The sequence below is a fragment of the Rhodoferax sp. genome, assembly GCF_010365055.1.
GTDB lineage: Bacteria > Pseudomonadota > Gammaproteobacteria > Burkholderiales > Burkholderiaceae_C > Rhodoferax.
Window position 1 is genome coordinate 1 of record NZ_JAAFHA010000009.1, and the last position, 54,917, is coordinate 54,917.

58 protein-coding genes and 1 pseudogene (1 of these 59 running past the window's edge) are annotated in these 54,917 nt (G+C 60.9%); 36 read left to right on the forward strand and 23 right to left on the reverse strand.

Annotated features, from left to right (window positions below; all coding sequences use genetic code 11):
- The 3 genes and pseudogenes from GZ093_RS03885 to ubiA form a co-directional block, all read left to right on the forward strand.
- A pseudogene (locus GZ093_RS03885) lies at positions 1 to 114 on the forward strand (DUF2007 domain-containing protein); the annotation flags it as partial.
- A 52-nt stretch (positions 115 to 166) separates the two neighbouring features.
- Positions 167 to 1,120: a LysR substrate-binding domain-containing protein gene (locus GZ093_RS03890; RefSeq protein WP_296482371.1), complete on the forward strand. Its 954-nt coding sequence runs from the start codon at positions 167 to 169 to the stop codon at positions 1,118 to 1,120.
- A gap of 101 nt (positions 1,121 to 1,221) precedes the next feature.
- Entirely contained in the window at positions 1,222 to 2,106 is an 885-nt protein-coding gene (gene ubiA / locus GZ093_RS03895; protein ID WP_296482374.1) for a 4-hydroxybenzoate octaprenyltransferase, read from the forward strand.
- A gap of 53 nt (positions 2,107 to 2,159) precedes the next feature.
- Here the strand turns inward: ubiA and proC are convergent, their stop codons facing one another.
- Together proC and glpK are read right to left on the reverse strand one after the other, a co-directional pair.
- Complete coding sequence (proC, locus tag GZ093_RS03900; protein ID WP_296482376.1) at positions 2,160 to 2,975, reverse strand: pyrroline-5-carboxylate reductase; 816 nt, start codon at positions 2,973 to 2,975, stop codon at positions 2,160 to 2,162.
- Between the two features lie 86 nt (positions 2,976 to 3,061).
- The gene (glpK, locus tag GZ093_RS03905; RefSeq protein ID WP_296482379.1) at positions 3,062 to 4,552 is read right to left on the reverse strand and encodes a glycerol kinase GlpK; all 1,491 of its coding nucleotides are present in this window, start codon (positions 4,550 to 4,552) and stop codon (positions 3,062 to 3,064) included.
- 54 nt (positions 4,553 to 4,606) lie between these two features.
- Here glpK and GZ093_RS03910 point away from each other — a divergent pair, with 54 nt between their 5' ends.
- From GZ093_RS03910 to arsB, 8 genes are all read left to right on the forward strand, one after another.
- Complete coding sequence (locus GZ093_RS03910) at positions 4,607 to 6,220, forward strand: glycerol-3-phosphate dehydrogenase/oxidase (protein ID WP_296482381.1); 1,614 nt, start codon at positions 4,607 to 4,609, stop codon at positions 6,218 to 6,220.
- Positions 6,221 to 6,329: 109 nt separating this feature from the next.
- Positions 6,330 to 7,022 (forward strand): nucleotide-binding protein, encoded by a 693-nt coding sequence (locus GZ093_RS03915; RefSeq protein WP_296482384.1) that lies wholly within the window; start codon positions 6,330 to 6,332, stop codon positions 7,020 to 7,022.
- A 48-nt stretch (positions 7,023 to 7,070) separates the two neighbouring features.
- A complete protein-coding gene (locus GZ093_RS03920) occupies positions 7,071 to 7,286 on the forward strand; it encodes a cysteine-rich CWC family protein (protein WP_296482387.1) in 216 nt (71 codons plus the stop codon).
- Positions 7,287 to 7,401: 115 nt separating this feature from the next.
- On the forward strand, positions 7,402 to 7,731 hold the full coding sequence (locus GZ093_RS03925; RefSeq protein WP_296482390.1) for a helix-turn-helix transcriptional regulator: 330 nt from the start codon (positions 7,402 to 7,404) through the stop codon (positions 7,729 to 7,731).
- A 69-nt stretch (positions 7,732 to 7,800) separates the two neighbouring features.
- Positions 7,801 to 8,283, forward strand: a complete 483-nt coding sequence (locus GZ093_RS03930; RefSeq protein ID WP_296482395.1) for an arsenate reductase ArsC — start codon at positions 7,801 to 7,803, stop codon at positions 8,281 to 8,283.
- A gap of 28 nt (positions 8,284 to 8,311) precedes the next feature.
- Entirely contained in the window at positions 8,312 to 8,680 is a 369-nt protein-coding gene (gene arsD, locus GZ093_RS03935) for an arsenite efflux transporter metallochaperone ArsD (protein ID WP_296482398.1), read from the forward strand.
- 66 nt (positions 8,681 to 8,746) lie between these two features.
- On the forward strand, positions 8,747 to 10,513 hold the full coding sequence (gene arsA, locus GZ093_RS03940; protein WP_296482401.1) for an arsenical pump-driving ATPase: 1,767 nt from the start codon (positions 8,747 to 8,749) through the stop codon (positions 10,511 to 10,513).
- 3 nt (positions 10,514 to 10,516) lie between these two features.
- The gene (arsB, locus tag GZ093_RS03945) at positions 10,517 to 11,584 is read left to right on the forward strand and encodes an ACR3 family arsenite efflux transporter (RefSeq protein ID WP_296482403.1); all 1,068 of its coding nucleotides are present in this window, start codon (positions 10,517 to 10,519) and stop codon (positions 11,582 to 11,584) included.
- Between the two features lie 84 nt (positions 11,585 to 11,668).
- On the opposite strand, the gene GZ093_RS03950 is transcribed toward arsB, so the two are convergent.
- The 8 genes from GZ093_RS03950 to GZ093_RS03985 form a co-directional block, all read right to left on the reverse strand.
- Entirely contained in the window at positions 11,669 to 14,116 is a 2,448-nt protein-coding gene (locus GZ093_RS03950) for a plasma-membrane proton-efflux P-type ATPase (protein ID WP_296482405.1), read from the reverse strand.
- A 44-nt stretch (positions 14,117 to 14,160) separates the two neighbouring features.
- Positions 14,161 to 14,607, reverse strand: a complete 447-nt coding sequence (locus GZ093_RS03955; protein WP_296482408.1) for a universal stress protein — start codon at positions 14,605 to 14,607, stop codon at positions 14,161 to 14,163.
- A gap of 187 nt (positions 14,608 to 14,794) precedes the next feature.
- Entirely contained in the window at positions 14,795 to 16,738 is a 1,944-nt protein-coding gene (locus tag GZ093_RS03960) for a sensor domain-containing diguanylate cyclase (RefSeq protein WP_296482410.1), read from the reverse strand.
- Positions 16,739 to 16,802: 64 nt separating this feature from the next.
- Positions 16,803 to 17,060 carry an MnmC family methyltransferase gene (locus GZ093_RS03965; protein WP_296482412.1) on the reverse strand — a complete coding sequence of 86 codons (258 nt, stop codon included), beginning with the start codon at positions 17,058 to 17,060 and terminating at the stop codon, positions 16,803 to 16,805.
- Between the two features lie 61 nt (positions 17,061 to 17,121).
- Positions 17,122 to 18,909, reverse strand: a complete 1,788-nt coding sequence (locus GZ093_RS03970; protein ID WP_296482414.1) for an N-acetylglutaminylglutamine amidotransferase — start codon at positions 18,907 to 18,909, stop codon at positions 17,122 to 17,124.
- The gene (locus tag GZ093_RS03975; RefSeq protein WP_296482416.1) at positions 18,909 to 20,243 is read right to left on the reverse strand and encodes a hypothetical protein; all 1,335 of its coding nucleotides are present in this window, start codon (positions 20,241 to 20,243) and stop codon (positions 18,909 to 18,911) included. Before GZ093_RS03975 ends, GZ093_RS03970 begins: the two co-directional genes overlap by 1 nt.
- Positions 20,244 to 20,389: 146 nt before the next feature.
- The gene (locus tag GZ093_RS03980) at positions 20,390 to 21,094 is read right to left on the reverse strand and encodes a hypothetical protein (protein WP_296482419.1); all 705 of its coding nucleotides are present in this window, start codon (positions 21,092 to 21,094) and stop codon (positions 20,390 to 20,392) included.
- A gap of 6 nt (positions 21,095 to 21,100) precedes the next feature.
- Positions 21,101 to 21,484 carry a hypothetical protein gene (locus GZ093_RS03985; protein WP_296482421.1) on the reverse strand — a complete coding sequence of 128 codons (384 nt, stop codon included), beginning with the start codon at positions 21,482 to 21,484 and terminating at the stop codon, positions 21,101 to 21,103.
- A 232-nt stretch (positions 21,485 to 21,716) separates the two neighbouring features.
- Here GZ093_RS03985 and GZ093_RS03990 point away from each other — a divergent pair, with 232 nt between their 5' ends.
- Together GZ093_RS03990 and GZ093_RS03995 are read left to right on the forward strand one after the other, a co-directional pair.
- Positions 21,717 to 22,448, forward strand: a complete 732-nt coding sequence (locus GZ093_RS03990) for a response regulator (protein WP_296482423.1) — start codon at positions 21,717 to 21,719, stop codon at positions 22,446 to 22,448.
- Entirely contained in the window at positions 22,439 to 23,779 is a 1,341-nt protein-coding gene (locus tag GZ093_RS03995; RefSeq protein WP_296482425.1) for an ATP-binding protein, read from the forward strand. The genes GZ093_RS03990 and GZ093_RS03995 overlap by 10 nt, the downstream gene beginning before the upstream one ends.
- 16 nt (positions 23,780 to 23,795) lie before the next feature.
- Here the strand turns inward: GZ093_RS03995 and GZ093_RS04000 are convergent, their stop codons facing one another.
- The 5 genes from GZ093_RS04000 to GZ093_RS04020 form a co-directional block, all read right to left on the reverse strand.
- Entirely contained in the window at positions 23,796 to 24,809 is a 1,014-nt protein-coding gene (locus GZ093_RS04000; RefSeq protein WP_296482428.1) for a cation diffusion facilitator family transporter, read from the reverse strand.
- Positions 24,810 to 25,058, reverse strand: a complete 249-nt coding sequence (locus GZ093_RS04005; RefSeq protein ID WP_296482431.1) for a DUF2789 domain-containing protein — start codon at positions 25,056 to 25,058, stop codon at positions 24,810 to 24,812.
- 254 nt (positions 25,059 to 25,312) lie between these two features.
- A complete protein-coding gene (locus GZ093_RS04010) occupies positions 25,313 to 25,543 on the reverse strand; it encodes a DUF2798 domain-containing protein (RefSeq protein WP_296482432.1) in 231 nt (76 codons plus the stop codon).
- A gap of 21 nt (positions 25,544 to 25,564) precedes the next feature.
- Positions 25,565 to 25,801, reverse strand: coding sequence for a thioredoxin family protein (locus GZ093_RS04015; RefSeq protein WP_296482435.1), 237 nt, complete (start codon positions 25,799 to 25,801; stop codon positions 25,565 to 25,567).
- A gap of 70 nt (positions 25,802 to 25,871) precedes the next feature.
- Entirely contained in the window at positions 25,872 to 26,918 is a 1,047-nt protein-coding gene (locus GZ093_RS04020) for a permease (RefSeq protein ID WP_296482436.1), read from the reverse strand.
- A 368-nt stretch (positions 26,919 to 27,286) separates the two neighbouring features.
- Between GZ093_RS04020 and GZ093_RS04025 the strand changes: the two genes are divergently transcribed.
- The 5 genes from GZ093_RS04025 to GZ093_RS04045 all read left to right on the forward strand — a co-directional run bounded on the left by GZ093_RS04025 (position 27,287) and on the right by GZ093_RS04045 (position 32,160).
- Entirely contained in the window at positions 27,287 to 27,976 is a 690-nt protein-coding gene (locus GZ093_RS04025; protein WP_296482437.1) for an ABC transporter ATP-binding protein, read from the forward strand.
- The gene (locus GZ093_RS04030; protein WP_296482439.1) at positions 27,973 to 29,217 is read left to right on the forward strand and encodes an FtsX-like permease family protein; all 1,245 of its coding nucleotides are present in this window, start codon (positions 27,973 to 27,975) and stop codon (positions 29,215 to 29,217) included. Before GZ093_RS04025 ends, GZ093_RS04030 begins: the two co-directional genes overlap by 4 nt.
- Positions 29,210 to 29,980 carry an outer membrane lipoprotein-sorting protein gene (locus GZ093_RS04035; RefSeq protein ID WP_296482440.1) on the forward strand — a complete coding sequence of 257 codons (771 nt, stop codon included), beginning with the start codon at positions 29,210 to 29,212 and terminating at the stop codon, positions 29,978 to 29,980. The genes GZ093_RS04030 and GZ093_RS04035 overlap by 8 nt, the downstream gene beginning before the upstream one ends.
- Positions 29,977 to 31,287, forward strand: a complete 1,311-nt coding sequence (locus tag GZ093_RS04040) for a hypothetical protein (RefSeq protein ID WP_296482446.1) — start codon at positions 29,977 to 29,979, stop codon at positions 31,285 to 31,287. Before GZ093_RS04035 ends, GZ093_RS04040 begins: the two co-directional genes overlap by 4 nt.
- An 81-nt stretch (positions 31,288 to 31,368) precedes the next feature.
- Positions 31,369 to 32,160, forward strand: a complete 792-nt coding sequence (locus GZ093_RS04045) for an alkaline phosphatase family protein (protein WP_296482449.1) — start codon at positions 31,369 to 31,371, stop codon at positions 32,158 to 32,160.
- Between the two features lie 16 nt (positions 32,161 to 32,176).
- Here the strand turns inward: GZ093_RS04045 and GZ093_RS04050 are convergent, their stop codons facing one another.
- The gene (locus GZ093_RS04050) at positions 32,177 to 32,707 is read right to left on the reverse strand and encodes a sigma-70 family RNA polymerase sigma factor (RefSeq protein ID WP_296482451.1); all 531 of its coding nucleotides are present in this window, start codon (positions 32,705 to 32,707) and stop codon (positions 32,177 to 32,179) included.
- Positions 32,708 to 32,851: 144 nt separating this feature from the next.
- Here GZ093_RS04050 and GZ093_RS04055 point away from each other — a divergent pair, with 144 nt between their 5' ends.
- The 9 genes from GZ093_RS04055 to GZ093_RS04095 all read left to right on the forward strand — a co-directional run bounded on the left by GZ093_RS04055 (position 32,852) and on the right by GZ093_RS04095 (position 41,038).
- Positions 32,852 to 33,499 (forward strand): nitroreductase, encoded by a 648-nt coding sequence (locus tag GZ093_RS04055; protein WP_296482454.1) that lies wholly within the window; start codon positions 32,852 to 32,854, stop codon positions 33,497 to 33,499.
- A gap of 125 nt (positions 33,500 to 33,624) precedes the next feature.
- Positions 33,625 to 33,969: a metalloregulator ArsR/SmtB family transcription factor gene (locus tag GZ093_RS04060; RefSeq protein ID WP_296482457.1), complete on the forward strand. Its 345-nt coding sequence runs from the start codon at positions 33,625 to 33,627 to the stop codon at positions 33,967 to 33,969.
- Positions 33,970 to 34,240: 271 nt separating this feature from the next.
- On the forward strand, positions 34,241 to 35,881 hold the full coding sequence (locus GZ093_RS04065; RefSeq protein WP_296482459.1) for a tetrathionate reductase family octaheme c-type cytochrome: 1,641 nt from the start codon (positions 34,241 to 34,243) through the stop codon (positions 35,879 to 35,881).
- A gap of 14 nt (positions 35,882 to 35,895) precedes the next feature.
- On the forward strand, positions 35,896 to 36,522 hold the full coding sequence (locus GZ093_RS04070; RefSeq protein ID WP_296482462.1) for a cytochrome b/b6 domain-containing protein: 627 nt from the start codon (positions 35,896 to 35,898) through the stop codon (positions 36,520 to 36,522).
- Positions 36,523 to 36,567: 45 nt separating this feature from the next.
- A complete protein-coding gene (locus GZ093_RS04075; protein ID WP_296482464.1) occupies positions 36,568 to 38,349 on the forward strand; it encodes a DUF3373 domain-containing protein in 1,782 nt (593 codons plus the stop codon).
- Between the two features lie 92 nt (positions 38,350 to 38,441).
- On the forward strand, positions 38,442 to 38,762 hold the full coding sequence (locus tag GZ093_RS04080) for a hypothetical protein (RefSeq protein ID WP_296482467.1): 321 nt from the start codon (positions 38,442 to 38,444) through the stop codon (positions 38,760 to 38,762).
- Positions 38,763 to 38,852: 90 nt separating this feature from the next.
- On the forward strand, positions 38,853 to 39,914 hold the full coding sequence (locus GZ093_RS04085; protein ID WP_296482470.1) for a rhodanese-like domain-containing protein: 1,062 nt from the start codon (positions 38,853 to 38,855) through the stop codon (positions 39,912 to 39,914).
- Positions 39,911 to 40,492, forward strand: a complete 582-nt coding sequence (locus GZ093_RS04090) for a rhodanese-like domain-containing protein (RefSeq protein ID WP_296482473.1) — start codon at positions 39,911 to 39,913, stop codon at positions 40,490 to 40,492. Before GZ093_RS04085 ends, GZ093_RS04090 begins: the two co-directional genes overlap by 4 nt.
- A 24-nt stretch (positions 40,493 to 40,516) precedes the next feature.
- On the forward strand, positions 40,517 to 41,038 hold the full coding sequence (locus tag GZ093_RS04095; protein ID WP_296482476.1) for a DsrE family protein: 522 nt from the start codon (positions 40,517 to 40,519) through the stop codon (positions 41,036 to 41,038).
- 176 nt (positions 41,039 to 41,214) lie between these two features.
- Here GZ093_RS04095 and GZ093_RS04100 read toward each other — a convergent pair whose 3' ends face one another.
- From GZ093_RS04100 to GZ093_RS04110, 3 genes are all read right to left on the reverse strand, one after another.
- Positions 41,215 to 41,916: a class I SAM-dependent methyltransferase gene (locus tag GZ093_RS04100; protein WP_296482479.1), complete on the reverse strand. Its 702-nt coding sequence runs from the start codon at positions 41,914 to 41,916 to the stop codon at positions 41,215 to 41,217.
- 48 nt (positions 41,917 to 41,964) lie between these two features.
- Positions 41,965 to 42,603, reverse strand: coding sequence for an ABC transporter substrate-binding protein (locus GZ093_RS04105; protein WP_296482482.1), 639 nt, complete (start codon positions 42,601 to 42,603; stop codon positions 41,965 to 41,967).
- 82 nt (positions 42,604 to 42,685) lie between these two features.
- Positions 42,686 to 44,023 (reverse strand): sigma-54-dependent Fis family transcriptional regulator, encoded by a 1,338-nt coding sequence (locus tag GZ093_RS04110; RefSeq protein WP_296482548.1) that lies wholly within the window; start codon positions 44,021 to 44,023, stop codon positions 42,686 to 42,688.
- Positions 44,024 to 44,238: 215 nt separating this feature from the next.
- On the opposite strand from GZ093_RS04110, the gene cydP reads away from it, so the two are divergent.
- The 8 genes from cydP (at position 44,239) to GZ093_RS04150 (ending at position 49,704) form a co-directional block, all read left to right on the forward strand.
- The gene (gene cydP, locus GZ093_RS04115) at positions 44,239 to 44,418 is read left to right on the forward strand and encodes a cytochrome oxidase putative small subunit CydP (RefSeq protein ID WP_296482484.1); all 180 of its coding nucleotides are present in this window, start codon (positions 44,239 to 44,241) and stop codon (positions 44,416 to 44,418) included.
- Positions 44,415 to 45,989: a cytochrome ubiquinol oxidase subunit I gene (locus GZ093_RS04120; protein WP_296482487.1), complete on the forward strand. Its 1,575-nt coding sequence runs from the start codon at positions 44,415 to 44,417 to the stop codon at positions 45,987 to 45,989. The genes cydP and GZ093_RS04120 overlap by 4 nt, the downstream gene beginning before the upstream one ends.
- A gap of 11 nt (positions 45,990 to 46,000) precedes the next feature.
- Positions 46,001 to 47,137, forward strand: coding sequence for a cytochrome d ubiquinol oxidase subunit II (gene cydB, locus GZ093_RS04125; protein ID WP_296482493.1), 1,137 nt, complete (start codon positions 46,001 to 46,003; stop codon positions 47,135 to 47,137).
- Positions 47,138 to 47,239: 102 nt separating this feature from the next.
- Positions 47,240 to 47,356 carry a cytochrome bd-I oxidase subunit CydX gene (cydX, locus tag GZ093_RS04130; RefSeq protein WP_296482496.1) on the forward strand — a complete coding sequence of 39 codons (117 nt, stop codon included), beginning with the start codon at positions 47,240 to 47,242 and terminating at the stop codon, positions 47,354 to 47,356.
- Between the two features lie 47 nt (positions 47,357 to 47,403).
- Positions 47,404 to 47,649, forward strand: a complete 246-nt coding sequence (locus GZ093_RS04135) for a cyd operon YbgE family protein (protein WP_296482497.1) — start codon at positions 47,404 to 47,406, stop codon at positions 47,647 to 47,649.
- A 67-nt stretch (positions 47,650 to 47,716) separates the two neighbouring features.
- Positions 47,717 to 48,847 carry an FAD-dependent oxidoreductase gene (locus tag GZ093_RS04140; protein ID WP_296482499.1) on the forward strand — a complete coding sequence of 377 codons (1,131 nt, stop codon included), beginning with the start codon at positions 47,717 to 47,719 and terminating at the stop codon, positions 48,845 to 48,847.
- The gene (locus GZ093_RS04145; RefSeq protein ID WP_296482502.1) at positions 48,844 to 48,972 is read left to right on the forward strand and encodes a hypothetical protein; all 129 of its coding nucleotides are present in this window, start codon (positions 48,844 to 48,846) and stop codon (positions 48,970 to 48,972) included. The genes GZ093_RS04140 and GZ093_RS04145 overlap by 4 nt, the downstream gene beginning before the upstream one ends.
- Positions 48,973 to 49,035: 63 nt before the next feature.
- The gene (locus tag GZ093_RS04150) at positions 49,036 to 49,704 is read left to right on the forward strand and encodes a hypothetical protein (protein ID WP_296482505.1); all 669 of its coding nucleotides are present in this window, start codon (positions 49,036 to 49,038) and stop codon (positions 49,702 to 49,704) included.
- A gap of 69 nt (positions 49,705 to 49,773) precedes the next feature.
- Here the strand turns inward: GZ093_RS04150 and GZ093_RS04155 are convergent, their stop codons facing one another.
- Entirely contained in the window at positions 49,774 to 50,139 is a 366-nt protein-coding gene (locus GZ093_RS04155; protein WP_296482508.1) for a carboxymuconolactone decarboxylase family protein, read from the reverse strand.
- Between the two features lie 56 nt (positions 50,140 to 50,195).
- Here GZ093_RS04155 and GZ093_RS04160 point away from each other — a divergent pair, with 56 nt between their 5' ends.
- On the forward strand, positions 50,196 to 50,666 hold the full coding sequence (locus tag GZ093_RS04160) for a PaaI family thioesterase (protein ID WP_296482510.1): 471 nt from the start codon (positions 50,196 to 50,198) through the stop codon (positions 50,664 to 50,666).
- Here the strand turns inward: GZ093_RS04160 and GZ093_RS04165 are convergent.
- The 3 genes from GZ093_RS04165 to GZ093_RS04175 all read right to left on the reverse strand — a co-directional run.
- Positions 50,630 to 53,203, reverse strand: a complete 2,574-nt coding sequence (locus tag GZ093_RS04165) for a diguanylate cyclase (RefSeq protein WP_296482512.1) — start codon at positions 53,201 to 53,203, stop codon at positions 50,630 to 50,632. The two genes, GZ093_RS04160 and GZ093_RS04165, sit on opposite strands and share 37 nt — an antisense overlap.
- A gap of 109 nt (positions 53,204 to 53,312) precedes the next feature.
- Positions 53,313 to 54,032 carry an ABC transporter ATP-binding protein gene (locus tag GZ093_RS04170; protein ID WP_296482515.1) on the reverse strand — a complete coding sequence of 240 codons (720 nt, stop codon included), beginning with the start codon at positions 54,030 to 54,032 and terminating at the stop codon, positions 53,313 to 53,315.
- Positions 54,029 to 54,917: the 3' portion of an ABC transporter permease gene (locus tag GZ093_RS04175; RefSeq protein WP_296482519.1), read on the reverse strand. It continues 305 nt past the right edge of the window; only the last 889 of its 1,194 coding nucleotides appear in the window; its start codon lies off the right edge, out of view; it ends in the stop codon at positions 54,029 to 54,031. The genes GZ093_RS04170 and GZ093_RS04175 overlap by 4 nt, the downstream gene beginning before the upstream one ends.

A 54,917-nucleotide genomic window follows, 5' to 3' on the forward strand; every position in this document is an offset into this window, starting at 1 on the left:
CTGCTGTATCACCTGCAGCATGTGCCGCAGCACCGCTGGCAATGCAGTTGCGGCGAACTGGTTGAAGGCGGGTTCGAGCAGTGCTGGGCCTGCGGCGCCTGGATGCCGCGCTGAAGGCTGCATTGCCCCCGGCTGGCATGACGCCCACTGGTAGGACAATAGCGCCATGACCCTGACCGAACTCAAATACATCGTGGCGGTGGCGCGTGAGCGCCACTTTGGCAAGGCCGCCGAGGCCTGCTATGTCTCGCAGCCGACGCTCTCCGTCGCCGTCAAGAAGCTCGAAGAAGAGCTCGACGTCAAGCTGTTTGAGCGCAGCGCCAATGAAGTCAGTGTGACGCACCTGGGTGAAGAGATCGTGCGCCAGGCGCAAAGCGTGCTGGAGCAGGCTGCCGCCATCAAGGAAATTGCCAAACGCGGCAAAGACCCTTTGGGCGGGCCGCTCACGCTGGGCATCATCTACACCATTGGCCCGTATCTGCTGCCCGATCTGGTGCGCCAGATGATTGCACGCACGCCGCAAATGCCGCTGATGCTGCAGGAGAACTTCACCGTCAAACTCTTGGAGATGCTGCGCACCGGCGAGATTGACTGCGCCATTCTGGCCGAGCCGTTTCCGGACGCCGGCCTGGCGCTGGCGCCGCTGTATGACGAGCCTTTTTTGGCGGTGGTGCCTTTCAACCACCCGCTGGCCGCGCAGACGCAGGTGACGACCGAGCAACTCAAACAGGAAACGATGCTGCTGCTGGGCAGCGGCCACTGTTTTCGCGATCACGTGCTGGAGGTTTGCCCGGAATTTGCGCGCTTTTCCAGCAACGCCGAGGGCATTCGCAAGAGCTTTGAAGGCTCGTCGCTGGAGACCATCAAGCACATGGTGGCAGCCGGCATGGGCGTTACGCTGGTGCCACGCCTGAGCGTGCCCAAAGAGGCGCTGGCCGCCAAGCCGCGGCGCAAACGCGACGAAGACCCGTATGTCAAATACCTGGCGTTTGAAGGGGAGCCGCCCAAGCGCCGCGTGGTGCTGGCGTGGCGGCGCAGCTTCACGCGTTATGAGGCGATTGCCGCCCTGCGCAATGCCATCTATGCCTGTGAACTGCCGGGCGTGCAGCGCTTGTCTTGACTGCTATTTATAGAAAATTGGCCTCTAGCCCACGTATCCATTGCGCAAGCAGCTATCAAATAGTTAGCTAGCCTGCCTTTGACCTAAACCGAGTCATGCTTGTGAATCCCGTTCCATTTCGTTTGTCGCTTCAATCCCGGCTCGCCCTTTACCTCGACCTGATTCGCTGGAACCGCCCCGCTGGCTGGCTGCTGCTGCTGTGGCCCACCTTGAGCGCCCTGTGGGTGGCTTCAAGCGGCTTCCCGGGCTGGCATCTGCTGAGTGTGTTCACGCTCGGCACGATCCTGATGCGCAGCGCCGGGTGTTGCATCAACGACGTCGCCGACCGCGACTTTGACCGCCACGTCAAGCGCACCGCCAGCCGGCCGGTGACCACCGGCGCCGTGTCGGTCAAAGAAGCGCTGGCCGTGGGCGCCGCGCTGGCGCTGCTGGCCTTTGGCCTGGTCCTCACCACCAACGCCATCACCATCGGCATGTCAGGCGCCGCACTGGCCGTGACATTGGCTTACCCCTATGCCAAGCGTTATGTGGCGATGCCGCAAGCGGTGTTGGGCGTGGCTTTTGGCATGGGCATTCCCATGGCCTTCGCCGCCGTGTTGGGCGAGGTGCCGCTGCTGGCGTGGCTGTTGATGCTGGGCAACCTGTTCTGGGTGCTGGCCTATGACACCGAGTACGCCATGGTCGACCGTGATGACGACATCCGGCTGGGCATGAAAACGTCGGCCATCACCCTGGGGCGCTTCGATGTGCCGGCGGTCCTGTTTTTTTATCTGGCTTATCTGCTGATTTGGGACGTCGCCCTGATGCCCTATGTGCAAGGTGCTCTGTTTAATATAGCATTTGCGCTCGCCTTCGGGCAGGTGGCCTGGCATTACGCCCTGATTCGCAGCCGCTCGCGCGACGGTTGCTTCAAAGCCTTTCGCCTGAACCATTGGCTCGGCTTGACCTTGTTTGCAGGCATTGCGGGCAGCTACGCCCTGAAATAAAAAGCCGCCCGTCTGGGCGGCTGGGATGCCTGAAACAGCATTTCTTGAAGGGCTCAGGCCGCGCCAAATTCAGCCGCCAATTCAACAGCGCGTTGCCTGGCGGCGTACATGGCATTGATGAGCAGCGCCTGCATGTCATCGTCTTCCATCGAGGCAATGGCGGCAAAGGTGGTGCCACCGGCGGAGGTGACTTGCTGGCGCAACACCTTGGGCGGCTCGCTGCTGGCCTTCGCCAGTTCGCCCGCGCCAATGAAAGTCGCCACCGTCAACTGGTGCGCCTGCTCGCGGCTCAATCCCATCTCGGTGCCGCCCGTGGTCATGGCCTCCATCAGGTAAAACATATAAGCCGGGCCGGAGCCCGACACGGCAATCACCGCATTGAGCAGCTCTTCTTGATCAAGCCAGAGAAACTCGCCCGTGGTGGCCATCACCTGGCCGACCCAGTCCTTGTCGGCGCTGGTCACCGCCGCGCGGGCGAACAGGCCGCTGATGCCTTTGCCAATCAGGGCTGGCGTGTTGGGCATGGCGCGCACGATGCGCTCGCTGCCGAGCCACTGCGCGATGCTGTGGCTGGGAATGCCGGCGGCCACGCTCAGGTGCAAGGCTTGGGCGGTGTAGGGCGCTGCGGCCAGGGCCACCTGTTTGAAGACTTGCGGCTTGACGGCCCAGATGACCATATCCGATGCACTCAAAAAATCGCCCGCTTCGGCGCGCGGCTGCAGGCCAAAGCGGTTCTTGAGCGCTTCGCGTGTCTCGGCCAGGGGCTCGACCACGTCAATCAGTCTGGGGGAGATGCCTTGCTTGATCAAGCCGCCAATGATGGCGCCCGCCATATTGCCGCCGCCGATGAATGCGATGCGTTGGGTCATGAGTACTTTCTAATGGGTTGAGGACAGAGCTTGCGCATTTCGTGTCGCTACGGTCTGTCCCGCAAAGTAAAAGAAGGCGAGTTTAATCAAAGCACCGTTTGCCGTACGGCATGTTCCCAGCGTTCCATCAGTTCAGCCGCACGCGCTGGCGACATGGTGGGCAAAAAGCGCCGCTCGGCCTGCCACAACGCACTGAGCTCGTCGGTGCTCTGGTAGACGCCAGTGGCCAGGCCGGCCAGGTAGGCGGCGCCGAGCGCCGTTGTTTCAATCACCGCCGGCCGCACCACCGGGATGCCCAGTAAGTCGGCCTGAAACTGCATCAGCAGGTTGTTGACGCAGGCGCCACCGTCCACGCGCAACTCGGCCACCGCAGCGGCGCCAGCCTGCACGGCGTCGCGGCTCATGGCTTGGAGCAGGGCCGCACTTTGAAACGCAATGCTTTCCAGCGCGGCGCGCGCGATGTGCGCCAGCGTGCTGCCACGGCTCAAACCGGTGATCGAGCCGCGTGCGTCGGGCTTCCAGTAAGGTGCGCCCAGGCCGGTGAAGGCCGGCACCACGATGACGCCGCCGGCATCGGGCACGCTCTCTGCCAGCGCTTGCACCTCGGCGCTGCTGGGGATCGCGCGCAGACCGTCGCGCAACCACTGCACCACCGCGCCGCCTACAAACACGCTGCCTTCCATGGCAAATTCAGGTTGCGGCGTGGTTTGCGCGGCGCTGGTGGTGATCAGGCCGTTGCTCGATGTCTGAAAGCGCTGGCCGGTGTGCATCAGCATGAAGCAGCCGGTGCCGTAGGTGTTTTTCACCATGCCGGGCTTGAAACAGGCCTGGCCGAACAAGGCGCTTTGCTGGTCGCCGGCCACGCCGCCGATCGGGACCGCGGCGCCCAGCAGATCCGCGTCGACCTCGCCAAACAGCGCGCTCGATGGCTTGATTGCGGGTAGCAGGCTGGCCGGAATGTCCAGTGCCTGCAGCAGCTCATCGTCCCACTGGTTGCTGTGCACGTTGAACAGCATGGTGCGCGAGGCGTTGCTGACGTCCGTCGCATGGACCGCACCATGGGTGAGTTGCCAGATCAGCCAGCTGTCGATGGTGCCAAAGGCCAGTTCGCCGTTGGCCGCCTGCTGGCGCGCACCGGGCACCTGATCGAGCAGCCACTTGAGCTTGGTGCCGGAAAAATAGGCATCGACCAGCAAGCCGGTCTTGGCCTGGATTTTGGGGGCCAAGCCGCGCGCGCGCAGCTCAACGCAGGTGGGTTCGGCCCGGCGGTCTTGCCAGACGATCGCGTTGTGCAGCGGCAGGCCGGTTCTGCGGTTCCAGAGCACCGTGGTTTCACGCTGGTTGGTGATGCCCAGCGCGCGCACATCACGGGCGCCAATGCCTGCTTTGGCCAGCGCATCACGCGCGGTGGCCAGCTGGGTGCGCCAGATCTCCATCGGGTCGTGTTCGACCCAGCCGGGCCGCGGGTAGATCTGCGTGAGTTCCTGCTGGGCTTGGGCGAGGATGCTGCCGCGTTCGTCAAAAACGATGCTGCGAGAACTGGAGGTTCCCTGGTCAATGGCGAGCAAGTAGGTCATGCGAGGGTCCTGAACTGGCGAATAATGCAGTCGTCTTTATCCCACGAGCGACTCATGCCCACTTTACCCGAAGCGCTTGTCACAGACCGCTCGCAATTGATCGCCCGTCTCGCCGAGTCGCGCCACTACGACGTGGCCATTGTCGGCGGTGGCGCGACCGGCCTGGGTGTTGCGCTGGATGCGGCGGCGCGGGGCTTTAGCGTGGTGCTGATGGAGTCTCACGATTTTGCCAAAGGCAGCTCGTCACGCGCCACCAAGCTGGTGCATGGTGGCGTGCGCTATCTGGCCCAGGGCAATATTGGGCTGGTGCGTGAAGCGCTGCGCGAGCGCAGCACGCTCTTGCACAACGCCCCGTATCTGGCGCAGCCGCTGGCGTTTGTGATGCCGACCTACCAATGGTGGGAAAAGCCTTTCTACGGCATTGGCCTGACCCTTTATGACGTCCTGGCGGGTAAGGCTGGCCTGGGGCGCACCGAATTCTTGAGCCGGGCCGAGGCGCTGGCGCTGTTGCCCACGGCGCAGCCGCAGGGGCTCAAGGGCGGCGTCAAATACTGGGACGCCCAGTTCAACGACGCCCGCCTGGCATTGGCGCTGGGCCGTACGGCCGCCGTGCATGGCGCGCTGCTGCTCAACTATTGCCGCGCGGTGGACTTGTTGTACGAGCAGGGCAAGGTGGCCGGACTGGTCTGTGAAGACGCGATCAGTGGCGAGTCGTATCGCATCGCGTCGCGCTGTGTCGTCAACGCGGCCGGCGTTTGGGTTGATGAATTGCGCCAGAAAGACGGCCAGGCCAATCAGGGCGATGGCCGGCGCCCGACGCAGCCGATGGTGGCCCCGAGTCAGGGCGTGCACATGGTGGTGGACCGCGAATTTCTGGGCGGCGACACCGCCCTGATGGTGCCCAAGACGGCCGATGGCCGGGTCCTGTTTGCCGTGCCTTGGCTGGGCAAGGTGATTCTGGGCACCACCGACACGCCGCGTCATGACCTGGCGCGTGAGCCGCAGGCCTTTGCGCACGAAGTTGAATTTATCCTGTCTGAGTCGGCGCGCTATCTGCGCCGTGCGCCCAACCGGGCCGACGTCAAGAGCATATGGGTCGGGCTGCGCCCGCTGGTCAAACCGCCCGACGACGAGGGCGAGAACACCAAGGGTTTGAGCCGCGAGCACACGGTGCGGGTCAGCCGCAGTGGGCTCGTCACGGTGACCGGCGGCAAGTGGACCACTTACCGCGCCATGGCCGAAGATGTGCTGGAGCAATGCGCCGACAAGCAGCTGATCGACGCGCGAGCGGCGGGCGTCACGGTTGATTTGAAGCTGGTCGGCGCCGATGAGGCGCCGGGTCAGGCGCATTCCATCAGCGAGGCGCCCGGCCTGCACTCTTATGGCAGCGAACAGGCTTTGGTGGCGGGTCTGCCCGGCGCGCAGACGCTGTTGTGCGACGGTTTGACCGAAGCCATGGTGCGCTTTGCCGCACGCCACGAGTACGCGGTCACCGTCGAAGATGTGCTGGCGCGCCGCTCCCGCCTGTTGTTTCTCGATGCCCGTCTGGCCAGTTCGCTGGCCGCGCAAGTCGGTGCCCTTTTGTTGCAGGAGACCGGTCTCGACCCGCAGATCAACGCCTTCACCGCACTGGCCGAGCACTACCTGTGTCTGCCGGCGTCGGCCTGAGGCCCCCCATACACCCCGCAGGGGCCGGCTTATGCTGATCCGCGTCAAGCGGCAGCGCCGGCACAACTGGTATGCTTTCTTCTTTGCTTTGTTAACGAAGGATCAATTCATGAAGAAGCTGCTGCTGGTCTGCCTGCTGGCTGCCACCCCTTTTGCCACCACCAGTTGGGCGGCTGACAAGGTCGTCCCTATGGCGCCTGCGGCCCTGGTCGTTTCGGGCGAAGTGCTGGAGGTGAAGGACGTTGAAATTTATACCTACCTGCGTCTGAAGACCAAGGACGGTGAGATGTGGGCCGCGGTCAGCAAGGCGCCGGTCAAGGTGGGGGCCAAGGTCAGCATTGAAAATTCAATGGTCATGAAGAACTTTGAGAGCAAATCACTCAAGAAGACCTTTCCGACCATCATTTTTGGCAGCCTGGGCGGCGCCGGCCCGGTGGCGGCGGGCATGCCTGCCGCTGCTGCCAAAGTGGTGGATACCACGCCGATCAAGGTCGCCAAGGCCAGCGGCGCCAATGCGCGCACCGTGGCCGAAGTGGTGACCAAGGCGACGGAGCTCAACGGCAAGCCGGTGCGGGTCAGTGGCAAGGTGGTCAAGTACAACTCCGGCATCATGGGCAAAAACTGGATTCACCTGCGCGACGGCACCGGGCTGGACGCTGACAGCAGCAACGATCTGTTGGTGACGACCACCGCTGAGAGCAAAGTCGGTGCCGTCGTGACCGTGACCGGTGTGGTGCGCACCAACAAGGACTTTGGCGCCGGTTACAGCTACAAGGTGCTGATCGAGGACGCTAAGCTGTAGCTCAGGCCGCGGGTGCCTGGCACAAGTTTGGGCGCTTGAGTCCTCCCGATGCAAGAAACCCAGCCCATTGACCCCACGCGCTGTCCGCTGTGCGGCCAGAGCAACCAATGCGCTGGGCAGCTCGAGCGTATGACCGGCATCCCGCAGCCGGCGTGCTGGTGCAAGCAGGTCACTTTCGGGGCTGAACTGCTGGCGCGCGTGCCAGAACCTGCCCGACGCCAGGCCTGCATTTGCGTCGCCTGCGCCCAGGCGGCTTCACGCTAATAAATAGATAGCTGCTTGCGCAGGCTGGACGCGGGCTGGAGCCTGATTTGGCATAAATAACTGTCCTGATCCCGTTATCGTTTCAATGGTTCAATAAATCTTGTATCATTGCGGCATGGATAAATTGCTCGCTACCACCGTCTTTGAGTCACTCTCGTCAGGCGTGCGGCTGGACATCTTCCGGCTGCTGGTCAAAACCGGGCCGCAGGGCCTGGTCGCCGGAGAAATTGGCGCTGCGCTGGCCGTGCCGCCGACCAATCTGTCCTTTCACCTCAAGGCGCTGACGCACGCGCAACTTGTGTCAGTCATACAAGAAGGGCGCTATCAAAGGTACCGCGCCAACCTGGCGTTGATGCAAGAGCTGATCGGCTATCTGACCGCCGAGTGCTGCGCCGGCCACCCCGAGCAGTGCCCCGAGATTTGCCTGGCGCCGGTTTGCGCCTGATGGTTTCCATGGGTCATTCCTGATACGGCCCGCGTTCTTCAATCTTCCAGCTTCACTTCTGTCTGAACCATGAAAATTCTCTTTTTGTGCACCGGCAATTCCTGCCGCTCGATCCTGGCTGAGGCCACGTTCAATCACTTGGCCCCCCAGGGCTGGCACGCGATGAGCGCAGGCAGCCACCCCAGCGGCTACGTGCATCCGCGCTCGCTGGCCTTGCTGGCGCGTGAGGGCATTGCCACCGAAGGCTATGCCAGCAAGTCGTGGGACAACTTGCCGCACACGCCGGACATTGTGATCACCGTGTGTGCCAATGCCGCCGGTGAGGCCTGTCCCGCTTACCTTGGCCCGGTGCTGCGCGCCCACTGGGGCGTGGAAGACCCGGCGCACGCCACCGGCACCGATGCCGAAATCGATGCCGCCTTCCTGAGCGCCTACCTCATCCTGCGCGCGCGCATTGAAGCCTTTCTGGCGCTGCCGCTGGATGCGCTGCAGCACGACCCGCAAAAACTCACAGCGGAGCTCGATCGCATTGGCAGCTTGATGCCGGTTTGAGCACATTTTCTACACAAAGGAAATCATCATGAAAAAAGTACAAGTCTTCGACCCCGCCCTGTGCTGTAGCAGCGGCGTTTGCGGCACCGACGTTGACCAAGCCTTGGTCAGCTTCTCGGCCGACGTCGATTGGGCCAAGCAGAACGGGCTGACCATCGAGCGTTTCAACCTGGCACAGCAGCCGATGGCCTTTGCCGACAACGCCGCCGTCAAAGGCTTGCTGGAGCGCTCGGGTGAGGCCGCGTTGCCGATCACGCTGGTTGATGGCGAAGTGGCTTTTGCCGGGCGCTATCCCGCGCGCAGCGACCTTGCGCGCTGGCTGGGCACCGCGGTGGCGGCGCCTGAAACACCCGCAGCCGCCGCTGGTAGCTGCTGCTCAGGCGGCGCTTGCTGCTGATTCCACTCCTGAGTTGCTTCTGGCGGGATGGCCCTGCCTGCCACCCGCTCGACCGAAAGTGTCCCCATGAAATTCCTCCTGAACCCGCCGCGTTTCTTGTTCTTCACCGGCAAGGGCGGTGTCGGCAAGACCTCCATTGCCTGCGCCACGGCGATTGAGCTGGCAACGCAGGGCCAACGCGTGCTGCTGGTCAGCACCGACCCGGCTTCCAACGTCGGCCAGGTGTTTGGTATTGCCATTGGCAACCAGATCACCCCGGTGGCCGACGTGCCGAACTTGAGCGCGCTGGAAATTGACCCGCAAGCCGCCGCCCAAGCCTACCGCGACCGCATCGTCGGCCCCGTCCGTGGCGTACTGCCTGAATCGGTCGTCAAGGGGATTGAAGAGCAACTCTCGGGCGCCTGCACCACCGAGATCGCTGCGTTTGACGAATTCACCGCGCTGCTGACGGATGGCGTGTTGACGCAGGATTTTGACCACATCATTTTCGACACCGCGCCCACCGGCCACACCATCCGTATGCTGCAGTTGCCCGGTGCCTGGAGCGGTTTCCTGGAGAACGGCAAGGGCGATGCGTCCTGCCTGGGCCCATTGGCTGGACTGGAAAAGCAACGCGCTCAATACAAGGCGGCGGTCGATGCCCTGGCTGACCCCTTGAGAACCCGCATGGTCCTGGTGGCACGGCCACAGGCAGCGACATTGAACGAGGCAGCGCGCACGCATGGCGAGCTGGCAGGCATTGGCCTATCCAAGCAGTATCTGGTGATCAACGGCGTGTTTCCAGCGTCTGAAGCGGCGCATGACCCGCTGGCACAAGCTGTTTTCAAGCGTGAGCAAGCGGTGCTGGCCCATCTGCCCGAGGCCTTGCGCGATTTGCCCACCGATCAGATCGGGCTCAAGGCGTTCAATTTGTTTGGGCTGGCGGCCTTGAAACAACTGTTGGACAGTGAGTCCACCGTATGGCCGACGCCGGACCTGCCGTTTGATGCGCCCAAAATCAAGGCCCCCAGCCTGGCCTCCCTGGTCGATGACATCGCAGTAGCAGGCCACGGTCTGGTCATGCTGATGGGCAAAGGCGGTGTCGGCAAGACGACGCTCGCAGCCGCCGTGGCAGTGGAGCTGGCCACACGCGGCTATCCCGTGCACCTCACCACCTCCGACCCGGCGGCGCACCTGATGGAAACGCTGCATGGGACCCTGAAGCACCTGACCGTCAGTCGCATCGACCCGCATGAAGTCACGCAGCAGTACCGCGCCGCGGTGTTGGCCAGCAAAGGCGCCAAGCTGGATGCCGCCGGACGCGCCGTGCTGGAAGAAGACCTGCGCTCGCCCTGCACCGAAGAAATCGCGGTGTTTCAGGCGTTCTCGCGCGTGATCCGCGAGGCCGGCAAGCAGTTTGTGGTGATGGACACGGCGCCCACCGGCCACACCTTGCTGCTGCTGGACGCCACCGGCGCCTACCACCGCGATATCGTGCGCCAGATGGGCAGCAGCGGCAGACACTTCACGACACCGATGATGCAGTTGCAGGACCCCCAACAAACCAAGGTTCTGATCGTCACCCTGGCCGAGACCACGCCCGTGCTCGAGGCCGCCAATCTACAAGCCGACCTGCGCCGCGCCGGCATTGAGCCCTGGGCCTGGGTCATCAACAACAGCGTGGTAGCGGCCGTGGTGACCTCCCCCTTGCTCAAAGCACGCGCCCGCAATGAACTGTCTGAGATTGAATCGGTTGCGACCCGCCACGCCACGCGTTATGCGCTGGTGCCGCTGTTGCAAGAAGAACCGATTGGCGTGCAACGCTTGCGGCAACTGTCTGAGCAGGGGGCTTGAACCATGAGTGCCCAATGTGAAGTGATGGCCAAGCAGGCCGCTAGCGCACCGATGAGCGTGTTTGAGCGCTACCTGACGGTGTGGGTGTTCCTGTGCATCGTCGTCGGTATTGCCCTGGGGCAGCTGTTGCCCGGTGTGTTTCAGGCCATTGGCCGGATGGAAGTCGCGCACGTCAACCTGCCGGTGGGGGTGCTGATCTGGGTGATGATCATTCCGATGCTGCTGAAAGTGGACTTTTCGGCGATGCGCGAGGTTGGCAAACACATCAAAGGCATTGGCGTCACGCTGTTTGTCAACTGGCTGGTCAAGCCCTTCAGTATGGCCTTTTTGGGCTGGCTGTTCATCCGGCAACTGTTTGCACCCTGGTTGCCGCCCGACCAGCTTGACAGCTACATCGCCGGCCTGATTTTGCTGGCCGCCGCACCCTGCACCGCCATGGTGTTCGTCTGGAGCCGCCTCACCGGGGGCGACCCGCTGTTTACCCTGTCGCAAGTGGCGCTGAACGACGGCATCATGATCGTGGCCTACGCCCCGCTGGTGGCATTCTTACTGGGGCTCTCCGCCATCACAGTACCGTGGGACACCCTGCTGATTTCGGTCGCGCTGTACATTGTGATTCCGGTCATCATCGCCCAGCTTTTGCGCAGGTCGCTGCTGCGCCAGGGTCAGGCGGTGTTCGACGCGACGATGGAAAAAATTGGCCCATGGTCGATTGCCGCTCTGCTGGCCACGCTGGTGCTGCTGTTTGCGTTTCAGGGCGAGGCCATTTTGAAGCAGCCGCTCATCATTGCCCTGCTGGCGGTGCCGATTCTGATCCAGGTGTTTTTCAACTCAGGCCTGGCCTATCTGCTCAACCGCGCGGTGGGTGAGAAACACAACATCGCCTGCCCCTCTGCCTTGATCGGCGCCTCCAACTTCTTCGAGCTGGCGGTGGCTGCGGCCATCAGCCTGTTTGGCTTCAACTCAGGCGCGGCATTGGCCACGGTGGTGGGCGTGCTGATCGAGGTGCCGGTGATGCTGCTGGTGGTGAACGTCGTGAACCGCTCCAAGGGCTGGTACGAGCGGGCTTGACGACCGACCGGGCGAAGCAGCGCTTTCGGCCCAGGGACTCAGCTGCTGGCGGCGACAACGGGCGTGATGGGGTGTGTCCGCCCGCTAGGCCACTGTCGCCGGAACACGCCATTTGATCATCGCAACCTTCAAGGCGTCGTTAACAACCAGGCACGACACCATCGCGTAAGCGAAAATCGCCAGCGTCTGCCACCAGGGCAGTGGCAGGAGTCCGGGCAGGCCCAGGAGCGTCAGGCCGGTACCCATGAATGCCACCGCAACAATGGCCACCACAAGGGGCTTGCTGGGCATCGTTGTCCAGAACCAGCGGCGCTCCCGCGCGGACACAATGGAAAAAACGGCCATGTAGAGCAGCGTCAGAAAGCTGAAGGTGTAGAGGGCGTCATCATTGCTCGCCAAGCCAAAATGCGCCCAGCCGATCCACAACAGGAGAAGTGCCTCCGTGACCATGGCGATGCCCAGCACCACGGCCACCGTGATGAAGCCGCCAATGTTCCAGGTCTCCGGTTCATGGGAGGGTTGCACGTGGTCGGTGGCCAGGGCGATCTTGGCGAAGTCCGTCATGAATACCAGCAGCAGCATCGCAAAGGCGGAGACGACGAACTTGCCGGTCACCACGAACGCGATCGCCACAAAGGCCGCCTTCAGGATCGTGCGGCTGATCTTGTTGATGATCCAGGTCAGAATGCGCTGGTAGATGGTCCGCCCCTGCTCGACCAAGGCCACGATGTTCGTCAACCCCGGTTCGGTCAGGACCACGCTGGCAGCCCCTTTGGCAACGTCGGTCGCGGTGCTGACGGCGATGCCAACTTCAGCCTGGCGCAGCGCCGGTGCATCGTTGACGCCGTCGCCCGTCATGCCGGTCACATGCCCGGCGGCCTGCAGGTGCTGCACCACGAGATATTTATCCTCTGGATAGACTTCAGCGAAACCATCGGCGCCGGCCAGCAAATCCAGCGCCGCGTTGCCAGCCTGCGCACTCACGGCCTTCAGATCCGACACGCGTTGAATGTTGGACAACCCCACGCCTTGCGCGATCTCACTTGCGACTGCCAGCGCATCACCGGTGAGCATCTTCACCGAAACGCCCAGGCCGCGCAGCGCCGCGATGAGCTGCTTGGCGTCCGGTCGAGGCGGGTCAAACAAGGTCACCAGTCCCAGCAAGGCGGGTGGTCCTGTCTCGGTACCACGCGCCACCGCCAGGGTTCGATAGCCCTTCAGTGCTGATTCGCTGACCCGCGCCTCCAATGCCTCGATCGCGGGAGGCTGGAGCCCGCAGGCCTGGGCGACGGTGCGCACGGCGCCTTTCATGACGCGCAGCCGCTGGCCATTCTGCTCAAGCACCGCTTCCGTGCGCCGGTTTGTTGCATCAAACGGCGCAAAAGAGATCGGCGTGATGGCCCCCGCGTTGTCAAAGACGCGCCGTTCTTTTGCCGCCGCCAGGAACGCCAGGTCAAGCGGATCCTGGTTGGCCTCTTGCGATGCGAGTGCGGCGGCAAACAAGACGTCGGATTCTGTCGCCTGCGCCAGCGGGATCACGCCAGTGACGGCCAATTGATTCAGCGTGATCGTGCCGGTTTTGTCCACGCACAGCACATCCATCGTCGCAGCATCCTCGGTGGCACTCAGGCGCGTGACCAGCACACCGCGCTTCGCCAGCTCTTTCGCTCCGACCGCCATGCTGACGGTGAACATCACCGGGAGGGCGACTGGCACCGCACTCATCAACAGCACGAGCATGAGCGGAACCATTTCAAGCAGGGGTACGTGGCGGATCAGCGAGAGGATGATCACCACGCCGAGCAGCGCACCAACGATGACGAACAGCCAGCGCACCACCTTGGCGACCACCGCTTCAATGTGGAGTTTCGGCCGCGCTTGCTGCACCAGTTGCGTGGTGCGGCCAAAGTAGGTCTTCGCGCCAGTCAGCATGACCACGCCATTGCCTTCACCCCAGCGCACCACCGCGCCTGACGACAACATGTCGGCGGGCGCCTTCTCCACCTCCTTGGACTCGCCGGTCAGGGCGGATTGGTCAATGCGCAGCGCGCCGGTGAGTAGTTTCACATCGGCCGGAATGATGTCTCCGGGCCGCACGCGGATGATGTCGCCCGGCACCAGCTCCCGGGCCGCCATGACCTGCCAGCTTGCCTCGCGCAGCACGCGTGCGCTGACCTGCAAGCGCTGCCGCAACGTTTCGACGACGCCAGCGGCCCGGCGCTCCTGCATGAAACCCAGCACCGCGTTGACCACCAGCAGCGCGCTCACCACCGCAAGGTCCGAGTATTTGCCGAGCACCGCCGACAACACCATGATCAGTTCAAGCATCCACGCCGACACGCCCCAGAACTTGCCGAGAAACAGGAAGATCGGGTGGTCTTTTTGTTCGGCGACTTCGTTGTAGCCATGCTCCTTGCGCCGGATGTCCACCTGCACCCGCGTGAGACCGGTTTCCGGATTGACCTCAAGCAGCGCGAGCGTGGCCGGCACCGACGCGCTTGCGGTGTCAGGCAGCTTGGTCGTGGCTGGCATTGCGCACGCTAAATCAAGTGGCCGACACTAGCCGATGGAACCCATCATCTTCCGCGGATCAACAACACCGGCTTCGTGGCGACGCGCACCACGCCCTCGGCGACACTGCCCAGGAACAGGTGGCTCAGCCCGCTGCGGCCATGGGTGCATATGACGATCAGGTCTGCAGGCCACGCCTGGGCATCCGCCGCGATCATTTCCGGGATGCGCTGGCCCCTGGTGTCGATGCTGAGCAGCCGGGTTTCGACCGGGATTCCGGCGCTTTTTGCCACCGCCTCCGCATTGCGCAGGATTTCCTGCCCACTCTTGGTCACAGCATCGGAAATCTCCGCCGGATCAACAAATTCTGCGCTCAGGTAGCTATTGATGAGATCGACTGCATGCACGATCCGAAGCTGTGCCTGGTTTTCCCTGGCCAGCGTAATCGCTTCCTGCAAAGCCTGATCCGCCGTCTGACTGCCATCCACCGCCACCAAGATTCGTTTGAACATAGTGCCTCCTGAATTGAGTCCACTGAAGTTATCGCCAGGAAATGCTACTCCTAAACGTCGATTTCGACCACCCTCGAACGCAAAGCGGGGCAGCAGTGCGGCCGCCGGGGAATCCCTGCGTGTACCCACCGCTGATGCCAATGACGCGCTATGGAAATCATGGACTTACTCATGAGCCGGTCATTTGTCAGGGAATTTCGGTGCTCGCATGAAACCGAACTGAATTGCGGCCCGCCTGCTTGGCTTGGTACATGGCGGTATCGGCCCACTTGAGTACATCGTCCGGGTCGCTCTCGGGACCCCGGAAAACCACCGCGCCAACACTGATGGTGCACTGATGTTCGATTCGTGTGGCCACTTGGTCTTTGGTCTTGACGGTCAATAGGTAGGGAAGTGACAGGCCGGCACGAATCTTTTCTGCCACGATCCCGGCTTGCTCTGTTGACTCGGCTTGCCTCGCATCCAGTTCGGTCAGCAGCACCACAAATTCGTCACCGCCGAAGCGTGCCACCGTATCCACCTCCCGCACGCAATTCATCAGCCGTGCGGCCGCCTCCATCAAGAGCAAATCACCTACCGCATGCCCATGCCGGTCATTGAGCGGCTTGAAGTTATCCAGATCCAGAAACAGCAAGGCAGCAAAGCAGTTGCTGCGCTTGCTGAGGGCCATGGCCTGGCTCAAACGGTCGGTGAGCAGGCGCCGGTTCGGCAATTGGGTGAGGTGGTCAAAAAAAGCCAATTGACGAATTTGATCCTCCATCTGCTTGCGCGCGCTGATGTCGCGAATGCAAACATGAATCGCGGGATCGCCGTCATAAACGATGGCGGTTCCCTGCACTTCAACGTCAATCACACGGCCATCGAGCTTGAGAAACCGGGTTGCCACCATGGGCGTGATAGGCACATGGTCATTGATGTTCTTCATACGCTCGGTTTGCACTTTCAAATCGTCCGGATGAATCAGTTCGGCCGTTGATTTGCGCAATAGGCTGGAGGCATCTGGTGCGCCAAACAGCTTGATCGCCGCCGGGTTGGCATAAAGAATTTGGCCCTGCCGGTGTACCAGGATCGATTCGGGCGTCCATTCGATCATGGTGCGGTAGCGTTCCTTGCTTTCCTGCAACGCGGCCTGCGCCTGTTTGAGATCGGTGATGTCTTGCGTAATGCCCACGGCGCGTCGCTTCAGCCCATCGGAGGCCAGTCCTGATTCGGCCTTTTGTCGAACCCACCGCACTGTTTCCCCGACCAGGATGCGGTGCGCGTGGTCAAAGGCATCGCCTTGCAGTGCGCGCTGCCAGGCGTGTTCCAACTCATTCCGGTCGGCCGGATGAACTTGCGACAGGTAGGCGGCATGACTGATGCTTGTGCCTTCGACCAACCCGAAGATACGGCAGGTCTCGGCCGACAAACTCATTGTTTCCTGCGTCATGTCGTAGACCCAACTTCCTACTTTGGCGACCGCTTGCGCGCGGTGCAGTTCAGCCTTGCTTTCCTGCAGGGCTAGCGTGCGACGTTCAAGATCGCTGCTGGCTGTGCGCAGTTCATGCAAGCGATTCTGGTAGGCGCGCAAGACAAAAACCACCAGTGCAGCCGACAGGAGATACATCAAAATTTGATCGCCGAAGTAAATCACAACGGGTGAGGGCAGCGGTGGTGGCAGAAAACCCCAGGATTCGGCCAGGAATAAGCCAACCGTTGCCAGCACGGTGAGGGTGGTCAGCAGGAGCGCTACGCGTGCGTTGAGCAGCCAACCCGCCATCAAAATAAGCACCGGATAGACGATGACCACCGGTGCCCGCACACCGCCCACAAAGACAGCGATCCCTGTCATCACGGCCCAGACGCCGAACGTCAGCAAACAAATAGTGGCATAAATCCTGCCGTGAGAAAGAAGATACCAACCCAAAGCCGCCAGCAAGAACAGCAGGAGCGGCCCGACAGTGCGCATACTCGCCTCTGGTACGACGATACCCAGCGCCATCACAGAGGCCACCGCGCCGATCAATACCGCAGCGACGCCGTACTTTGCCAGTGTCAGCGACGGCGCCCCGGCAATCAGCGGGTCAGTGCTTCCGGCAAGACGCGCCAGTGGCTCATCAGTGTTTTTGATTTTTTCCTCCCTTGCCGACATACGACAGGGTTCGTATGGCTTTGCTCAAGTGCGGTTGATGTATTTTTTTGCCGCAAGAAAAATTTTAGTCTGTTTTGAAGAATTCATTATCCACATGCACCTGTAGCCGGTCGCGTTTGGGTGGCACGCCGGGGCATTTTTCAACGCTGAAACCGAGCTCAGTGAAGCGGCGGCGAACTTGAGCGGCCACAGTGTAAGTGGCAAGCCAGGTGCCGCTGTGGCAGTGCTGCGCCACCGCGCCCAGGGTGGTGTTTGACCACATGTCAGGATTCACCGCGGGGCTGAAGCCGTCCAGATAGACGGCATCGGCTTTCAATCTCATATTTGCTATTAATAATATAGCGTTATATGCCTATTCTACGTGAGCTAGAGGCCAAAAAGCCTTACAAATTGTCCACATGCACCTGCAGCCACCACTCCAGCAGCGCCAGGTGCCATAGCTTGCTGCCCTGGATGCGGGTGAAGTGCTCGGGTGCTTCCGGATCGGCCAGCAGTTTGTTCACGTAGTCGCGCTGGTAGAGCCCGCGCTTGATGCAGGCGTCCGACATCAAGATGCCGCGCATCAGTTCCAAAAAGGGTCCGCGCACGTATTTGAGCGCGGGCACCGGAAAGTAGCCTTTGGGCCGGTCAATCACCGCGTCTGGAATCAGCCCGCGTGAGATCGCTTTGAGCGGAAACTTGCCGCCTTCCTTGAGTTTGAGTTCAGGGGGCATGCGCGCCGCCAGTTCCACCAGTTCGTGGTCCAGAAACGGCACGCGCACCTCCAGGCCCCAGGCCATAGGCATGTTGTCCACGCGCTTGACCGGGTCGTCCACGATCAGCGTGGTGGCATCCAGGCGCCAGACCTGGTCCAGAAAAGTGTCGGCGTGGGGTTTGCTCAGTTCGCCGGCAATCAGCTTGGATGTGACATCGCCCACCTGAAACGCCGGCGCGATCATTTGCAGGTATTCCGCATGGTCGCGGTCAAAGTAGTGCTGGCTGAAGCGCTCCAGCGGCGAGCCTTGCGCTGCTTCCATCTTGGGGTACCAGAAATAGCCGCCAAATACCTCGTCGGCACCCTGGCCGGACATCACCACGTTGACTTCTTTGGAGACGCGTTCCGCCAGCAGATAAAACGCGATCACGTCGTGGCTGACCATCGGTTCGGTCATTTGCGCAACGGCTTCTGGCAGGCGCTGCATCACCTCCTGGTTGGGAATGCTGAACTGGTGATGCTGGGTGTGAAAGTGCTGGGCAATTTGGTCAGAGTATTCAAACTCGTCGGCCTTTTCCGAGCCTGCGCCCACACCTTCAAAGCCGATGGAGAAGGTGCGCAAATCAGGCACCTGCTCCGCCAGCAAGCCGACCAGCAGGCTGGAATCAAGCCCGCCTGACAGCAGCACGCCGACCGGGACATCGGCGGCGAGCAGCCGGCGTTTGACGCTCAGTGCGAGTTGCTCGCGGGTGGCGGCCAGCCATTCGGCCTCGGGCAGCGCCTTTTCAAGCCGCGTGGCGTCCAGCGTCCAGTAAACCTGCTGGGTGCTGGTGCCGTCCGGCTCCAGCCGCAAGGTCGACGCGGGTGGCAGTTTGCGCACGCCTTGGAGCACCGTGCGCGGCGCGGGCACCACGGTGTGCAAGGTGAAGTGGTGGTGCAGCGCCACCGCGTCCAGCGTGGTGTCCACCCCGCCGCCCGCCAGCAGCGCGGGCAGGCTGGAGGCAAAGCGCAGGCGCTTGCCGGTCTGGTTCAGGTACAGGGGCTTGATGCCAAAGCGGTCCCGTGCCAGAAATAACTGGCCGCTGCGCTGATCCCAAATGGCAAAGGCAAACATGCCAATGAAGCGCTTGACGCATTGGTCGCCCCAGGCGTGGTAGGCCTTCAAGATGACTTCGCTGTCGCCTTCCGAGAAGAAGGTGTAGCCCATGGTGAGCAGCTCAGCGCGCAGTTCGCGGTAGTTGTAAATCGTGCCGTTGAAGACCAGCGCCAACGCCAGCGCAGTGTCCACCATCGGCTGGTGCGCTGCCTTTGATAAATCAATGATGGACAGGCGCCGGTGGCCAAACGCCAGTGGGCCGTGTTGGTAAGTGCCCGCGTCATCCGGCCCACGGCGCGCCAGTTGGTCGGACATGCGCGCAAGGGCTGCCATATCTGGTGCGGCGTTGTCAAAACGCAGCTCACCGCAAATGCCACACATCAGCGCTCCCCTGTGGCCGGCGTCTGCGGCGGCAGCACAATCACCGGCGCAAAGCCACCCCCCTCGGTGCGGAAGTTGGTGGTTTGCCCGGCGTACATGCGCGCTGCCAGCAGTTGGACGACCCCGTGGTAGGTGTAGGCGCGCAGGTCAAACTTCAGGTCGGTCTGCACGCCGTCGACTTCAATCAGGCGTTGGCCGGGTGGCACCAGGGCCTGCGCCACAAAGTCGCCGGCCAGAATCTCGCCCCAGACCCGCCGCGTCAGCTTGTCGCCGCGGTAAGCCGCCTTGCCGCCGAAGCTGGCGACCGGCTTGAAAAAGAGCTGGCGGCGCCTGGCCCAGAGTTCATCGGCGCGCTCAGATGTCACCAGCTGCGTCTGCGGTACGCCCGCTTGCAACAGGCGGCGGTCTGCGCTGGAGGCGCCCCAGGTCGCCAATAAATCATCCTGGCTGAGCGCGATCAGGTTGCGCTTGTCGGCATACAGGGCGTGCGAGCGCGGGTGCGGCGTCAAAACCACGGCGCCTGCTTCATAGGCGCTTTTCAGGGCCTGGTGTCTTGGCTCGGCCAGGTAAAAATCAGTCAGGCGGTTGTAGACCAGGTCCACCACTCGGGCCCCGTGCCAGAGCTTGCCCTCGCGCCAATCCAACTCTGACGGGTCAGCCACGCTGGCGGCCACGCCGTGGCGAATGAACAACTGTCGGAACATCTCAAATTCGGGCGCCAGGTACTGCGTGAGCGGGTCGTCGTCCACGATCAGGGCATAGCCCAGGGCGGCATTGCCGCGCTGGCGCTGCCATTCAAACGCAAACATGTCAAAGAAAGTTTGCTCCAGCGTGTCAGGCGAGGCTTTCGGCGCAAAGACCCAGTTCATTTCCTCGCAACAGGCCTCCTGGGCCCGCGCCAGTGCCACATTGAGCAAAGCGCCACCGGCATTGGTGTTGATCTCGATCAGTTGCGGCCCCTGCACGCCCAGATGAAAGTCAAAACCCATGCAGGCCCCGACCGGTCCAAAAGTGTGTTGGGCTATCGCGGGGGCACGCGCCAAGGCTTGGGCCTGGTAGCCCGGCAAGCCGATCACGCGCTCAATGGCGGCAATCGTTGCCGTCATTTTTTTCGCCGTTTCGCTGGCCAGAAATACAACGGTGGACGAGAACAGGTGCGGTCGGGTTTCGGTGATGCTTTGCATCAACCCCTTGAGGCTGGGGTCGCGCTCAATCTGCTCGCGCAAGCGGCTTTGATTCAGGGTGCGACAAAAGCAGTCCTGGTTCAGGGCCTCGGCCGTACTGCGGCTCGGTAGAGGTGCAGTGCCAGGCGTTGAATCAGGCGTCGGACTCACGGGTGCGAATGAATTTTGGTTGCTGGAGCTCATGCTTAAGCATACGACAACCCGAACGGTCGAGTTGTCCACCCCTTTACTGGAAAAACGCCAGGAACGGCAAGGGCCTCAAGGACCCGGGTGAGCGAAGCACTCACCCGATTGGCTCAGCCAAATTTGGCAAATAGCTTCGAGTAGGGGCCCTTGAGCTTGCCGATGGCCGCCTTGACCTTGTCGGCGTCCTGTGCGAACAGGGCGGCTTTGAGGTCGGCGACCGACTGGCCGACCGCCTTGTTGAGCGACAGGAACTCTTCGTTCTTCAAATTCTCTGCCGCTGCTTCGCTTTTCAGTTTGGCGGCCAGGTAGTCCAGCGCCCCCACTTGCGCAGTCAACTCAAGCACGCCATTGGGTCCTGCCAGGGTCTTGGCGCCGCCCTCCATCACGACCTCCATCTGCGTGTGGTACGCATTCATATGGTCGCTGTAGATGATGACCTGATTGCGGTGGCGCATGTCGGCCATCACTTCGCGCGCCCGCTCCAGGGTGTTGTGCGCGGCGCTGAGTTGATCCTGGTCGATCTCGGTGGCCGCTTTCGCGTAAACCTGGCTCACCTCAGCCAGCGAGCTGGCAAAGGCGGGGTCGCGGTCATATGGCGCCGGGGGCTGGGCGCCAAACTGCGTGGCAATCTGGCGCCAACCCTGCTGGGCCCGCGCCACGGCTTGCCGGGCGTCGTCTTTCGCGTTGTTGCCGGTCTTGTACAGGGCGACGCGATAGGGCGCGTAGGCTTTCTGCATGGCCTCAGTCACCGGATCGGCTGCGCTAGCGGTGCCGCCAGCCAACATGAGCGCTAATAGTAGGGCGGGTTTGAACATTGCAGATTAGCCAATCAGACCACGGGCTTTCATCATGTCGCAGCGATTTTGCCGCGGTTCCGGCAGGGTGATGCCTTTCTCCTTGGCGCGTGCTTCCATGGCCTTGTGCTGCTCGCTTTGTAGCAGCTTGCATTCGTCATAGGTCTTGACCGCACGCATCTTGGTCATCATGGCGGTACGCTCTTCAGCGGTCATCAACGCCGCGCCGCCCATGCCACCCATGCCACGTGCACCGGGGCCCATGGGGCCAGCGCCGGGGCCGCCATTCTGCATGCCCATGCCCATGCCACCCCACATGCCGGGGCCAGGCTGCGCTAGCACTGGCGCGGCCAAGGCGGCACCCAGCAGGGTGACCAGAGAAATGCTCTTGAGGAGGGTTGTCGTTTTCATGATGGATTCCTTCGGTTTTGTATGACTGCAGGACGGCGGCGAATCCGCCGTCCTTGAGAATGATTGGAGCGCGCGGATGTAAGCCGCGTGTTGCGCGTCAGGACTGATTTGCATCGCAGCATTGCAGATCGGCCTTGCGATACAGTGCGTTACAAACATAAGGCCTGCGCGCTGAAAATAGACCTCGCGCCCAGTTGCGCTGGTGCGCGCCGAGTGGACAAGGATCGAAATAATGGAAAAACGTGATTGCATTCTGATCGTTGATGACGAGCCGGAAATCCGTCGGCTGCTGGTGGACTACTTGACGCGCAACAACTTTGAGGCCGTGGCCGCTCGCGACGGCCGCGAAATGTGGCAGGCGCTGGACCGGCACGCGATTGACCTGGTGGTGCTGGACCTGATGCTGCCGGACACCGATGGCCTCACGCTTTGCCGTGACCTGCGCGCCAAGTCCAACCTGCCGGTGCTGATGTTGACCGCCCTCGGCGAGGAAACCGACCGCATCGTGGGGATCGAAATGGGCGCTGACGACTACCTGGTCAAGCCCTTCAACCCGCGCGAACTGCTGGCCCGCATCAAGTCTATCTTGCGTCGCACGCGCGCACTGCCGCCCAATCTGCGGCCCGAATCGGCGCGCTGTCTGTGCTTTGCCGGCTGGTGTCTGGATACGGCGGAACGCCTTTTGACCGCGCCCGACGGCGTCGCCACGCCCTTGTCGGGCGGTGAATACCGGCTGCTGCACATTTTGCTGGACCACCCGAACCGCGTTCTGAACCGCGACCAGTTGACCGAAATGATCCATGGCCGCGAAGCCGAGGCGTACGACCGCGCGATTGACGTGCAGGTCAGCCGGCTGCGCCAGCGCCTGCGCGACGACAGCCGCGAGCCGACACTGATCAAGACCGTGCGCGGCGAGGGTTATGTGCTGGCCGCCACCGTGCAGAGGCAGGCTCAATGCGCCTGAGTTGGCGGGCCTGGCCGTCCAGCCTGTTCGTGCGCATGGCGCTGATCCTGCTGCTGGGGCTGCTGGTGGCGCAGGGGCTGAGTCTCTGGCTGCAATGGGGAGAGCGGGCCACGGTGGTGTCGCAGGCGCGTGGGCAAAATTTTGTTGATCGAATGGCTGAGGCTGTACGCGCCCTGGAGGCCACTGCGCCAGCCCAGCGCAGCGCTGCGCTTGAAACGCTGTCCTATGGCAATTGGCAAGTGAGCCTGATCAGCGGGGATCAAGTCTCACAGAACCCGCCACGCGGCGCGATGCACAACCTGTTCAGCGACCGGCTCGGCAGTCCGCGTGAAATCCGCCCGGTGGGCAGTGCCGCCGGCATGGGCATGATGCACGGAAATATGATGCCGCGCAGCTTTGATGTGCGCTTGCGCGACGGGCAATGGGTCAGATTTTCGGGCGGACGCGAGCCGGGCACCCCCGCTTTGCCCAGCGATCTGATCGTGCGCCTGCTTGTCACGCTGATGATTGTCACCGCGGTCGTGATGTTGGCCGTGCGCCAGGCAACCCAACCGCTCAAGCAACTCGCCCAAGCCGCCGACACGCTCGGCCGTGACCTCGATGCGCCCGCCTTGGCTGAAGTCGGCCCAATGGAGACGCGCCGCGCTGCCCAGGCTTTCAACCGGATGCAGGCACGTATCAAACGCCTGGTCAACGAGCGCTCACGCGCACTGGCGGCCGTCTCCCATGACTTGCGCACGCCGCTCACGCGCCTGCGCCTGCGTGCCGAGCTGGTTGATGACGAGAAACTGCGAGATCAGATGGCCGCTGATCTGGATGCCATGGCCGCCATGATTGATGCCACCCTGGATTACCTGCGCGGTTTGCAGACCAGCGAAGCCGTGCGCCCGATTGACATCAATGCGCTGCTGGCCAGCATGAGCGAAGACGCGCTGGTGCTCGGGCGCCACATCAGCATCCAGGGCCAGGCGCAGACACCCTATACGGGGCGCCTGTCGGCCTTGCGCCGCGCGTTGCAGAACCTCATCGACAACGCCATCAAATATGGTTCCTGTGCGCATTTGCGCGTAGAAGATGATGCAGGCGAATTGCGCATCATGGTCGAAGACGAGGGGCCGGGCATTGAGCCCGGTGAACTCGCCCGCGTCACCGAACCCTACTACCGCCTCGACGCGTCGCGCAACAGTGCGACCGGTGGTGTCGGGCTGGGCTTGTCAATCGCCAAAGACATTGCATTGCTGCACGGCGGCGACCTGGTACTTGCCAACCGCCCGCAAGGCGGCCTGTGCGCCACGCTCAAGCTGCCGCGCGGACCCAGGGCCGGCCCGTAAGCACGGGTTTCGTCCACTAGTGCGCATGCGCATGATCGTGATCGTGATCGTCGGCATGGTCATGGTCATGGTCATGGTCATTTGCCACGGCGGTGGCTGGCTTTGTGGTCGCGGCGCTTGCGGGCAAATGGCCGCAAGGCGCCGTGAACGGCTCCTTCATGACTTGCAGGGTGACATGCGTGATCTCAAACCGATCGTGCATCTGCTCGGTGGCGTTTTGCAGAAATGCGTCGTCGGCGTGGCCCTGCGGCATCACCAGATGCGCCGTCAGCGCGGTTTGCGAGGTGCCCATGGCCCAGATGTGCAGGTCATGCACCCGGCTCACGCCGGGCAGCGCCGCCAGGCAGTCGCGCACCGCCAGCAGGTCGATGCCCTGCGGCACGCCATCAAACAGCATGTGAAGGGACTGCTTGAACAAATCCCAGGTGCCCCACAAAATAACGGCCGCAATGCCCAGACTCACCACCGGGTCCAGCCAGGTCCATCCCATCCAGAGTGTCAGCGCCCCGGCCACCACCACGCCAGCCGACACCAGGGCATCGGCCGCCATGTGCAAAAAGGCTCCGCGAATGTTCAGGTCGCTCTCGCGCCCGCGCATGAACAGCAGCGCGGTGGCGGTGTTGATGACAATGCCAATGCCCGCCACCACCATGATGGTCACCCCTTGTTCCTGCAAGGACACCTCGGATGAGAGCAGCCGCCCCATGGCCTCCCATGCCAGCGCGCCCATCGCCACCAGGAGCAGCAGCGCATTGGCAAAGGCCGCGAGGATCGAGGCGCGCTTCCAGCCGTAAGTGTGGCGCGCATCCGGGCGTAAGCGCCCCGCCAGTGCGCCGCCCCACGCCAGCACCAGGCCGGCGACGTCGCTCAGGTTGTGTCCGGCGTCAGCCAAGAGGGCCAGCGAGTTGACGCGCCAGCCATAAAACGACTCGATGCCGACGAACGCCAGATTGAGCACGATGCCAATGGCGAACGCGCGGTTGAAGTTGGCCGGCGCGTGGCCATGGGCGTGGTCGTGTCCGGTACTCAATTACTTTGTTCCTTCTGGCCCACGCAGGGCGGCATTCAGTTGATCGACCGGTACGGCCCATTGCGCATCCTGACACAGCGATTCTCGCAGGAACGCTGCCTGCGCTGGGGTCCAGAACGGGGCATCAGGCAGTTTGATGTCAGAGGCTAGGGGTGTGTGTGCCCGCAGAAACTGCCCGATGCCCTGCTCGTCATCGGGCAGGCCCAACTGCGCAAAGAGTTCGTGAAATAAATGGTTGGGTTTGTCCATGAGGGAGTCTCCAGTATTGACAGAACCAGCGCAACGCCCCGCGAACCTGGCCAGGGGCGCGATTTGTCCGGTGAATGATCAAATATCAAATGAATCCAGGTGCAGACTCACAGGGAGCGAGGCACGACGGGAAGATATTTTCAACGAGGTGGCAGGCAAGATCCTTGCTGGTCGTCAATAGACCGGGGGCTGGAAGGGCCTTATGCAACGACACCGCCACACGATCACCAACTGCGCCAGAGCGCGCGATGGCATCAACCAGGCACACCCAGCAGCCGCCCGGTCATTTTGCGCGCGACCGGTGCCAGGAAAAAAATCACCGGCACGCCCACGACATAGGCAATGCCGAAGGCTTTCATCCATAGCCGGACAAAGTTTTCACTCAAACCGACATTGACAAAAGTGATGACCAGCGTCATCAGGAAAATCATCATGGCGCCCATCACCAATGAAAAGACAAAGTGGAATTTTTTTTGCGGATTCATCTTGTGCTTCCTTGTGTCAAATTACGCGGCTGCCAGCCATTGCTCAATCTTGTCGCGGCTCGGCACGCCCCCGGCATGCACCACCTTGCCGTTGATCACCACGCCGGGCGTGCTCATCACGCCATAGCCCATGATGTCGCGCAACTCCTCCACCTTTTCCAGTTTGACCGCGACGCCTTTGGCTTGGGCGATCTGGTCGATCAGGGCGAGGGTGGCTTTGCAGTTGGCACAACCGGTGCCGAGTACTTTGATGTCCATGAGGGTTCCTTGAAGTTGCAGTGAAGTTAAAACGAAATTGAGGTCAAAAACGGGCCGCGGTGCCAGTGGCTCAAAGCACAGCGTTGAACACAAAGCCCACCAGCAGGATGCCGCTGGCGACCACCGCCACAAAGGTGGCAATCAGCCGCACCTTGAGCACCTTGCGCAGGATGATCATTTCGGGCAAAGACAGCGCAATCACGCTCATCATGAAAGCCAGCACCGTGCCCAGGGCCGCGCCCTTGGCCAGCAGGGCCTGCACGATCGGGATCACGCCGGCGGCGTTGGTGTACATCGGTACGCCCATGAGAACGGCCAGCGGCACCGACCACCAGGCATCACGCCCCATGAAGCTGGCCATGAATTCTTCGGGTACATAGCCGTGAATCAGGGCGCCCAGCGCAATGCCGCCCAGGATGTAGGGCCAGACCTTGCCGACAATCTCTTTCACGGCGCTAAAGCCGCCCTCGATGCGATCGCCCAGCGTCATGCCGCTGGCTTCAAAATCAGCTGACATCTTGGGCATGTCGCGCACCCAGTCTTCCAGATACGCCTCCATCTTCAGGCGGCCAATGATCCAGCCCGCCACAATCGCCACGCTCAGGCCCAGGCCCAGGTACAGCAGGGCGACTTTCCAGCCGAACATGCCAAACAAGAGGGTGAGCGCGACTTCATTGACCATGGGCGCCGAGATCAGGAACGAGAAGGTCACGCCCAGCGGCACACCGGCCTGCACAAAGCCGATGAACAGCGGCACGGCCGAGCAGGAGCAAAACGGCGTCACGATGCCCAGCGACGCCGACATGACGTTGGCCACGCCCTCCGAGCGACCGGCCAGCAGCGCGCGGGTGCGCTCGGGTGTGAAATAGCTGTTGATCATGCCCATGACAAACACCACGCCGGTGAGCAGCATCAGCACCTTGGGCGTGTCGTAAAAGAAAAATTGCAGCGCGCCGCCCAGGTGGCTGGCGCGGTCCACCGGCAGGGCCGCGACCAGCCCTTCAGCCGCAGGGTTGAGTATCTGGTACAGCGCCAGCCAAGCCACAGCGGCCAGAATCAGGAAGACGACGGGCTGGCGCGTCGGCCAGGATTTAGCGGGAGAGGTGAGGGTGCTCATGCCAGTGAAGACGGGTCCACAGCGCAAAAGATGCAGATTGGCCAAAAATTTATATAAAATCGGCCTCTAGCCCACGTCAATGCTGCGTGAGTAGCTATCAAAAACATATAGCACTCATGGTCGGTGTGCCATCAGGCAGCACGGCGCTACGCTGACCGGCGTTTGTAAGCCACTGTAACGCCAGGCCGCCCTGCAACGTGGCGATGCAAAACAGTGCTTTTGCTCAACACAAAACTGACCGGGTCGCGCTCAAATGGTGCGAAGAAGCGCAGGCAAAGCCAGCAGCGCTGCGTCTTTTTAACCAAGAACGCGTCTTCCAGTTCAGTAACAACAACGGGCTGCACCCGCGCCATCCAATGGAGAGAAAAATGCCCTTGATACAGGCCCAGAACATCAGCAAGAATTACCGGGTCGGTGACCAGGAGGTGCCCGCACTCAAGGGCATCAGCTTTGAAATCGGCGAGGGCGCTTTTGCTGCCTTTGTCGGCCCTTCCGGCAGTGGCAAGTCCACCCTGCTCAACCTGATTGGTTGCCTGGACCACCCCAGCAGCGGCACTTTGCTGGTACACGGCACCGACATCAGCACACTCTCGCGCAGCGCCGCCGCCACCTTTCGCGGTGAGCACCTGGGCTTTGTGTTTCAGGACTTCAACCTGGTGCCGGTGCTCAGCGTCTATGAAAACATCGAGTACCCGCTCTTGATGGTGCGCGGCTGGTCGCAGGACAAGCGGCGCGAACAGGTCAACAAGATGATTGCTGCCGTGGGCATGACCGAACAAGCGAACAAGCGGCCGGATCAACTCTCGGGCGGGCAGAAGCAGCGCGTGGCGGTGGCGCGGGCGCTGGTGGGCGAGCCCAAGCTGGTGCTGGCCGACGAGCCCACCGCCAACCTGGACCATGACACCGCTTACCGCGTGCTCAACCTGATGAAAGCCATGCGCAACGACTTTGGCACCAGCTTCATCTTTTCCACCCACGACCCCAAGATCATGCAGGAGGCCGAGCAGATCTTCACGCTTGAAGATGGTCGCCTGAACCCGCAAGGAGTTGCCGCATGAGCTCGACCCTGAAATTGGCCATGCGCAATTTGCTGCGCTATCGCCGCCGCACCCTGCTCACCGCCTTGCTCATCACGCTGGGGGTGGTGGCGCTCTTGCTGTTTGTGGCCGCCGCTGGCTCCTTCAAGCAAACCATGGTGGGCTCGATCACCGACAGCATGCTCGGGCATTTGCAGATTCACCGCAAAGGCTATACCGCGTCCATGGACAACCTGCCGCTGACCATGAGCCTGCAGCCGCGCGCCGTCGGGCTGATCGAAGACGCGCTCAAGGCCGACCCGGCCGTGGCGGCCTATTCCAAGCGCGTCAAGCTCGGCGCCATGTTCAGCAATTTCACCGAGAACAGCAGCATCCGCTTGAACGGCGTTGACGCTGCAGCTGAAGACTTGGCTGTGCCCGCGCTGCGCCAGCGCATCAGCGAAGGCGACAAGACCGGCCCACTGGTGGCGCCCGGCAAAGTGCTGGTGCCGGCGCTGCTGGCGCGCGGCATGAAGGTCAAACTCGGTGACTCGGTGGTACTGGTGGCCACCAATGCCTCAGGCTCGGTCAATGGCAAGACCTTCATCGTCGGTGGCATTCTGGAGGGTGTCACCGGCCCGGGCGGGCGTGACGGCTACATCGACATCAAGGATGCGCGCGAGTTGCTGCGCATGGACAAAGACGAGGTGATGGAAGTGGCGGTGCGGCTGAAAAATATCGACCAGCTCTCTGCAGCGCAAAAACGCCTGGCGACCGCGCTTGATGCCATCCGCAACAAGGAAGACAAAGCTGCCACCGAGCTGCACACCTGGGCTGAACTGTCGCCCTTTGCGAACATTGTGAAAATGATCGACATGATGACCTTTTTCATCCGCATCATGCTGGTGGCCATTGTGCTGGTGAGTGTGATGAACGTGATGCTGATGGCCGTTTATGAGCGTATCCGCGAGATCGGCACGCTCGCCGCCATCGGCACCCAGCCGCGCAAGCTGATGGCAATTTTTCTGAGCGAGGGTCTGCTGCTGGGCCTGGCCGGTGCGGCAGCGGGTGTCGCCTTGAGTTACGCCGTGGTGGCATTGCTCAACCTCTACCCGATCGTCTTCAACTTTGGCCGCGAGCAAATCACGCTGCGCCCGATGCTGGCCACGGTGGAGGTGCTGGGGGTGCTGGGCCTGGCGGTGCTGGTGTCGGGCCTGGCCAGTTTGCAGCCGGCCTGGCGCGCGGCCCGCATGGACCCGATTGATGCACTGCGCCATGTCTGAACCTCTAGAAATTAGCGAGAAAGCCACCGTGAAATTCCTCAAACTGATCGCCCTGTCTGCGCTGTGCGCCCCCTTGTTGGCCTTTGCCGTCGATGGCGTTGCCATTCTCAAAAAACTCGACCGCAACCTGGAGCCCGAGTCTTATGAGTCGTACCGCAAGTTGATCAACATCGAGCCCAACGGCAACAAGAAGGAATTTGTGCTGTTCTCTGTGAAAAAAGGCAAGGACCAGACCGCCAGTGTGTTCCTGCAGCCGGCTAGCGACAAGGGCCGCAGCACCTTGCGCCAGGGCGACAACATGTGGATGTACCTGCCCAGCGTGGGCAAGCCGATACGCATCACCAGCTTGCAGTCGATCACGGGCGGCGTGTTCAACAACGCCGACATCATGCGCCTGGACTACGCGCAGGAATACGACGTGGCCTCGGTCGACGAGTCGGAAAAGACTTACACCCTGCACCTGAAGGCGAAAACCGGTGAGGTCGCCTATGACAAGCTGACGATGACCGTGGACAAGAAACTCATCCTGCCCGTCGACATAGAGGCCTATGCCAGCAGCGGCATGCTGCTCAAAACCCTGCATTTCAAAGACATCAAGGACTTTGGCGCTGGCATCAAGCGCCCGGCCACCATTGAGACCGACAGCCCGCTGTACAAGGGCTACAAGTCGGTCATGCTGTATTCGGGCCTGAAGAAGCGCGACTTTGCCGATGAAGTATTCACGCAGGGCTTTATGCCCCGGCTGGAGGAGCTGCGCAAGTGAATGTCACCCTCGGCCAAGGGCGTGTTGCACTGGCGGCGCTGAGTCTTGGGGTGCTGTCCTGGAGCCCGTTCGTCAGCGCTGAAGAATTCAGCTTTGATGCCTCTGAATTCGACAAAAAAACCTTTGAGTTCTCGGGCTACGTCGAGCTAAAAGAAGAAGGGCTCAAGCTGCGTGCAGGCAGCCCGGCCTTCAAACTGGCGTACCCGGGTGAGCCTGGGCGCGATGACTTGCTGCGCAGCACCACGACTCTGGAGCTCAGTGGCAAGTTGAATCTGGGCGACTTTGTGCTCGATGCGCGCGCGCAGGCCAGCCAGGCCGACGATGCGCTGGTGAGCAGCACCCGCAAGCCCAGTGTGATGGAAGGTGGCCTGCGCTGGAGCGCCGGCCCTGGTTTGACGGTTGATGCGGGCAAACGCGTGCAGCGCTGGGGCAAGGGTTACGCCTGGAGCCCGGTGGCGATGGTGGAGCGGCCCAAAGATGCCAACGACCCGCAAGCCTCGCGCGAGGGCTTTGTGATGGCCAGTGGCGAATGGACCAAAAGCCTGAGCGGGCCGGTCAGCACCGTCAGTTTGATGGGCTTGGTGGTGCCAACCGATGGCAGCATGAACAGCGATTTTGGCCAAAGTCGGGACCTGAACCCTGCCGCCAAGCTGTATCTGCTGGCGTGGGACACCGACATTGACCTGATGTGGCGCGGCCAGGGCGCGCGGCCCGCGAGCTTTGGCGTGGACTTTTCACGCAACCTGAGCCCGGCGCTGGAGATTCACGGCGAATGGGCCCGCACCCTGGACGCGACGCGCACCACCGTGAGCGCCAATGGCATCAGCAGCAGCGAGCGGGTGGACGTGGACTCGTACCTGCTGGGTCTGCGTTACCTGACCCAAGCTGAGGTGACCTGGATCGCCGAGTACTACCGCAACGGCGCGGGTTACAGCGCACAGGAGCTCGATGCCTACTACCAGTTTCTGGACCTGGCCCTGAACCCCGGCGCATCGGCGGCGCTGGCCAACAAGGCACGCAGCGTGGCCCAGTCTGGTTACGGCAGGCCCAACCCCGGGCGGGACTATTTGTACCTGAAAGCCAGCGTCAGCGAGCCCTTCAACTGGGTCTACGGCGCGGCCTCGGTTACCACCATGGTCAATTTGAATGACCATAGCTATCAGATCACGCCCGAGTTGAGCTACACCGGCTTTTCCAACTGGGAGCTGCGCGCGCGGCTCATGCTGCTGGCGGGGCAGGCGCAAACCGAGTTCCATGAAAAGGCCTCCAGCCAGCGCCTGGAGGTTTATGCACGTTACTTTTTTTGAGCCACTGAAAGCCGTCGCCGATGGTCACGTAGTGTCGGCAAAGGCGCGAGCCGGAACACTTTTCTGTGAGGTATGAAAGCGATGAAGATTTGGCTTTTATTTTTTTGTGGGTTGCTGGCCGGCTCCGCCTTGGCCCGCGAGGTCGAGACTGTGCTCATGGTCTCGATTGACGCCCTGCATCCGGCCGCGCTGAGCGAGCAGGCCTCACCCACACTGCACCGCCTGATGCGCTCGGGGCGCTACACCTTGCAGGGCCAAAGCGTCACGCCGCCGCAGACCCTGATCGCGCACACCGCTATGTTGACCGGCCTCGCGCCCGCGCAAAGCGGCAAGCAAGACAACGACTGGAAGCCGGGCCTGCCGCAGGTGGCACGGGAAACGCTGCTGGACGTGGCCAAACAGCGCGGCTTTCAGACGGCCTATTTTTATGCCAAACCAAAATTGGGTTACCTGATCAGCGCGGCGGTGGACGAACATGCGCTCGCTCGGGATGACGGCATTGACCGGGCACGCGCTTTTTTCAGACAGCCTGGCAGACGTTTCGTCTTTCTTCACATCAGCGGGCTCGAAGACGCCGGAGCCGACTCCGGCTGGCTATCTGCAGGCTATCTGGACGAGCTGACGTATATCGACCGGACGTTGGCGCCGCTGCTGGGCGACGTTGCCCAACGCGGCCGTTACCTGGTCGTGGTGACGAGCGACCACGCCGGCCATGAGCGCCAGCACGGCACCAGTCATCTGGAGGACTTCAAGCTACCGCTGATCATGGCGGCTGACCAGACTCTTCCTGCGCTTGCTCCAGGCGTCTTCCGCATTACTGATGTCAAGCGCCTGGTGCAAAGCCTGCTCGGGGCCGGGCCTGCCGAACATTGAAAGACCGATGACGAGCTCAGATCGGCAGACGCGGTACAAAGTCGCTGACGTGGCCGCCGTCATCCACCTGCACCTGGCAGACCAGGCTCATTTGCGTGCGCAGACGCAGCCGGGCGCGTTGCACCCGGGATTTGGCCGCGCTCAAGCTCAAGCCTTTGGCTTTGGCAAAGTCGGCTTGTGCCATGCCTTGCAGGTCGCACAACGTGATGGCTTCGCGGTCGTCCGCGCTCAACTCGCTGAGCACGCGCGGCAGGCAGGCGGTGAGCGTGTCCACCGTGTCGGCGTCCTCAACGGGTGCGACCAGATCGTCGGGCAATTCCACCATGGGGCGCGCAACCCGCAAATGGTCCGCCAGCGTGTTGCGCGCCACCTCGAACAGCCAGGCCCGCGCGTTCTCGACCGCGCAAAAGCGCTCACCCTGGCGCAGCGCCTTCAAAAACAGGTCTTGCAGCAAGTCGTCCGCCAGCGCCGCATTGCCGACGCGCCGGCGCAGCCAGCCGCGCAACTCAGGCTCAAAGGCAGTCCAGGCGGTGGTCAGGCAGTTCATGGCAGTTTAGGTCTGGGTTAGCCTGCCAATGGGCAGACTTCGGAATACGCCTTGGGCGTGGTTTCTCATTTCGTCGTTCAAATGTTGCGAACTTAAAATCAAACAGGTAATTGTCACGTTCACGGTCTTACGAGGTATCAAATAATGAGTGAGCTGCCCATGCCTCGTGGCGCGGAGTCTCTGGCTCGACATTCAGATGTTGCTGCTGCAAGCCCGAGCCAGGAAGCCATTTTCGTCGAAGCGCTGATCAGCTCCCGGCAAAATATCCTGCCCCGGCGCCTGAGCGAGCCCGGCCCGTCGGCGGCACAAATCGAGCAATTGTTTCGTGCCGCCGCTGCCGCGCCCGACCATGGCCAGTTGCGGCCGTGGCGCTTTGTGTTGGTGCCGGCCGGCAAACGCGCTGAGCTGGCTGAAGTGTTTGCACAGGCGTTGCTGGATCGCGACGCCAGCGCCACCACCGAACAAATCGAGTCGGCGCGCGAAAAAGCGCATCGTGCCCCGTGGCTGGCGCTGGTTGTGGCGTGCCTGGGTCCGCGTGACCCCGATATTCCGATGTTGGAGCGCATGGTCTCGGTGGGCTGCGCTGTGCAAAACATGTTGCTCAGCGCCCACAGCATGGCGTTTGGTGCCGGTCTGACGAGCGGGCAGGCCATGTCTTCACCGCATATGCGCAGCCTGTTTCAACTGCAGACGGGCGAAGAAGCGGTGTGTTTCATCAACGTGGGCACGGCGTCCAAACGCAAAGCGCCGCGCCTCCGTCCGGATCCAACTGACTTTGTGACCAGCTTGTAAGGCGCCTGGCATTGGTGCCCCGTGTGCTTTCGGGGCGCGCAATGGGGTTATTGCGGGGGGCGCTATTGCACAATCAGCGTATATTCGAATGAATAGAACGAAGAGACCACCCTTTCCGCGCACCCATGACAATACCTGAAGAACATGCCATTCCCTCCGATCTCGATCGACCCGACGAGGTGTTTGAGCTGGCCGCCGAGTTGTTTCGGGTCATGTCGGCACCGATGCGCCTGAAGATCATCAGCTGTCTGTGCGACGGCGAGAAGAACGTGAGTTACCTGCTCAGCAAAATCGGCACCACCCAGCCCAATATGTCGCAACACCTGAACACGCTGTATAAAAACGGGGTGCTCGGCAAACGCCGTGACGGTGTGCAAATCTATTACCGCATCACCGATGAGCGGATACCGGCGCTCTGCCGCGCGGTCTGCACCAAGATCGAGATTGAGGGTCACTTCAAGCCGGCCTGATCGGTATCGCCCAATAGCCGTCAAGCGGTTGCATGCAGGCCACCACCTGTCTGCTGGCGCAATCGAGTCACTTCATTTTTTTTGATTTACGCATTTCATTGTTGCTAACAGATAGCCGATTCCGCGAATAGGTGCGAGCCTCCATAAGCACATACCGATACATTGATCTACATCAGAACTTTACGCAGGCTTAATCACTAGTATTAACCCTATAGTGTTGCCAGTTCGCCGTCGCGGCTGGGCACTACCGCTTGTAAAGTAGGAGTTCTTGATGCGTAGTCGATATCTACTGGTTGCAGCCATAGCAGCCATCTTTTTTACTGCGGCAGCGCCTGCGGCAGCGCCGGCGGCCACTGAAGCGGCGCCGAAAATCGCCTTACCAGGGGATCACGCCCAGGGTTGGACGAACACCACTGCCGACCACAGCAAATTTCAGGTGCTGGATCAGGACTTTGCCTCCGGCCAAGCGGTTACCAAGGCCTGCTTGAGCTGCCACACCGAGGCGTCCAAGCAGATCCACAAGACGACGCACTGGAAGTGGGAATACAAAGACCCCGCAACCGGTCAGCTGTTGGGCAAGAAAAACGTCGTCAACAACTTCTGCACCTCCGTTCGTACCAATGAAGCCGCCTGTGCCAGCTGCCATATCGGCATGGGCATGGTCGACGACAAGTTTGACTTTAGCTCCGAGGTCAATGTCGACTGCCTGGTCTGCCACGACAACACGCAAAAATACACCAAACCCGGTGGTTTTGGCGGCGCACCGGTGGCCAAGGACACGGAATACCCGCCCGGCTCGGGCAAGATCGTTCGTGGTACCAATCTCAAGGAAATTGCCCAGAAGGTCGGCAAGACCACGCGCGACACCTGCGGCGGCTGCCACTTCAAGGGCGGCGGCGGTGATGGCGTCAAGCACGGTGACCTCGACAGTTCGCTGAGCATGCCCAGCAAAGAGCTCGACGTGCACATGGACGCCGAGGGCCTGAACTTCAGCTGCACCACCTGCCACAAGACCGACGGTCACGACGTGTCGGGCAGCCGCTACGCGCCCACCGCCAAGGACAAAGGTCCCGCCCATATCCGCGGCGAGGCCGACAAAACGAAGGCCGTCACTTGCCAGGAATGCCACGGACAAGCACCGCACAAAGTCGTCAAGCTCAACGAGCACACGGCCAAGATCGCCTGCCAGACTTGCCACATTCCGGCCTTTGCCCGTGGCGGCGTCCCGACCAAGATGAGCTGGGACTGGTCCACGGCCGGCAAACTCGGCCCGGACGGCAAGTTCCAGACCCTGCGCGACGAAAACGACTACGACACCTACATGACGATCAAGGGTGACTTCAAGTGGGCCGAAAACGTCACGCCCGAGTACATCTGGATGAACGGCGTCAACAAGTACACCTTGATTACCGACAAGCTTGAAAAGGCCGACCAGCCCATCAAGATCAACAACTATGAAGGTAGCGCCACCGATGGCAAGTCGATGATCTGGCCGATCAAGTTGTTCACCGGCAAGCAGCAGTATGACCCGGTCAACAAGACGCTGGTTATCACCCACCTCGCGGGCAATGACGACACTGCTTACTGGAAAAACCTGAATTGGGAGAAGGCGGTCACCGAAGGCATGACCAAAGGCGGCGTCAAGTTCTCTGGCAAGGTCGACTTCATCGAAACCCAGAGCATGTGGCCCACCACCCACATGGTGGCGCCCAAGGAAAAAGCGCTGGGCTGCGTGGAATGCCATGCCAGCAAGGGCCGGCTCGACAAGATCGACGGCGTCTACATGCCAGGTCGCACTCGTGATCACGCCCGCTGGCTTGAAATCGGTGGCTGGCTCGTTGCCGCCCTGGTCTTGCTCGGTGTGCTGGGCCACGGCCTGATCCGCATCGTCGCGAACAAACGCAATCGTTAATCAGGAGAACCTTCATGTCACGCGTCTATCTCTTCAAACCCTTTGAGCGTTTCTGGCACTGGTGCCAGGCAGCACTGATCATTTTCATGCTGCTGACCGGCTTCGAGGTGCACGGCACGTATTCCATCTTTGGCTTCGGGAAAGCGGTGGACTACCACACCATCGCCGCCTGGACCCTTGTGGGTCTGTGGATCTTTGCGATTTTCTGGCACATCGTCAGCGGCGAGTGGCGCCATTACATCCCGACCACACACAACATCGTGGCCGTGGCCAACTACTATTCGTCGGGCATTTTCAAGGATGAACCGCATCCGTTCCGCCCTAGCGTGAGCAACAAGCACAACCCGCTGCAACGGCTGACCTATCTGGCGGTGCTGACCCTGCTTAGCCCCATGATCTGGATCTCCGGCTGGCTCTACCTGTTCTACTCGAGCTGGGCGGCTTGGGGCCTGACCAGCCTGCAGCTGCAGTGGGTCGCCACGGTGCATACGCTGGGCGCCTTCCTGATGCTGGCGTTCCTGATCTCGCACCTGTACCTGGCAACCACCGGCCACAACCTCACCTCGCAGGTCAAGGCCATGATCACCGGCTGGGAGGATCTTGGCCCGGATGAAGAGCCAACGCCAGGCAAACGGCACTAACGCCGGCAAACCGCATTCAACTTTCGCAACCTTCTGGAGAATCTCGTGAACAAGACGTTTAAGAAAAAAGTGCTCGTGACCTTGTTGGCCACCCTTTGGCTGCCGCTGGTGGCCAGTGCGGCGGATGCCGACTTGATGAAAAAGATCGATGACCTGTCGCGCGAGCTGCAGGCATTGAAGGGTCAGGTCACTGCCAATGAGCAAAAAGCGGCCCAGGCGCAGCCCCAAGCCCAGCCCCAGGCGACCGAAGTGGCCGAGCTCAAGCGCCAACTGGGCAAGCTTGAAGACAAGTCGCTGAGCAAGTGGCTGAGCGTGGGCGGTGATTACCGTTTCCGCATCGACAGCCTGCAAGGCGAGAGCAAGCCTTTTATGGACGTCAATAAATTCTTTTCCCTAGCAAGTTCGCCATACAGCAGCAGTGGCTTGCCCAATGCAACCGCAGCAATGATGCCCCAACTTGCTGCGATGATTAACGGCGTGACAACCTATGAACAGGCAGTACCAACTGCGGCTGGATTGAATGCCATGCTTGGAGGCATGTTGAATCCTAATTCTTTAGAGTTTAACCCGGTTTTGGCCGGGCATGCTGGGGCAGCGTCTATTCCCGCCTACAAGCCCAAGAACACCGCCCTCTACAGCAGCCGCTTCGGTCTGGACCTGGGGGCCAAGGCCACGCAGGACATCAGCGTCAACGCGCATCTGAACATGTACAAGGTCTTTGGCTCGCAAAATGAAGGCTCGATCACCAATGCCGGCAGCGCACCCTTCTTTGCCGACCGCGTGGGTGTTTTTGACGGCACGCTGGGGCATGTACCCTCCAGCAGCTACCTCAATGTCGACCGCGTTTACGCCACCTGGAGCAATATCGCCGACGAGCCGATCTGGTTGTCGGTCGGACGGCGCCCGTCCACCGGCGGCGCTCCGAGCAATCTGCGTGACAACCGGCCCAATCCGGGCAACGGCGGCACACCTTCCATGTTGGTGGACTACGCCTTTGACGGCATGACCATCGGCTACGCGCCCGACATCGACGGCTTTGCCGGCGCTTACGCCAAGATCTGCTACGGCCGCGGTTTGGAGACCGGCTTTACCGACTTCAAGGGCAACTCGCTGAAAGACACCGACATGCTCGGCGTGGCGATTATTCCAATCGACACCGACCCGCTGCGCGTCTGGTTGCAGTGGAACCGTGGCATGAACATCTTTGATGCGCCGGCCATGAGCAACACCTACTTTGGTGACACCGTGGCCAAGACCAACCTGGGCGATATCGACTGGTTCGGCATCGGCTTCATGAGCACCTTCAAGAACATCGGCCCGGGCAAGCTCAATGTCTTTGGTGATCTGGGCGTGAGCAAAACCCATCCGAACCAGAACGTCTCGGCGCAGTTCGGCTTCCAGGGCTTGATGACGGGTTCCTTCTTCAACCCCGAAGCACCGACCAGCAAGACCGGCACGTCGATCGCGCTGGGCATGCGCTATGACTTGCCATCGAACTCCAAGTTCGGCCTTGAGTACAACCATGGTTCCAAGAACTGGATCACCTTTGCGCCGGCTGCGGACGACATGTGGACCGCCAAGGCCGGCACGCGCGGCGATGTGTATGAAGCCTACTTTATTCAGGAACTCGATCAAAAACCGATCTCGTCCTTCTTCAGCAAGGCATTCTTCCGCCTCGGTGTGCAATATTACAAATTTGACTACACTGGCAGCAACAACTGGGTCGGTGCCCCGGTGGCAATCGGTGACGTCAACGGCCAGATGATGACCACGACACCACTGGAAAACGCCACCAACCTGTACGCCACCTTCGAGGTCAAATTCTGATCTGTATGACTTGTATGACTTGTATTTAGCCAATACGCCTTCATATATAAGTTGTTAGTAATTTATTAATACATTAAATAGAGGTATCCCAAATGAACAGCAAACTTTCTGCAACCCTTATTTCCGTGGCCCTGGGTCTTTCAAGCTTGGCCTTTGTCGGCAGCGCTGCCGCCGAAGAAGGCAAGATGGTCGGTCCGATCACCAAGATCACGCTGGCTGCCGACGGAAAATCAGCCACGGCCATCCTCAAGGACGCCAAGGCCGGCACACCCGTTACCATCACCATCACCGACGAGCTGACCTTGGATAAATTCAAGGACAAGCGCATCGTCGAAGGCGACGAGATCCGTGCCCGCTTTGAGAAGGACGGCAAGAATAGCTCCAAGTCCTTCAAGAAGACAGCCGGCTGCTAAGCCAGCACCGCCACCCCATCGTCAATCGGCCCGGCCGCATGGGGTGGTAATGCCGGGATAACGTTCATCTCACACTGAAGGAGTTCCGTCATGAAACCTATGATTTTGGCAGCCGCACTGGTTGCAACTGCGCTCTCGACCTCAATGGCCTGGGCGGCCACTGCGTCAGAGCAGAAGATGGAAGTCGACGAAGTTGCCAATGAGCAAATGGTGTCGTACTACGAGGGCGGCCTGATTGGCAAAAGCGTCTGGCTCGTCGACAGTCGCCCCGTCGGGAAATTCATCGGGGGTCACATCCCGGGGGCTGTGAGCCTGCCGCTGGACATGTTAAAAAAAGATACCGCAAGCGCCGAGAAACTGGGCATTCCTAAAACCGGTAAAGTCATTTTCTACTGCGCAGGCCGAGAGTGCACACTGTCGGTCGACTCGGCTGCAATTTTCAGGAAGATGGGTTACGCTGATGCCTGGGTTTACCGCAATGGCGTGCCGGGCTGGAGCCAAAAAGCGCAGCCTCTGCTGGCCGAAGAAGCTCTGCTCAAAAAGGGCAACGTGGTGCTGATCGACACGGCTCCCGGCAAAGACAGCATCGTGACGACGTCCAACCAGCTGGTTCAGCTCTCTCTCAGTGATCTCCAGGGTGACAAAGGCGAGATGGCGCTGGGCGCACTGTCCAAGAACGCGCCCTTGGTCGTGATTGACCGCGGGGACATTGCTGCGGTGAACGCCGCGCTGGAAAATCTGCGCGAACGTGATTTCCGCCGGTTGGCTTACCTCCCCTTGAGCGCCTGGAAAGGCGCGCTCGCCCCAGCGCCCGCGCTCACCGCGTTGAGCTGGGCACCGGTCTACGGGCCAGGCCAGATCGCTCCCAAAGCCTTTGAAGAAGCCGTCGCTGCGGGCAAGTTCATCCTCGATGTGCGTCCGGCGGCAGACTTTGCACGCGGCCATTTCAAGGGCGCGGTGAACCTGCCGATTGAAGAGATGGAAAAGGACTACGCCAAGATACCGAAGGACGTGCCGGTGTTTGTAAGTTGCGCCTCAGGTGCGAAGAGCCAAAAAACTTTTGACATCCTCGGACGCAAGGGCTACGCCAATGTGTCGTACCTGGATGCTGAAATTGCCTGCAAGGGCGAGCTCTGCACCATCAAGGAATGAGCCGACTGATTGTCTTGGCGCTGGTGGGCGCGGCCTGGGGTCTCTGCGCCCAGGCCGAAGACAATCAGCCGCTGCGCATTACCAAGCTGAGCCATGAGTTCGTGGTTCAGACCCCTGATGGGCCGCTTGTGATCACACGAGCCAAACGCGCGGGTAGCGTTACCAAGGGTTTTATCCAGCCCTTGGTGCCGCAGCCGGGCGTGACACCGGTCACCGAGATTGACGTTCTGCACGCACTCAACGATCCGTCGACCATGGTCATTGACATGCGCGACGAAGATGAGCCCTTGGGCCCCACCATCCCCAACAGCTACCATATTCCCTACAACGAGCTTGAAGACCGCATGGCTGAACTGGGTTGCCAGCAACGCGGCAAAAACCAATGGGATTGCACAAGCGCGTTCAAGATTGTTGCCTTTTGCCATGGCCCGATGTGCGTTCAGAGTCCTGCCGGCATTGCCAGCCTGGTGCGCATGGGCTTTCCGGTCAACAAGATTTCGTACTATCGCGGCGGCATGATGGATTGGCAGGGCTTGGGTCTGACCACCGCCTCGAGCAGTCGCCCAACGACTCGGTAATGTCAAAAACACCTGGAAGTTACTATGCGCAGAGTATTTCTCGCCTGGCTGTTCGTTGCCACAAGCGCATGGGCCGGAGCGGATGCGCCCTCGAAATTTGACGGTGCAGCGCTCGGGGCACAACGAGCGGTCTACCAATTCAATTACCAGACGCCTGAAGATCTGGTGCAGGGGCTTGGGTACATCAACAACCACCTGAAAGCGTTGAAAGAATTTGGCGATTCTGCCAACTCGCATCTGGTGGTCGTGGCCCATGGCAATGAGTTGCACATGCTGTCGCGCTTGAACCATGCCGCCTACCCGGATATTTACGATGAATTGAAGTCGCTTTCGGATCAGGGGGTCCAGTTTCGGGTGTGCCGCAACGCGGCCAACTTCAGGGGCTACAAAACCGAAGATTTTTACGATGTGGTCACCGTGGTCCCGGCCGCGATGACGGAGCTGGCAAAGTGGCAAGGCAAAGGCTATGCCTATGTGTCGGGCAACGTGATTCAAAGAACCAAACGCGCAGCGTTGGGGCCATCGCCGGCACAAAGCAAAAATTGATGCACAGCGCGAACCACTCTTTACCGATCGCCCTCGTTCAATTTGCTACATATTGAATAGCTGCTAACGCTTGCTGCATAAGGGCTAGAGGGTCATTTCTTATAAATTTCTCGGCATTTTCGCTTTTTCACAGAACCGCATGGCGGCAGGTGAGGTGGATGGCAGGGTGATGGCGTTCAGGCCGATGCAGGTTTGCGCAGCAGATTGACGCGCATGGGGCGCACAAAGTGGGCGCCGTCTACGCTCATGTGCGGCTCAAAGCGCGCACGCACCGCCTGCAAAGTGGTGGCATCAAGGCGGTGTGTGACATAGGTCACGCCGATCATGCGACGCTCGAACTCCGCAAAGTCGCTGTAGTGCACCGGCATTTCAAACAGGGTCTCGCTGACTTGCTCCCAAGCGCCCGAGCGCACGGCTGCCTGCACAGCGCGCTGCGCCGCGGCACGCACCTGCTCCTCGTCATTGAGCAGGCGCATGACCTCGTTGAGCGCGCCGGCAAAAACCGGCTCTGAGACATAAAGCAGACCGCCAGGTCGCAGCACGCGATGCACTTCCGACAAGGCCTGGGCCATTTGGTCCAAAGGAACGTGGTGCAGTGACTTCAGCATTAGCGCCAGGTCGAAGGTCTGCGCCGGGAACGGAATGGCCTGTGCCCCGGCGGGCACAAATTGCAGACGCTCCATTGGGTTGAGCAGGTTCTTGACGTTCTGGCGCTCGTCCACTTCCAGTGCCGTGATCTCGCAGCCGGGGCAGCGCGCCAGCAGCTTGCGCGACAACTCTGCGGCGCCACACCCGAGCTCGATGATCCGCGGCTGTTGATCCAGGTCGACCAGCGATTGCAGCAGGTCCAATTCGTCGCTGATCTGTAAGGTACTCATCTGGTCTTTCCAATTAGGGGGTTCACGTCCGGGCACGAAGCATACACGTCAGCCTTTGCTGGCGTTGCTCTTGTTGCGGTCGGCCAGGGTGGCAATCAAACCGTCAACGCCTTTGGTGTTGACTTCTTGCGCGAACTGGCTGCGGTAGGTTTCTACCAGCCAGACGCCCATCACGTTCAGGTTGTAAATCTTCCAGCCGGCGCCGTCGCCGCTGGTCTTTTCCAGCCGGTAATCAAGCTGCACCGGGTCGCCCCGGCCCTGGATTTCGGTGCGAACCACCACCTCGGTGTCTTGTGGCGTGGCGCGCAGGGGCTTGACCACCACCTTCAGATCAGCAGCCTGGGCGACGGCACCCGCATAGGTGCGCACCAGTAAAGTTTTGAATTCTTCCTGCAAGCGCTTCTGTTGCTCGGGGCTGGCTTGTCGCCACGCCGGGCCGACCGCAGACGCGGTCATGCGCTTGAAGTCCATGTGCGGCATGACCGTGGCATCCACCAGAGCGACGATGTTTGCCACATCACCCGTGCGGACGGACGGATTGGCCTTGATGCTGACCAGCACCTCGGTGGACAGCCGGTTGATCAAGGCATTGGCCGCTTCGTCTGCGGCTTGCGCCGACACCCCCAGTAAACTGGACGTACCCAGCAACAACAAAGTGAGCCAGCGATTGAATGAACGACATTTCATGATTTGACTTTCATAGGTGTGTCGTCATTATATCCATTAATGCTTATATACGGTATTTTGAAAACCCCTAAAGGTCACTGGCTCAGGGCTGTTCCAGCTTCTTAAGCTTGCGGTAAAGCGAGCGCTGGCTGATGCCCAGCTTTTCCGCCAGCCCAGCCCGATTGCCCTGGTGCGCGGCCATCAGTTGCCGCAGCGCCGACTGTTCGATTCGTTTGAGCGTACCGGGTTTCAAGGCAACGGTGGTGTTGTCGCTGCAATCAGTGTCATGACCCGTTGGCACTGGCTGACTGTGGGGGTGCATGAATGCCGGGCGCCGGCCAGACAGCAGGGCTTGCTGCACATGCGTGACCAATATCGTGTTGCCATCGCACAGCAGCGCGCTACGTTCCAGCAAGTTGCGCAATTCCCGGACATTGCCGGGGAAGCGTTGGGCTTGCAGCAGGCGCAAGGCGGCTTCAGTCACCACCAATGGGCGCTGTGGCGCCACGCGCGCGAGCAGGGCGGTGACCAGCAGTTCAATATCTTCCGGACGCTCGTGCAATGCGGGCAGATGGATAGGGAAGGTGCTCAGGCGGTAGTACAAATCCTCTCGGAATGTTCCGGCAGACACCATTTTGTCGAGGTCGCGGTGGGTGGCTGACACCACTCGGATGTCGGCGTGTCGCAACTCGGTGCTGCCAACACGGCGGTAGGTGCCGGTTTCCAGGAGGCGCAGCAGTTTGACTTGCATCGGCAGCGCAATATCGCCGATCTCGTCGAGAAACAAAGTGCCACCGCTGGCGGCCTCCACCAGCCCGCCGCGCGCCGCATTGGCACCGGTAAAGGCACCGCGCTCGTGGCCAAACAGTTCGGACTCAAACAGGTTTTCTGGCAGGCTGGAACAATCCACCGCCACCAGGGCGTGGCGCGCACGCGGGCTGGCCTGATGCACCGCCCCCGCTACCAGCTCTTTGCCGGTGCCCGACTCGCCCAGCAGCAAGACGGTGGCCAGGGACGGCGCCACACGCGCGACCAGCGCCAACATTTTCTGAAACGCGGGCGCGCGGCCAATCAGGTTCTGGCCGCGACTTGTGCCCTGCGCCATGGGCAGCGGTTCCATCTTCTCAACAAAAAAGGCTTGTTCGCCATCGGCATTGAGCAAAGGCGTCAGTTCAATATTGACGTATTCCTCGCCATTGGGCGTGTGGTGCAGGTGCAGCACGCGCTCGCGTTGGCCTGATTCGCGTGACTTGACCAGTGGGCACGATTCGCCTGCCTGGTCGCAAGGCAGACCAAAGTGATGGGACACCTCGTAGCACGTCCGGCCCACCACGCTACGCTCCGGGCTGAACTGACGCCGGTAGGCGGCGTTGGCCGCGAGGATGCGGTATTGCGTGTCGAACAGGATGTGGGGCTCGCTCAGTCCTTCCAGATAGGACATCAGCTCTGGCAATGGCTTCACGCGGGTTCCTTGTGTGAAGTTGTCAGTTTATGTCATTTATGGCAGTTACTGCCATAAATGACAGTTGATTCCTCCGTGCGGCGCTTCGTGGCGGCTTGCTTAAGAGTCAAGCTGTTGATTTCATTGGCTGTTCGCCGACGACGCCCGCATGGCACGGTTCTTGTATGCATGAGGTGGTCAACGCATGAACTGTCATGAAACCCCTGGACAAATCCCTCGTTAGAAAACTGGCTGTCGTATTGCTCATCAAGCTGGCGGTGCTGGCGGCGCTGTGGTGGGTTTTTGTGCGCGACCAGCGGGTGGCGGTCGATAGCGAAGGCGTTGCTGCCCAGTTTTTGCAGAGCGCCCCCCAGATTAAAGGAGTAAGGCAATGATTTCTGAACAGCTAGTTGATCTGTCACGGTTGCAGTTCGCCGCTACGGCCATGTACCACTTTTTGTTTGTACCGTTGACCGTTGGCATGGTGTGGTTGCTGCTCATCATGGAGAGCGTCTATGTGATGACTGGCAACGTGATCTGGAAGGACATGACGCGTTTCTGGGGCAAGCTGTTTGGCATCAACTTTGCACTGGGTATCACCACCGGCATCACGCTGGAATTCCAGTTTGGTACCAACTGGGCCTATTACTCGCACTACGTGGGCGATATTTTTGGTGCGCCGCTGGCCATTGAGGGCTTGATGGCCTTCTTCCTCGAGTCGACGATGATCGGACTGTTCTTCTTTGGCTGGGACCGACTGTCCAAGAACCAGCACTTGCTGGTGACGGTCCTCCTGGCGATCGGCACCAACCTCAGCGCGCTGTGGATATTGATTGCCAACGGCTGGATGCAAAACCCGGTTGGCTCCGAGTTCAGCTACCTGACCATGCGCATGGAAATGGTTGACTTCTGGGCGGTGGTGTTCAACCCCGACGCGCAGGCCAAGTTCGTGCACACGGTGTCGGCGGGCTATGTGACCGGCGCGATGTTTGTGTTGTCCATTTCTAGCTGGTATCTTCTCAAGAACCGTGATGTGGAGTTTGCCAAGCGCAGCTTCAGGGTGGCGGCGGCATTCGGCCTGGCTTCAGCGGCGAGCGTGATCGTGCTGGGTGACGAGTCGGGTTACACCGTGGGTGAAGCCCAGCAAACCAAGCTGGCCGCCATGGAAGCCATGTGGGAGACCAAGCCCGCACCTGCAGGTCTGACGCTGGTGGCGAGCATCAACGAGGCAGAGCAAAAGAATGACTGGGAAATTGAGATTCCCTGGGTGATGGGCCTGATTGGCACGCGCTCCGTCACCAAAGAGATTCCCGGCATTCACGACATCAAGGCCAAGAACCGCGAGCGCATCGGCAGCGGCATTGTGGCGGTGACCGCGCTCGAATCCTTGCGTGCCAACCGCGACGATGCCGCGGCCAAACAGGTGTTTGAAAGGCACAAAGCGGATCTGGGCTTTGGCTTGTTGCTGAAAAAATATGTCGTGGATGTGCGCCAGGCCAGCCCAGAGATGATCGAGCAAGCCGTGAACGACACCGTGCCGCGTGTAACCCCCTTGTTCTGGGCATTTCGCGTCATGGTCGGGCTGGGGTTTGCCATGCTCCTGCTGTTTGGACTGGCGTTCTGGAGCACCGTCAAGAGCGCCTGCATGCAAAAGCCCTGGTTGTTGAAATCGGCGCTGTGGATGCTGCCCGCCCCTTGGATTGCCTGCGAGCTCGGCTGGTTTGTCGCCGAGTATGGCCGCCAGCCCTGGACGATTTACGGTGTGCTGCCGACCCACCTGTCGGTGTCCACGTTGAGTGTCAACAGCCTGTATGGCTCGCTGGCGGGTTTCATCGGGTTTTACTCGGTACTGCTGGTCGTCGAGATGTTCTTGATGGTGAAGTTTGCACGTATCGGTCCCGCCAGCCTGGGAACAGGTCGCTATCAGAGTGAGAGCGCGGCCAACCTCACATCCGCACACGTTTAAGGAGCCGTAGCATGTTTGACTATTCAACACTGAAAATCATCTGGTGGCTGCTGATAGGGGTGCTGCTGATCGGCTTTGCCATCATGGATGGCCATGACATGGGCGTGGGCACCTTGCTGCCCTTTGTCGGCCGCAGCGATCTGGAGCGCCGTGTGGTGATCAACACCGTGGGGCCGCATTGGGACGGCAACCAGGTGTGGTTCATCACCGGGGGCGGCGCCATTTTTGCGGCCTGGCCGCTGGTGTATGCCACTGCGTTCAGCGGGTTCTACTGGGCCATGCTGGTGGTGCTGTGGGCGCTGTTTTTTCGTCCGGTCGGTTTTGACTATCGCAGCAAAATTCACAACGCCACCTGGCGCAGCACCTGGGATTGGGGTTTGTTTGTGGGCGGTGCGGTGCCGCCGCTGATTTTTGGTGTGGCGTTTGGGAATTTGCTGCAGGGGGTCCCGTTTCAGTTTGATGTCTATCTCGTATCCACCTACACCGGCTCCTTCTGGCAACTGCTTAACCCATTTGCCTTGCTGACTGGGGTCGTGAGCAGTACCATGATCACGATGCAGGGTGGCAGCTATCTGGCCCACCGCACCGAGGGCGTGATTCAGGCGCGCGCCATCAAAGGCGCTATCGGCGCCGCTGTGGTGATGGTGCTGGCCTTTGTGGCCGCAGGTTTCTGGCTGCAGGCCATAGACGGTTACCGAATCACCTCGGTCATCAATCCTTCTGGGTTGCCTGACCCCTTGGCCAAGACGGTGGTGCGTGAAGCCGGTGCCTGGATGGCCAACTACGGTCACCAGCCCCTGATGTGGGCCTTGCCCGCGCTGGGTGTGTTGGGTGCCGCCATGGCGGCATTGCTTTTGGCCATGCGAAAAACGCTGAGTGCGTTCGTTGCGTCATCCCTGGCGGTATTGGGCGTGATAGGTACCGCTGGGGCGTCCATGTTCCCGTTCATCATGCCGTCGAGCTCCATGCCATCGGCCAGCCTGACGGTGTGGGACAGCGTGTCGAGTCACATGACGCTGGGCATCATGTTTTGGGTCACGATGGTGTTCATGCCCTTGATCGTGATCTACACCTCGTGGGCTTACAGCGTGATGCGCGGCAAGGTGACGGCGGCTTACATCGAAGAGCATGACCATGCGGCGTATTGAGCAGCAGCGACTCATCTGCAAGTGCTGCCATAGGTGCCTGACGCAAGGAACGCTGCCCATTGGTCATGATCAAGCCGCTTGAACGCAACAAAAGGAACTGACATGTGGTATTTCACTTGGGTATTGGGCGTAGGTTTTGCAGTCTTGCTGGCCATCTTGAATGCGATGTGGGGCGAAAACCAGGAGGCCCGGGAAGACGCCCGCGGCAGGAACGAGTGAGCGCACGGGGCGTGGACGCCGCTGTCTCGACGCCTGGTACGTCACCTATGCGGCCGCTGAGTCTGGCGGTGGCGCTTCTGATCATGCTGGGCGGCAGTGTTTACCCGCTGATGTTCACGGGGCAGGGCGGTCGCGTTGACCATGGTTTTGCCTCTGCCGTTTTTTGGGCCATGAGCGCTGGCTTGGTGAATGGTGTGGGTTTCAAGCCGAAGCTGGTGCTGTGGCGTTGGCTTTTTTCGGGCTGGGCTTGCCTGACCGCGCTGCTGCTGGCCGCCTGGCTGCGTTGGGCGTGAACATGCGCATGGTTTGTGGCTTCCGTTCTCCGGACGGTTGTTGACAGGTTAACGAAAGAAATCGGACATGGTTCATCAAATCACAGTGATTGGTTCGGGTTTTGGCGCACTTTCGACCGTGCGCGAGCTTCGCAAGCGTGACGCGCAAGCCGACATCACACTGATCGCCCCGCGTGCCGAGTTGCACTACCTGCCGGGCATCATCTGGATGCCATGTGGTCTGCGCCGCCGTGAGCAGCTCATTGTGCCGCTGGACAACTTCTTTGCTCGCATGCGTGTCAAGCATGTTGCCGGCGAGGTGACTGGTCTGCGCGAGGGTGGCAGGTTGGTGGCCAGCACGGCAGGTGAAGTGCGCAACGATGCCTTGGTGATTGCGTCAGGCGGGCGTTTCATCAGGAAGTTGCCAGGCATTGAGCACGCCATCACGCCGTGCGAGGGGATCGCCGCCGCGGAAAAAATACGCGATCGCCTGAAGGCCATGACTGGGGGCACGATTGCCATTGGCTTTGGCGCCAATCCCAATGAGCCCAGCGCTGTGCGCGGCGGGCCCATGTTCGAGTTTTTGTTTTGCATAGATGAGCAGCTTAGGCGGGAGGGGCGACGTGACAAGTTTGAGTTGGTGTTCTTTAACCCGTCCAAAGAGCCGGGCAACCGCTTGGGGCCCAAGGCCGTCAAGCATCTTCTTGATGAAATGACGCGCCGGGGCATTCGCACCCACCTGGGTCACAAGATGCAGCGCTTTGAGGCTGACAAGGTGGTCACCGAAGGCGGCGAGTTTGCAGCGGACTTGATCCTCTTCATGCCAGGCATGACGGGCAATGTGTGGTTTGACCAGACCGATCTGGCGCGCTCACCCGGCGGCCTGCTCAAGGCGGACGCGCAGTGCCGCGTAGAAGGCAGCCAACAGGTGTACGTGGTGGGTGATTCGGGCAGTTTTCCGGGCCCGGACTGGATGCCCAAGCAAGCGCATATGGCGGACCTGCAGGCAGCCGCAGCGGCCGAGAACTTGCTGGGTGGTTTGAACGGACAAACATCAAAGGCAACTTTCAAGGTCGAGCTGATCTGCATCATTGATGCCATCGACCATGGCACCGTCGTGTTTCGCAATGAAAAACGCCAAGTGATTCTGCCCTCGTCCCGCTTGTTTCACTGGGTCAAACGCGGATTTGAGGGTGCTTACCTGCGGAAATACAGATGACTACATCACTTGAATTGACGCTTGGCGAGGTACTGGGCGGCGCGCCAGCCATCAAGCGCATGACGCAAGTGGTCACTGAGCAGGCAGCGGCTGCAGATGCCTGGCTTTGGCTGATGCGTTTTTGAAAACTGTCATGATGACTAAGCCGCCGATCGCTCAAAACATCCGTAGGCTGCGGAGTGGTTAGCGTGTACTTCCGCATTTTGGACCATGAGCCTACCGGCGAATTGACCTATCTGCTGGCCGATCAGGATGCACGCGAAGCGGTATTTGTTGATCCGCACGGCCGTGACCTGCCCGTACTGCTGGCCCTGTTGGCCGAGCGCGAGTTGCGCCTGCGCTGGGTGCTGCGCACCCACCACCACGACCCGATGAATCCCCTGGAGCCCGCACTGCTGGCCCGACTGGGCGCGCCCCTGGTCCAAGGCGATGCGCCTGGACCCGCTGGTCGCGTTCAAGACGGCCAGGTGCTTGCCTTTGGTGATGAGTTAATGCGGGTGCTGGCTACCCCAGGCCATACGCCTGCCTGCCTAAGCTTTGCCTGGCGTGATCGACTGTTTTGCGGTGGTCTGATGGCGGTGGATACATGCCCGCACCAGCCGCTGCCCGCGGCACCCGAAGCGTTGTGGGAGAGCGTCACGCAACGTGTGTTCAAGCTACCGGATGAGACGCTGTTGTTTGCCGGACATGAGCGTCGGGGCCGGGCCGTGAGTACGGTGCTTGAGCAGCGGCGCTGGCATCCGTTTTTTGCTGGCTTGTCCCGGGACGAGTTTCTGGCCCGCGTGGAAGCGTTGCCGACGGTGGCGCAGGCCAGTCTCGATGGGTTGTCTGGACCCATGAGAAAGGGTCGTGTGTGAGGCGACATCGAGGCGGACAAGATTGAGAATGTCTACCGGCTGCAAGTAGTCTGCATACTTGCTGACGAATTAAGGCTGGTGGGTGTCTACCGCAGGGGCCATGCTTTCCCAGGCCTTCAGCGTTTCTGCCGCATGCATCAATGCCGGGCCTCCGCCCATGTAGATGCAGACGCTGAGCATCTCTTCCAGTTCGGCCCGGCTGCAATTGAGCTTGTGCAAGGCCTTGACATGAAAACCGATGCAACCAGAACACCCTTGCGCGATGCCAATCGCCAGTGCCATCAATTCCTTGTGTTTGGCGCTGACAACGCCCTCAGCCATGGCTGCGCGTGCCAATTGCCCGAAGCCCTGCATCACGTCGATTTGTGTTTTTCGAAACGGGGCCAAACCTTCATTGATGTCATGAATCAAGCCCGTGTGGTCAAAAGTGCCCATAATCATTCCTTAAAATATCAGTGGTTCATTATATATTTTGCGAGACAAATAACACCATGAAAGCGTTTCAAGACTATTACCCCGAGAACCTGTCGCACTGCTACGGTTGCGGCTCCAAAAATGACCACGGTCACCGCATCAAGACGTTTTGGGATGGTGAAGAGAGCGTGACCCACTTCACGCCGGAGCCGTTTCACACCGCTATACCCGGCTTTACCTATGGCGGCCTGATCGCTTCCCTGATTGACTGCCACAGCACCGGCACGGCTGCGGCGGCCATGTATCGGCAAGCCGGCCGTGAGATGGACACGCTGCCCGCCTTTCGCTTTGTGACCGGCTCGCTCCACGTGGACTACCTCAAGCCAACACCACTTGCCGGAGTCCTGGAAATCCGCGGTCGGGTCAAAGAGATCAAGGGCCGCAAAGTGGTGATTGAAAGCACCGTGTACGCCGCAGGTGTGGCCACCGCGCGCGGCGAGGTGGTGGCGATTCAGATGCCGGAAAACTTTGGTGCGGCAGTCGCCTGATCGTCCGCGGTAGCGAACAAGTTGGAAAAAGCCCGGTCGGTGTGCAACATGTGGCCCGCGACCAGTTCGGTCACCAGAAATCCGACCAGTTCACCCTCAGGGGCATCCTCTGCGTCAGCCGCCCGCGCCGAAAGATGTAGCGCGTGTGCCCGCGCCAGCAGCGCCTGATGCTGCAGCGCATGATCGGCCAGGTTGGCAAAGCCGTGCGCCAACAAAATAGCTTCTTCATGCGCAAAGTGCGCTGCCACGTGCGTCAGCAGCGCCTCAAACGCGGCCTCGAACGCGGCTGGCTGCTGGCGGCGTAAAGCCGCCTGGTCCAACAGTGCGTTGGCGAGCTCAAAAAGTGTTTCATGCTCCTGATCAATCACCGGGTTGCCGCTGGCAAAAGCGGCTTTCCAACGCAGGTGAACATAGGACTTCGGTGCGGTTGCCCTGACCTCGGGCGCGCGTGCTGGCATTGCCGAGACGCACAGCCGTACGGCATTGCGCCCGCTCTTTTTGGCCCGGTACATGGCCTCATCACCCAGGCGAAGCAAGTCTTTGTCCGTATCGCCATGGTCCGGGTACAAAGCTACGCCGATGCTTGATGAAATGCTCAGCACGATGCCCTGGGCGGTCACAACATCCTGCGCCAGCGCACTGCGAATTTTTTCGGCTACAGCCATGGCTGCTTCACTGGTTTGCAGGTCAGGCAGCAGCACCACAAACTCGTCACCGCCCATGCGCGCGGCGGTGTCAGACTGGCGCAGGCAGCTCTGGATGCGTTGCGCCACAGATTGCAGCAACCAGTCTCCCACTTCATGCCCGAGCTCATCGTTGATCGGTTTGAACTTGTCCAGGTCAATAAACAACAGCGCCAGACAGGTTGTTGCCCGACGTGCGCGCACCAGCTGCTGCGTCAGCCGCTCGAGCGCCAGCCGCCGGTTAGGCAAATGGGTGAGCGGGTCATAGAAAGCCAGGTCACGCACCTGGTTCTCCATCTGAATGCGCTCAGAAATATCTTCAAGCGACACCACTGCACCCTGCAGGGCTTCGCCTTGCAGCGGCGTCACGCTCATGCTAAGCCAGCGTTGCTGTTGCCCCGAATGGCACGGATATTCCAGATAAAAGCGCGGCAAGCGGCTGTCCAGCACGGCCCGAATACCGTCGTTCGCCGACATGGCGTCAGCGGTTGCAGGATCAGCCTCGGCGCCCTGGCAGGCCGCGAGGAAATTGGCACCCACCCCGGTGCTGCTTGCACTTTGCCCGAGCTCGGCCGAACACTCCTGTGAATAACGCTGCCAAGCGTCGTTGACCGCCAAAATAACGCCGTCCTGGTTGAGCACGGCAATTTCGGCAGTCACCGAATTGAGAACCGCTTGCTTGAAGACCTCACTGTCCCGTAACACTTTTTGCTGTTGCGCCAAGGTGTCGAGCAGTCGGTTGAAGCCACCCACCAATTGGCCTATTTCGTCTTGCCGAAGCACCGGTAGCGCCTGCGGGGGCTGGTTTTGGCGCACAAAGCCGTCCAGCGTGTTGATCGCCGCCGTCATGGGGGCCAGCTGACGGCGCAGCATCAACCAGATCAAGGTCAAGCAAAGCAGGGCCAGCACCAGCGCCGCTAGCCGGCCGCGTGGCTTGATCGCATCAATCAGGGCAAAGGTTTCGTCGGGCGTGAGCGTGACGGATGCGTACCAGTGGGCCAGGGGAATCTGTTGGATGCTGACCAGCACCTCAACGCCATGCGGGTTAACCACCCGCGCCGTACCCTCAAAGCCCTGCACAAAACGGTCAATCCAGGGGCTGACGCCAGCTGCGGGCAGCACCTCCATCAAGCGCGGTTTGTCAGACGTGGCAAAAATCAGCCTTTGGCGCGCGTCAAGCAGAAAAAAGTTTCCGGTCTTGCCATAACGGTGCGACGCCAATTGGCTCAAAAAGTTGGGTTGATCCAGCCGAATAGCGCCTGCCAGAGCGCCGATAACATCGCCCTGGGGGTTGCGAATCGGCACGGCCATGGCAAACGCAGCCGCGTTTGGCCTGCTGTGAAAGTGAATGCGGCCAATGACGGCTTCGCCGTCCTTGAGAACCGCGGCCAACTCTTGCGGATCAAGCGTGTTGGCAACAAACCCATCTTTCAAAAATTGCACATCCGCCTGCAGCACCCCTTGCCGGTTCCAGATCATCGCGCCGCCATTGAACAGCCCGGCCAGAAACGGCCGCTCAAGTAGAAAAGCTTTCATCGCTGCTTTGTCGCCCACCTGCGTCGGCATGACCCTTGAGGCCACTGTTTTGAGGGTGCCCAGCCGGTCTTGCAGGCCGTGATTGACTTCAGTGGTGAGCAAGTTCAAGGCTGAGCGCTGTTGTTCGCCAGTAAAAAGCAGCAGTTCATCGCGCAGCAGCCCTTTCATGTAGGCAGCCAGTGACAAGAAGCTGAGCACGACGATGAACAGGGTCAGCAGGGTGACGCGGGTTTTGAGTGACTGCGGCTGAAAGCGCTGGAGGAACATGCAGGCGGGTGTAAGTGGATGTTGCAGAGCCAGCATGATAGTAGCTGCCATTTATGACACAGCGAACTGATGCCATGAGCGCGCTGCGCGGCATAGATCGGCCGGCGTCAGGTCACACCTCCGTGGCCGGCTCTTTTTGCCGTGGCCTGATGGTTTTGGCCTAAAGCGCCCGGCCTTCGCCCGCTTCTTCTACTGTCTGCCCGTCGCGGATATGGTAAATCCGTTTGAAGGTCGGGATGATCTTCTCATCATGCGTGACGACAATGATGGCGGTGTGGGCCTGCACGGCCATCTGGTTCAGGATGCGCATGACGGCCAGCGCGCGCTCGCTGTCCAGCGGTGCGGTGGGTTCATCCGCCAGAATCACGGGCGGCCGATTCGCCAGGGCCCGGGCAATCGACACGCGCTGCTGCTCGCCACCGGAAAGTTGTGAGGGCTCGGCTTTGGCGCGGTGCTGCACATCCAGAGCCGTCAGCAGTTCCAGCGCTCTGGCGCGTGACAGTGCGTTGGCCACGCCGGCCAGCATGGGCAGCAGCGCCACGTTGTCGGTCACATCCAGAAACGGGATCAGGTACGGGGCCTGAAAGATAAAGCCGATGCGGTCACGCCGCAGCGCGCGCAGGTCGGGCACCTTCCAGCCGTTGTCATAAATCACATCGCTGCCCAATGTCATGCGCCCGGAGGTCGGCTCAATGATGGCGCCCAGGCATTTCAGCAGTGTGCTTTTGCCGGAGCCGGACGGCCCGACCAGGCCCACCACTTCGCCGGGTGCTACCACCAGGTTGACGTTTTTGAGGGCTTCTACGGCGCTGTCGCCCTTGCCATAGACTTTGCGCAGTCCTTCAATGTGGATGCCCCCTGACGTGAAGTTGGTGTTCATCCGATTGCCTCGGCTGGGTCGACCTTGAGCGCCACGCGAATCGCCAGCGTGCTGGCCAGGGCGCAAATCAGCAGGGTGGCGACCAGACCAATGACGGCATCCTGTGGCATCAACAGCACAAATTTCGGGAACACCGGGGCCCAGATGGTGGCGGCCACTTTGCCCACAATGAACCCGATGACACCCAGGCCCAGGGCTTGCTGCAAGATCATGCTGGCAATGGTGAGGTTGCGCGTGCCGATGAGTTTCAAGACCGCAATTTCTCGGATTTTGCCCAGCGTCATGGTGTAGATGATGAAGGCCACGATGGCTGCACTCACCACCGCCAGAATCGCCAGAAACATGCCAATTTGTTTGGCTGAAGTGGCAATCAGCTTGGCCACCAGAATCTCTTCCATGCCCGCGCGGGTGAACACCTGCACGTGTTTCCAGCGTTTCAAAGCAACGGCGACTTCATCGGCCTGCCAGCCGGGTTGCAGTTGCACCAGCACGGCATTGACGTTGTGGCTGCTGGCCTGCAGGCCCTGCACCGCTTCGAGCAAGCCGGGCACGCCGGGGCGGTTGAAAGCGGGGTTGGCAGCCGTGCGCGTGCGGTCATTGACGATGGTGTCGTTGTCCTTCAAGAACTGCGCTTCCTGTGCGTCTTTCAGGGGGATGAACACCATCGGGTCACCGCCAGACGACACCATGCGCTGCGTCAGGCCCACCACGGTGTAGCTGTGGCGGCGCACCTGCAAGGCTTCACCCAATTTGAAGCCGGTCTTGATGTCGACCACTGCCTCGTAGTGATCGCGGGTGAGTTGGCGGCCTGCCACCAGGTAGCTCGGCTCGCCGGGCTGGCCCGGCTCGATGCCGACCACCATCACGCGCACTTCATCGCCACCG

What these genes read in the sequence shown, in the direction of transcription:
- GZ093_RS04030 (WP_296482439.1), top strand. Translation starts at nt 27,973, where the DNA reads ATGAGCTCGACCCTGAAATTGGCCATGCGCAATTTGCTGCGCTATCGC.
- cydX (WP_296482496.1), top strand. Translation starts at nt 47,240, where the DNA reads ATGTGGTATTTCACTTGGGTATTGGGCGTAGGTTTTGCAGTCTTGCTG.
- GZ093_RS04155 (WP_296482508.1), bottom strand. Translation starts at nt 50,139, where the DNA reads ATGGGCACTTTTGACCACACGGGCTTGATTCATGACATCAATGAAGGT.
- arsD (WP_296482398.1), top strand. Translation starts at nt 8,312, where the DNA reads ATGAAAAAAGTACAAGTCTTCGACCCCGCCCTGTGCTGTAGCAGCGGC.
- GZ093_RS03960 (WP_296482410.1), bottom strand. Translation starts at nt 16,738, where the DNA reads ATGTCGGCAAGGGAGGAAAAAATCAAAAACACTGATGAGCCACTGGCG.
- GZ093_RS04085 (WP_296482470.1), top strand. Translation starts at nt 38,853, where the DNA reads ATGAAACCTATGATTTTGGCAGCCGCACTGGTTGCAACTGCGCTCTCG.
- GZ093_RS03970 (WP_296482414.1), bottom strand. Translation starts at nt 18,909, where the DNA reads ATGTGTGGCATTTGCGGTGAGCTGCGTTTTGACAACGCCGCACCAGAT.
- GZ093_RS03915 (WP_296482384.1), top strand. Translation starts at nt 6,330, where the DNA reads ATGAAGAAGCTGCTGCTGGTCTGCCTGCTGGCTGCCACCCCTTTTGCC.
- GZ093_RS04035 (WP_296482440.1), top strand. Translation starts at nt 29,210, where the DNA reads ATGTCTGAACCTCTAGAAATTAGCGAGAAAGCCACCGTGAAATTCCTC.
- glpK (WP_296482379.1), bottom strand. Translation starts at nt 4,552, where the DNA reads ATGACCTACTTGCTCGCCATTGACCAGGGAACCTCCAGTTCTCGCAGC.
- GZ093_RS04165 (WP_296482512.1), bottom strand. Translation starts at nt 53,203, where the DNA reads ATGGCAGCTACTATCATGCTGGCTCTGCAACATCCACTTACACCCGCC.
- cydP (WP_296482484.1), top strand. Translation starts at nt 44,239, where the DNA reads ATGAAACCCCTGGACAAATCCCTCGTTAGAAAACTGGCTGTCGTATTG.
- GZ093_RS04110 (WP_296482548.1), bottom strand. Translation starts at nt 44,023, where the DNA reads ATGTCCTATCTGGAAGGACTGAGCGAGCCCCACATCCTGTTCGACACG.
- GZ093_RS04120 (WP_296482487.1), top strand. Translation starts at nt 44,415, where the DNA reads ATGATTTCTGAACAGCTAGTTGATCTGTCACGGTTGCAGTTCGCCGCT.
- GZ093_RS03925 (WP_296482390.1), top strand. Translation starts at nt 7,402, where the DNA reads ATGGATAAATTGCTCGCTACCACCGTCTTTGAGTCACTCTCGTCAGGC.
- GZ093_RS04140 (WP_296482499.1), top strand. Translation starts at nt 47,717, where the DNA reads ATGGTTCATCAAATCACAGTGATTGGTTCGGGTTTTGGCGCACTTTCG.
- GZ093_RS04145 (WP_296482502.1), top strand. Translation starts at nt 48,844, where the DNA reads ATGACTACATCACTTGAATTGACGCTTGGCGAGGTACTGGGCGGCGCG.
- GZ093_RS04065 (WP_296482459.1), top strand. Translation starts at nt 34,241, where the DNA reads ATGCGTAGTCGATATCTACTGGTTGCAGCCATAGCAGCCATCTTTTTT.
- proC (WP_296482376.1), bottom strand. Translation starts at nt 2,975, where the DNA reads ATGACCCAACGCATCGCATTCATCGGCGGCGGCAATATGGCGGGCGCC.
- GZ093_RS04010 (WP_296482432.1), bottom strand. Translation starts at nt 25,543, where the DNA reads ATGAATCCGCAAAAAAAATTCCACTTTGTCTTTTCATTGGTGATGGGC.
- GZ093_RS03985 (WP_296482421.1), bottom strand. Translation starts at nt 21,484, where the DNA reads ATGAAAACGACAACCCTCCTCAAGAGCATTTCTCTGGTCACCCTGCTG.
- GZ093_RS03955 (WP_296482408.1), bottom strand. Translation starts at nt 14,607, where the DNA reads ATGTTCAAACGAATCTTGGTGGCGGTGGATGGCAGTCAGACGGCGGAT.
- GZ093_RS04050 (WP_296482451.1), bottom strand. Translation starts at nt 32,707, where the DNA reads ATGAACTGCCTGACCACCGCCTGGACTGCCTTTGAGCCTGAGTTGCGC.
- GZ093_RS04095 (WP_296482476.1), top strand. Translation starts at nt 40,517, where the DNA reads ATGCGCAGAGTATTTCTCGCCTGGCTGTTCGTTGCCACAAGCGCATGG.
- GZ093_RS03965 (WP_296482412.1), bottom strand. Translation starts at nt 17,060, where the DNA reads ATGAGATTGAAAGCCGATGCCGTCTATCTGGACGGCTTCAGCCCCGCG.
- GZ093_RS03920 (WP_296482387.1), top strand. Translation starts at nt 7,071, where the DNA reads ATGCAAGAAACCCAGCCCATTGACCCCACGCGCTGTCCGCTGTGCGGC.
- GZ093_RS04015 (WP_296482435.1), bottom strand. Translation starts at nt 25,801, where the DNA reads ATGGACATCAAAGTACTCGGCACCGGTTGTGCCAACTGCAAAGCCACC.
- GZ093_RS04005 (WP_296482431.1), bottom strand. Translation starts at nt 25,058, where the DNA reads ATGGACAAACCCAACCATTTATTTCACGAACTCTTTGCGCAGTTGGGC.
- GZ093_RS04100 (WP_296482479.1), bottom strand. Translation starts at nt 41,916, where the DNA reads ATGAGTACCTTACAGATCAGCGACGAATTGGACCTGCTGCAATCGCTG.
- GZ093_RS04025 (WP_296482437.1), top strand. Translation starts at nt 27,287, where the DNA reads ATGCCCTTGATACAGGCCCAGAACATCAGCAAGAATTACCGGGTCGGT.
- cydB (WP_296482493.1), top strand. Translation starts at nt 46,001, where the DNA reads ATGTTTGACTATTCAACACTGAAAATCATCTGGTGGCTGCTGATAGGG.
- GZ093_RS04055 (WP_296482454.1), top strand. Translation starts at nt 32,852, where the DNA reads ATGAGTGAGCTGCCCATGCCTCGTGGCGCGGAGTCTCTGGCTCGACAT.
- GZ093_RS03995 (WP_296482425.1), top strand. Translation starts at nt 22,439, where the DNA reads ATGCGCCTGAGTTGGCGGGCCTGGCCGTCCAGCCTGTTCGTGCGCATG.
- GZ093_RS03910 (WP_296482381.1), top strand. Translation starts at nt 4,607, where the DNA reads ATGCCCACTTTACCCGAAGCGCTTGTCACAGACCGCTCGCAATTGATC.
- arsB (WP_296482403.1), top strand. Translation starts at nt 10,517, where the DNA reads ATGAGTGCCCAATGTGAAGTGATGGCCAAGCAGGCCGCTAGCGCACCG.
- GZ093_RS04170 (WP_296482515.1), bottom strand. Translation starts at nt 54,032, where the DNA reads ATGAACACCAACTTCACGTCAGGGGGCATCCACATTGAAGGACTGCGC.
- GZ093_RS04060 (WP_296482457.1), top strand. Translation starts at nt 33,625, where the DNA reads ATGACAATACCTGAAGAACATGCCATTCCCTCCGATCTCGATCGACCC.
- GZ093_RS04045 (WP_296482449.1), top strand. Translation starts at nt 31,369, where the DNA reads ATGAAGATTTGGCTTTTATTTTTTTGTGGGTTGCTGGCCGGCTCCGCC.
- GZ093_RS04090 (WP_296482473.1), top strand. Translation starts at nt 39,911, where the DNA reads ATGAGCCGACTGATTGTCTTGGCGCTGGTGGGCGCGGCCTGGGGTCTC.
- arsA (WP_296482401.1), top strand. Translation starts at nt 8,747, where the DNA reads ATGAAATTCCTCCTGAACCCGCCGCGTTTCTTGTTCTTCACCGGCAAG.
- GZ093_RS04020 (WP_296482436.1), bottom strand. Translation starts at nt 26,918, where the DNA reads ATGAGCACCCTCACCTCTCCCGCTAAATCCTGGCCGACGCGCCAGCCC.
- GZ093_RS03950 (WP_296482405.1), bottom strand. Translation starts at nt 14,116, where the DNA reads ATGCCAGCCACGACCAAGCTGCCTGACACCGCAAGCGCGTCGGTGCCG.
- GZ093_RS04080 (WP_296482467.1), top strand. Translation starts at nt 38,442, where the DNA reads ATGAACAGCAAACTTTCTGCAACCCTTATTTCCGTGGCCCTGGGTCTT.
- GZ093_RS03930 (WP_296482395.1), top strand. Translation starts at nt 7,801, where the DNA reads ATGAAAATTCTCTTTTTGTGCACCGGCAATTCCTGCCGCTCGATCCTG.
- GZ093_RS03890 (WP_296482371.1), top strand. Translation starts at nt 167, where the DNA reads ATGACCCTGACCGAACTCAAATACATCGTGGCGGTGGCGCGTGAGCGC.
- GZ093_RS04135 (WP_296482497.1), top strand. Translation starts at nt 47,404, where the DNA reads ATGCGGCCGCTGAGTCTGGCGGTGGCGCTTCTGATCATGCTGGGCGGC.
- GZ093_RS04105 (WP_296482482.1), bottom strand. Translation starts at nt 42,603, where the DNA reads ATGAAATGTCGTTCATTCAATCGCTGGCTCACTTTGTTGTTGCTGGGT.
- GZ093_RS04160 (WP_296482510.1), top strand. Translation starts at nt 50,196, where the DNA reads ATGAAAGCGTTTCAAGACTATTACCCCGAGAACCTGTCGCACTGCTAC.
- GZ093_RS03980 (WP_296482419.1), bottom strand. Translation starts at nt 21,094, where the DNA reads ATGTTCAAACCCGCCCTACTATTAGCGCTCATGTTGGCTGGCGGCACC.
- GZ093_RS04070 (WP_296482462.1), top strand. Translation starts at nt 35,896, where the DNA reads ATGTCACGCGTCTATCTCTTCAAACCCTTTGAGCGTTTCTGGCACTGG.
- GZ093_RS03990 (WP_296482423.1), top strand. Translation starts at nt 21,717, where the DNA reads ATGGAAAAACGTGATTGCATTCTGATCGTTGATGACGAGCCGGAAATC.